This window comes from Pseudoalteromonas sp. S558 (assembly GCF_005886635.1).
Lineage (GTDB): Bacteria > Pseudomonadota > Gammaproteobacteria > Enterobacterales > Alteromonadaceae > Pseudoalteromonas > Pseudoalteromonas aliena.
This window is the reverse complement of the sequence record NZ_PNDU01000194.1, coordinates 1-40,626: the sequence shown is the minus strand read 5'-3', so window position 1 is coordinate 40,626 and position 40,626 is coordinate 1. Positions and strand designations below refer to the sequence as shown.

At 37.9% G+C, this 40,626-nt stretch carries 30 protein-coding genes; 23 read left to right on the top strand and 7 right to left on the bottom strand.

The genetic code is table 11. The features are described from left to right. Positions 1–246: 246 nt before the first annotated feature. Positions 247–2,328 carry a S9 family peptidase gene (locus tag CWB66_RS13700; RefSeq protein WP_138585812.1) on the top strand — a complete coding sequence of 694 codons (2,082 nt, stop codon included), beginning with the start codon at positions 247–249 and terminating at the stop codon, positions 2,326–2,328. Between the two features lie 29 nt (positions 2,329–2,357). Here the strand turns inward: CWB66_RS13700 and CWB66_RS13695 are convergent, their stop codons facing one another. Next, on the bottom strand, positions 2,358–3,113 hold the full coding sequence (locus CWB66_RS13695; protein WP_077536445.1) for a LytR/AlgR family response regulator transcription factor: 756 nt from the start codon (positions 3,111–3,113) through the stop codon (positions 2,358–2,360). 237 nt (positions 3,114–3,350) lie between these two features. On the opposite strand from CWB66_RS13695, the gene CWB66_RS13690 reads away from it, so the two are divergent. After that, on the top strand, positions 3,351–6,293 hold the full coding sequence (locus tag CWB66_RS13690; protein WP_138585811.1) for a TonB-dependent receptor domain-containing protein: 2,943 nt from the start codon (positions 3,351–3,353) through the stop codon (positions 6,291–6,293). 233 nt (positions 6,294–6,526) lie between these two features. Here the strand turns inward: CWB66_RS13690 and CWB66_RS13685 are convergent, their stop codons facing one another. Further along, the gene (locus CWB66_RS13685; protein WP_077536443.1) at positions 6,527–7,000 is read right to left on the bottom strand and encodes a Dps family protein; all 474 of its coding nucleotides are present in this window, start codon (positions 6,998–7,000) and stop codon (positions 6,527–6,529) included. A gap of 333 nt (positions 7,001–7,333) precedes the next feature. Here CWB66_RS13685 and CWB66_RS13680 point away from each other — a divergent pair, with 333 nt between their 5' ends. Beyond that, entirely contained in the window at positions 7,334–7,543 is a 210-nt protein-coding gene (locus tag CWB66_RS13680) for a hypothetical protein (protein WP_138585813.1), read from the top strand. Here the strand turns inward: CWB66_RS13680 and CWB66_RS13675 are convergent. The 3 genes from CWB66_RS13675 to CWB66_RS13665 form a co-directional block, all read right to left on the bottom strand. Continuing rightward, the gene (locus CWB66_RS13675; RefSeq protein WP_077536442.1) at positions 7,540–8,142 is read right to left on the bottom strand and encodes a PGAP1-like alpha/beta domain-containing protein; all 603 of its coding nucleotides are present in this window, start codon (positions 8,140–8,142) and stop codon (positions 7,540–7,542) included. The two genes, CWB66_RS13680 and CWB66_RS13675, sit on opposite strands and share 4 nt — an antisense overlap. A 22-nt stretch (positions 8,143–8,164) precedes the next feature. Continuing rightward, positions 8,165–8,701, bottom strand: coding sequence for a YaeQ family protein (locus CWB66_RS13670; RefSeq protein ID WP_138585810.1), 537 nt, complete (start codon positions 8,699–8,701; stop codon positions 8,165–8,167). 170 nt (positions 8,702–8,871) lie between these two features. Continuing rightward, complete coding sequence (locus CWB66_RS13665) at positions 8,872–10,167, bottom strand: DNA cytosine methyltransferase (protein WP_138585809.1); 1,296 nt, start codon at positions 10,165–10,167, stop codon at positions 8,872–8,874. Positions 10,168–10,367: 200 nt separating this feature from the next. On the opposite strand from CWB66_RS13665, the gene CWB66_RS23065 reads away from it, so the two are divergent. From CWB66_RS23065 to CWB66_RS13620, 9 genes are all read left to right on the top strand, one after another. Continuing rightward, on the top strand, positions 10,368–10,487 hold the full coding sequence (locus CWB66_RS23065) for an AlpA family phage regulatory protein (RefSeq protein ID WP_354384678.1): 120 nt from the start codon (positions 10,368–10,370) through the stop codon (positions 10,485–10,487). A 233-nt stretch (positions 10,488–10,720) separates the two neighbouring features. Then, on the top strand, positions 10,721–10,963 hold the full coding sequence (locus CWB66_RS13655; protein ID WP_212747822.1) for a type I restriction-modification enzyme R subunit C-terminal domain-containing protein: 243 nt from the start codon (positions 10,721–10,723) through the stop codon (positions 10,961–10,963). 1 nt (position 10,964) lies between these two features. After that, a complete protein-coding gene (locus CWB66_RS13650) occupies positions 10,965–12,713 on the top strand; it encodes a restriction endonuclease subunit S (protein WP_138585807.1) in 1,749 nt (582 codons plus the stop codon). Further along, positions 12,710–14,320, top strand: coding sequence for a restriction system-associated AAA family ATPase (locus CWB66_RS13645; RefSeq protein WP_138585806.1), 1,611 nt, complete (start codon positions 12,710–12,712; stop codon positions 14,318–14,320). The genes CWB66_RS13650 and CWB66_RS13645 overlap by 4 nt, the downstream gene beginning before the upstream one ends. 1 nt (position 14,321) lies before the next feature. Further along, the gene (locus CWB66_RS13640; protein ID WP_138585805.1) at positions 14,322–15,431 is read left to right on the top strand and encodes a hypothetical protein; all 1,110 of its coding nucleotides are present in this window, start codon (positions 14,322–14,324) and stop codon (positions 15,429–15,431) included. Next, a complete protein-coding gene (locus CWB66_RS13635; protein WP_138585804.1) occupies positions 15,431–16,513 on the top strand; it encodes a PDDEXK nuclease domain-containing protein in 1,083 nt (360 codons plus the stop codon). The genes CWB66_RS13640 and CWB66_RS13635 overlap by 1 nt, the downstream gene beginning before the upstream one ends. Further along, positions 16,510–18,054, top strand: a complete 1,545-nt coding sequence (locus tag CWB66_RS13630) for a class I SAM-dependent DNA methyltransferase (RefSeq protein WP_138585803.1) — start codon at positions 16,510–16,512, stop codon at positions 18,052–18,054. The genes CWB66_RS13635 and CWB66_RS13630 overlap by 4 nt, the downstream gene beginning before the upstream one ends. 43 nt (positions 18,055–18,097) lie before the next feature. Further along, a complete protein-coding gene (locus tag CWB66_RS13625) occupies positions 18,098–18,502 on the top strand; it encodes a hypothetical protein (protein WP_138585802.1) in 405 nt (134 codons plus the stop codon). A gap of 670 nt (positions 18,503–19,172) precedes the next feature. Next, positions 19,173–20,372 carry a tyrosine-type recombinase/integrase gene (locus CWB66_RS13620; protein ID WP_138585801.1) on the top strand — a complete coding sequence of 400 codons (1,200 nt, stop codon included), beginning with the start codon at positions 19,173–19,175 and terminating at the stop codon, positions 20,370–20,372. 1 nt (position 20,373) lies between these two features. On the opposite strand, the gene CWB66_RS13615 is transcribed toward CWB66_RS13620, so the two are convergent. Beyond that, positions 20,374–20,814, bottom strand: coding sequence for a hypothetical protein (locus tag CWB66_RS13615; protein ID WP_138585800.1), 441 nt, complete (start codon positions 20,812–20,814; stop codon positions 20,374–20,376). A gap of 205 nt (positions 20,815–21,019) precedes the next feature. Here CWB66_RS13615 and CWB66_RS13610 point away from each other — a divergent pair, with 205 nt between their 5' ends. Both CWB66_RS13610 and CWB66_RS13605 read left to right on the top strand, forming a co-directional pair. Continuing rightward, on the top strand, positions 21,020–22,333 hold the full coding sequence (locus CWB66_RS13610; RefSeq protein ID WP_138585799.1) for a hypothetical protein: 1,314 nt from the start codon (positions 21,020–21,022) through the stop codon (positions 22,331–22,333). A gap of 214 nt (positions 22,334–22,547) precedes the next feature. Continuing rightward, positions 22,548–23,168, top strand: a complete 621-nt coding sequence (locus tag CWB66_RS13605; RefSeq protein WP_138585798.1) for an inovirus Gp2 family protein — start codon at positions 22,548–22,550, stop codon at positions 23,166–23,168. A gap of 142 nt (positions 23,169–23,310) precedes the next feature. Here CWB66_RS13605 and radC read toward each other — a convergent pair whose 3' ends face one another. Continuing rightward, complete coding sequence (gene radC / locus CWB66_RS13600) at positions 23,311–23,805, bottom strand: RadC family protein (RefSeq protein ID WP_138585797.1); 495 nt, start codon at positions 23,803–23,805, stop codon at positions 23,311–23,313. Between the two features lie 135 nt (positions 23,806–23,940). On the opposite strand from radC, the gene CWB66_RS13595 reads away from it, so the two are divergent. From CWB66_RS13595 to fusA, 9 genes are all read left to right on the top strand, one after another. Continuing rightward, positions 23,941–24,144: an AlpA family transcriptional regulator gene (locus CWB66_RS13595; protein ID WP_138585796.1), complete on the top strand. Its 204-nt coding sequence runs from the start codon at positions 23,941–23,943 to the stop codon at positions 24,142–24,144. Between the two features lie 154 nt (positions 24,145–24,298). Then, the gene (gene mads1 / locus CWB66_RS13590) at positions 24,299–24,475 is read left to right on the top strand and encodes a methylation-associated defense system helix-turn-helix domain-containing protein MAD1 (protein WP_138585795.1); all 177 of its coding nucleotides are present in this window, start codon (positions 24,299–24,301) and stop codon (positions 24,473–24,475) included. After that, positions 24,476–27,358 carry an SNF2-related protein gene (locus CWB66_RS13585; protein ID WP_138585794.1) on the top strand — a complete coding sequence of 961 codons (2,883 nt, stop codon included), beginning with the start codon at positions 24,476–24,478 and terminating at the stop codon, positions 27,356–27,358. It abuts the gene before it with no gap. Positions 27,359–27,434: 76 nt separating this feature from the next. Beyond that, on the top strand, positions 27,435–30,722 hold the full coding sequence (locus CWB66_RS13580) for a site-specific DNA-methyltransferase (RefSeq protein WP_138585793.1): 3,288 nt from the start codon (positions 27,435–27,437) through the stop codon (positions 30,720–30,722). Positions 30,723–30,733: 11 nt separating this feature from the next. After that, the gene (locus tag CWB66_RS13575; RefSeq protein ID WP_138585792.1) at positions 30,734–34,075 is read left to right on the top strand and encodes a DEAD/DEAH box helicase family protein; all 3,342 of its coding nucleotides are present in this window, start codon (positions 30,734–30,736) and stop codon (positions 34,073–34,075) included. A gap of 300 nt (positions 34,076–34,375) precedes the next feature. Continuing rightward, on the top strand, positions 34,376–35,443 hold the full coding sequence (gene darG, locus CWB66_RS13570; protein WP_138585791.1) for a type II toxin-antitoxin system antitoxin DNA ADP-ribosyl glycohydrolase DarG: 1,068 nt from the start codon (positions 34,376–34,378) through the stop codon (positions 35,441–35,443). A gap of 264 nt (positions 35,444–35,707) precedes the next feature. After that, a complete protein-coding gene (locus tag CWB66_RS13565) occupies positions 35,708–36,322 on the top strand; it encodes a hypothetical protein (RefSeq protein ID WP_138585790.1) in 615 nt (204 codons plus the stop codon). Positions 36,323–36,549: 227 nt separating this feature from the next. Then, positions 36,550–37,503, top strand: coding sequence for a ribosome biogenesis GTPase YlqF (gene ylqF / locus CWB66_RS13560; protein WP_077536439.1), 954 nt, complete (start codon positions 36,550–36,552; stop codon positions 37,501–37,503). A 731-nt stretch (positions 37,504–38,234) separates the two neighbouring features. Beyond that, positions 38,235–40,319, top strand: a complete 2,085-nt coding sequence (fusA, locus tag CWB66_RS13555; RefSeq protein WP_138585789.1) for an elongation factor G — start codon at positions 38,235–38,237, stop codon at positions 40,317–40,319. Positions 40,320–40,626 lie beyond the last annotated feature (307 nt).

Below are 40,626 nucleotides of genomic sequence, written 5' to 3'. Positions count from 1 at the left end.
GGGCCGCGCATGTTTGGCATCTATGCTGCGTTATTGCCTATTTAGGGGGAACAACCACACTACATAGGCTCTGCATTGCCTAAATACCAAACAGTCTGCTGCAAATTTAACCTCGAAAGATAAACAGGCCCTAGCTAAGCTTAATATTTATACTTAACATAGTTATTTTTAAGTTGGCCCAGTGGGTAGGCTTTTTTATTTTTATGATAAACTGCGAATATTGTTATTTTTTAATTGGCCTTATTTGTGTCTCGTCCTAACTTACCTTTAAATTTATTACCCAGCGCCCCTATTGCTAAAAAACAAGCTCACAAACTCAATACTCATAATAAATCACGCACTGACAATTATTATTGGATGCGCGATGATGAGCGTCAAAGCAAAGCAGTACTTGAACATTTAAAGGCTGAAAATACTTATTGTGATGAGCAGTTAGCACCCATGAAGCCATTACAAAATACGCTATTTGAAGAGTTAAAAGCACGTATTGTTAAAGATGATAATACGGTTCCAGTTAAAGATGGCAAATATTGGTACCACTCAGAAGTGCGCGGAGATGATGAATATTCTCGCCATTATCGTAGCACCAGTATGAGCGCAGACGATAAACAGCTTTTATTAGACGTAAACAAAATAGCCGCAGGGTATGAATTTTTTGAATTAGGCGAAGTTGCACTGAGTTCATGTGAGCAACTTATGGCATATTCAGAAGATACTGAAGGCCGTCGTATTTATGTGGTGCGCTTTAAAAACCTTGAAACAGGTGAAATGCTAACTGATGTACTTGAAAATACCGAAGGGCAAATTGTTTGGGCTAACGATAATAAAACTGTTTTTTATGTAAAAAAAGATCTCCAAACATTACTAGGCTACCAAGTATTTAGGCATCAACTGGGCAGCGATCAAAGCCAAGATGTTTTGGTGTATGAAGAGCAAGATAGCCGCTTTTTTATGGGACTTGGTAAAAGTCGTGACGAAAGTCTTATTATTATTGACTTGGCTACCACCGAAACAAATGATACTTGGGTGCTTGATGCCAATAAACCAAATGGCGAATTTAAAGCATTAATGCCACGCGAGGAAGGGCACGAGTTTGATGTAGATAAACTAGATGACACATTCTATATTGTGACTAACTGGCAGGCTAAAAACTTTAGATTAATGACGGCAACAAGCCAAACCATTGCCGATAAAACACAATGGTTAGAGCATACTGCTCATAGAGATGATGTACTGCTCGAAGGTGTTGAGCTATTTAATGACTATTTAGTGTTGAGTGAACGCGAACAAGGACAAGCGCGGTTCGTAGTGGTTGATCAACACAACAACCGCATGGTGTTAGATTTTGCTGATCCTTGTTATTACGCCGCTGTTGCAATGAACCCAGAGCCTAATGTGCAAACCGCACGTATTTATTATTCAAGTCTTACCACGCCTGGTTCGTTATATGATGTTGATTTAAAAACGGGTTTTAAAACATTACTAAAACAGCAAAAGGTAGTCGGTGATTTTAATGCTGATGATTACCAATCTGAACGATTAACAATTACTGCCCGTGATGGGACAAAAGTGCCCGCGTCGATTGTGTATCGTAAGGAGTACTTTAATAAAGATGGTACTAACCCGTTGTTTCAATATGGATATGGAGCGTATGGCTATACTATTGATCCGAGCTTTTCTAGTACATCATTAAGTTTACTCGACCGTGGCTTTGTTTATGTTATTGCACATGTTCGTGGATCTGAAATGCTCGGGCGAGAGTGGTATGAACACGGTAAAAAAGAGCATAAACAAAATAGCTTTAATGACTTTATCGATGTAACGAAAGCACTCGTTGCTCAAGGTTATTGTGATAGCAGCAAAGTGTTTGCTTCAGGCGGAAGTGCAGGTGGTTTACTTATGGGAGCCGTAGTCAATCAAGCACCAGAGTTATATTGTGGTGTAGGTTGTCATGTTCCATTTTTAGATGTACTCACTACCATGCTTGATGAAAGCATTCCACTTACCACTAATGAATATGACGAGTGGGGAAACCCAAACGATCCTTGTTTTTATGACGTGATAGAAGCCTACTCACCATACGACAATATTAGTGCGCAAAACTACCCGAATATGCTGGTAACTACCGGACTGCACGATTCACAAGTACAATATTGGGAGCCTATGAAATGGGTTGCCAAAATGCGTGAACTTAAAACAGACAACAATATTTTAGTGTTTAAAACCGATATGGATGCTGGTCATGGTGGCGCATCAGGTCGTTTTAAAAGCTTAGAAGAAAAAGCCCTCGAAATGGCCTTTTTTATAATGCTTGTCAATAAACCGTAAGTACATAACAGCTAATATTAATGAGCCTACTATTGAAGTGGGCTTATTATACTTTCTAAACATCCTTTATAGCGCCTTGATAAATTTAAACACATATCGTTTTTTAGCCTCACTTTATAGTCACCGCTGTCTGTTGGCATAAGTTCGCAAATGGCTTGTTTTCTAACTAAAGTAGAGCGATGAATACGTATAAATCCTTCGGGTTCTAGTTGTTGTTCGATATTTTTCATCGTTTCGCGATGTAAAATTGGCGTGCTACCTTGAGTGAAATGTAATTCCACATAATTACCTGCGCCATTGATCCAAATAATATCTTTTATATCAATCAACCTTACCTTACCGACATCTTTAACTACAATATGCGACGAAGACGGCTTCTCATGTTGGATGCTTTGTTGGTATTGGCGCTCAATGGCACTTGCAATTGGGCAAAGGTGAACAATTTTATCAAAACATTTTTCTATTCTGGGAGCTGTTGAATCTACAGTTAAAAAGTCTACAGCGCCTACTTCAAATGCAAAACTAGCAAACTGGCCTGATTGCCCAATAATGATTAGCTTCATTTTTTTTGCTAATTCGGCTAAGTGTACAATTTGGGTTGGATCAGAGAGGCTTGTTAACTCGTAAAAAAGCACGTTATATTTCGTCGTATCTATTTGATCTAATCGCTTATCTGCAGCAAGAGATTGAGACTTAAAATGACGGTGATCTTGCATTTGTTTTGTTAAAAATGTTGCAAACGTGGCATTACTAACCAGTGTTTGAGCATGAAAAGAAGCGTCCATTATTTTATACCCCATTGTGTAGATAATAATTAAGACCGTGTTTAGAGAGAAAAGTGTTAAAAAAATACAATATTTTTATAAAATTATTGTGATATATGCATTTAACCCATCAATCTTGCAGTTCACACCAATATAAACGCCTGTTAAAGCAAACATATAGAGACTTGATATTAATCCTTTTAATGTGGCCCGTGAAGTAACTATTTAGTTACAAAAATAACAATTCAGGGGAATTACATGACATTAACTAACAAGGTTCGCACGCGATTATTTAAAAAATCATCGTTAACTATTGCGCTAAGCAGTGCAATACTTGCAGGATTTTCATTTCAAGGTGTGGCTGCAGAAGATGATGAAATTACCAAAATAGAACGTGTACAAGTTACTGGTTCTCGTATTCGTTCAGCCGAGGCTATGTCTTCTGCGCCAATTCAGGTTGTAGATAGTGCAGCAATCGATGCATCAGGCTCTCTTAATATTCAAAACCTATTATTAGATAACCCAGCGTTCGGTTCACCAGCTATTAGCCGGACTAATTCTAACTTCAACACAGCAAGTGCTGGTGTGGCTACCGTTGATTTACGTAATTTAGGCTCAGAAAGAACATTAGTACTTGTTAATGGTCGCCGTTATGTATCGGGTTTACCAGGTAGCTCAGCAGTAGATTTAAATACCATTCCTAGCCAATTTATCGAACGAGTTGAAATTATGACTGGCGGCGCATCATCAGTTTATGGCTCTGATGCAGTAGCAGGTGTGGTTAACTTTGTTTTAAAAGATGACTTTGAAGGTATTGAATTTGAAGGTCAATTTGGTGAGTCCAAAGAAGGCGATGACCAATCTCGACAATTCTCTTTCACGTCGGGTTTAACCAGTAGTGATGGCAAGGGTCATGCAATGTTTCACTTAGGTTATTCTGATCAGGGTGCTGTTTACTCTCGTGATCGTGACCGTTCTGCTGTGGATCAATTCTCGCAAATATTTTTTGAAGATGATCCTGCTGCAAATCCAAATGCTATTTTTGATACTGTACGTCCTTTTTTCTCGTCATTTCCACCTCAAGGTCGATTTGATGCAGGAGACACTCGCTTTACATTCGATCAAAATAACAATCTACAAAATTCGTTTAGCACCAATGGTGGCGATGGCGTTGCTGCAAATGGCTTTAACCGAAGTGGGGTTCGTACAATTGCAATTCCAACCGAGCGTTATTTATTTGCATCCAACGGCAGTTATGAACTTAATGATAAACACAGCTTTTTTTATGAAGGTACGTATGCGTCGAGCACAACTCGTTCAGAGCTAGAGCCATTCCCATTTGCATCTGATGATATTTACGCTAATGGGCGTGTTCCTATTGAATTTGAAGTAAATGGAGAGCTACTACGCAGTGCGTTTGTACCTGACGATATTTATAATGCAGCAACAGATACAGATGGCGACGGTAGCCGAGATATTTTCTTTGCAAAGCGTTTAAGCGATATTGGTAACCGTGGGGCACGTGCAGAGCGTGATACATTCCGTATTGCATTAGGTTTTCAAGGTGAAATAAACGACAACTGGTTTTACGATACTTACTACGTGTATGGCAAAACAAAAGAGTCACAAGTATCTGGTGGTTTAGTTAATGTACAAAGCTTTCGACGAGGTTTAGAAGCTGTTAACGATCGTTTTGACCTTGATGGCGATGGTATAACTAACGAAGCAATCTGTATTGACGCAACGGCTCGAGGCTTTAACTGTGCACCAGTTAATATTTTTGGTTTTAATTCACTATCGCAAAGTGCAATTGATTTTGTAAGTGCACCAAGCTCTCTTTCTACTTCTGTAGAGCAAGAAATTATTGGTGGTAATATCTCGGGTGATTTATTTGAGTTACCTGCAGGAACTGTGGGTATCGCAGCTGGTTTTGAATATCGTGAAGAATTTTCTCGTAGTGAGTTTGATGCATTACAACAAGCAGGCCTTAATGCGGGTAATGCAATTCCGGCAACAGAAGGCTCATTTGATGTAACTGAGTATTATATTGAAACAAATATTCCAATACTCGACTCAGTGACTATGAATGCAGCAGTTCGCTTGTCAGATTATTCTACAGTAGGTAATACAGAAAGTTGGAATGTAGGTTTAGATTGGGAAGTGACAGATAGTTTACGTTTACGCGCGACTCGAGCGCGCTCAACTCGTGCGCCTAATATTGATGAATTGTTTTCTCCACCGTCACAAACATTTCCAAGTGGCTTAAACGATCCTTGCTTAGGAATTACAAGTAGTGGGGGTGGTACATCAGGCGATTCATGTCGTGCAGATGTGGGTGTTGCCAGTAATATTGCTACCAATGGTGCATTTACGCTTAACCAATCTGATTTACAAGGTATCAGTGGCTTTAACCGTGGTAATACAGATCTTAAAGAAGAAGTAGGTAACTCAGTGACAGTGGGTGTGGTTTTTACACCTGAAAACTTAATATCGGGTTTAGATATCACGCTTGACTACTTTGATATAGAAATTGATGATGCAATAGTTTCAACACCTCGCCAGTTTATTCTTGAGCAATGCTATGGTGGAGGTGATGATAGTTTCTGTAACTTTATTACACGCCGTGGCGCTCCATCGGGTAATAATAGCGCAGGTTCGCTAGAGTTTATTGATAGCGGTGTATCAAACAGCGGTGGTTTGGGTACTGAAGGTGTCGATTTAACACTAACGTACGCCACAAATATAGGCCCAGGTGCATTCAAAACTCGCCTTGCATACACTTATCTAATTGATGGTTACAGTATTCCGTTACCTGGTGCAGATAAAGATGTATTTGCTGGTGAAGTTGGTGCGTCTGAGCATAAAGCAAACTGGAACTTAGGTTATAAAATTAATGATTTTGACTTTAACTGGAGCATGACATTTACAGGAAGTGCTGATTTTGATGATCAATTTTTAAGTGGTTTGAGGATTCCAGCTGGCTCAGTTGGTGTTGGTTCTGTCACGTATCATGATGTGCAAGCAAGCTATCATATTAGTGATTCAATGGAGTTATATGTAGGAGCTAATAACTTATTTGATAAAGAGCCACCACGTATTGTTTCTGGTATAAGTGGTTCAGATACAGGCACTGAAACCGACGCTGGTACATATGACCCAATTGGTCAAACTGTATACATTGGTTTTAGAAGTAAGTTCTAATCAGTAATAACGATATTAGCTTTTAATATTGTTATTGATATGTGCAAAGCCTCAGTAATCACTGAGGCTTTTTGCAATACACTGCTTTATTGTCCACTTAAACCAAAAACAACGCCACTGGTAACAGGGGCGTTGTTTCGCTTTGGGGTGAGGTTAATATAGTAACCGAATCGCTTGATTGTTCACGATTTATCCCTAATTAAGCCCTCAATGAGGGCTTTTATTTTTTTGACTTAATCTAAATATGCTTTAAGCATCCAAACGAGTTTTTCTTGCTCTGAGATATAATCGCTCATTAACGAAGCAGTCCCTTCGTCTTCAGCGTCACTTGCTTGGTTCAATATTTCGCGCTGCATTTTAATTAGCGTGCTGTAACCGGCTAGTAAGTTTTCTACAGCAGTAACTCCATCGCTAATACCTTTTGCTTCTTTAATTTTGCTTACTTCTAAGTAATCAGAAAATGCGTGAAGAGGCTCGCCATCTAGCGTTAAGATGCGCTCAGCTACTTCGTCTACTTTTAAAAGTAAAAGGTTATAAATTTCTTCAAACTTAATGTGTAGTTCAAAAAAGTTACGGCCTTTAATGTTCCAATGAAAACCGCGCGCATTCATGTACTGAATTTGGTAGCTGCTTAATAACGTATTGAGTGACTTTACAATATCATCACTTTTTGCGCTGTTTAGACCAATTGCGTTTACCTGTGACATAACTGACTCCTTTAATAACCGTTTGTTTGTGAACTTGTGATAAGTATTGCGTACCAGCTTAAATTAGTAAAATCGTTTATGTTAATCAACTTTATAGTTTTAAACTATCAGTAACCAGTAATGCTTATATTCACCCTTACCTAATAGAAATGGGTCGGATTAATTAAAATACCACCCCTTACAAGAAAATAAACATTTGGGCTGTGTTAATTATGATCTGAAACAAGTTTTGTATGGACATTGCACAAAGGTATTTTATTGTTTGATTTAGGTCAAAAAGCACTCGTTTTAATGGCGCATACTAATTCTGTAGCAATTATTAGGAGAGATAACATGCACGCAAAAACAGTTAAGCAAAATAAAGCAGAGTTGATTGTGGTTGGTATAGCGTTGGTGGCATTTGTATTGGGGTTAGTTGCTCATTTAGCAGGAGCTAGTATTGCCAATTCAGCTTTTTTTGGTTACATCGCAGCGCCAATACCCCTGATATTGGGTATTATATTTTTAATAAGTTATAAAATTGCAGAAGCCGCAGAAGATTAATTCTCGCTTAAGCATTTTAAAATATAGTCGACCACTTCGCGTGAGTAAATCATACTGGTATGGCTTAAATGGAACACTTTATGTTCAGCCATACCTTTGAGCTTAGTTTCATCAAGTAATACAGTGCCATCTGATTTACTGCCTTTAACTATAAGAGGCATTAAACCAATGGGTAAGTCACCTGCAATACTAAAAAGCTTCGCTTTAAACGGCCAATTACCATTTTGTGTAAGCAAAAATTCAACGCTATTTTTTAAAAAAGACTCAAACCCTTTTTGCTTCATTTTTTGTGCAATATGGCTGCCTTGATGAGGCGTGCCTAAAGTAACTACTTTTGTAATGTGTTGGCTTGCAACTGAATTAGCTTCTAGGTATGCGCGAGCGACTAATCCGCCCATTGAGTGACATACGAGTGCAGAAGGTTCACCTGCAATAAATTCATCAATTTGAGCAAAAATAGCATCGCGGTTTGGATCAAGCGTATTGTAAGTAAGGTTTAATACTTTAACACCAGATTCTTCTAAACGAGAGCACAGTGGGCGCATAACAAAGCCTGACATATATAAGCCATGTAAAACAATAACGTGTTTAATCTTCATACGCCCTCAAAAAAGTGATTAGTTACATTAACTGCTGTGGTTTTATTTCAATATTAGTATTATCTGTGTTTACCCACACTTCGCCATCTTGAATGGTAATTGCAAGCTTAATACTGCGATCAACCAAAGCAGCAAGTGCTTGTGTCGTTGCGTAATCAAGGCTAAAAATACTTAGGTTTTTAAATTCGTACAACTTAGGTTGATGTTTTTGCCACCAAATTGCCTGATTGTTTTCACCATAAGTATAAAGCACCACTTTTTTAGATTTATTACAGGCTTTTTTAAGGCGTTTTTCATCAGGTAAACCCAACTCAACCCACAACTCTATTTCTTCGCTGTAATTTACATGCCAAAGTTCAGGCTCATCATCTGCACTTAACCCTTTGGTAAATTCTAAACCATCACAGCTATTGAGTGCAAAAGCGAGTAGACGAATCATCAATCGTTGATCGGTTTCTGAAGGGTGTTGAGCCAAGGTTAAACTAAAGTCTTGGTAAACGTGGCGGTCCATATCGCTAAGCGATAATTGCACTTTCATAATGGTGGATTTAAGAGCCATAACAACTAATCTAAAAAAATTTGCGCCAGTATAGCGCATTAATACCCAAACCACCTCAAGATAACAATCCAGCGTTTTATTGGGTTAAAAAAGTAAATTTACGCATTAATAGTGAGCCTATCGTAAGTCAACTTAACGGGCGAACATTGACATGAAGCGTGCTCATATAGCTAAACTTGGTCTCTACCTTTAAGTAGCGCTTTAACTACTTGTTTTGCTAGCGCATCAACAACTTTCATACATACAGAATTACCAAACTGTTTATAAATTTGGCCCTGAGATACGGCGTCAATAATGTATTCTTCTGGGAATCCTTGTAATCTGGCACATTCTCGAGGTGTTAGCTTTCGAGGGCGTTTACCAAGTTCTGATTGATCAATTAAAATTTCAGAGCCATCTTTGTAGTAACGGGCACTTATTGTGTTTGTATATTGGCTTTGCGCGTTAAATATCGAATAGCCAAAGCCGTTACCTCTTGCTTCGTGATTTTTTCTTCTGCGTTGATGGCCCACCCATATTTTTTCAGATATCGTGAATTTATCATCACTAGAGGTTATTTTTCTGAAATCTTCTAAAATGTCACCCACTTTTGTTGGTGTTTTAGGTGCGATTGGCCAATTAAACAGTTCATCAAAATTACAGTCTTTAAAGTGGTTTTTATTAAACCCGACTATGAATACACGCTCTCTGTTTTGAGGAACGCCAAAATCACCTGCCCTAAGTACTTTATAATCAACCCAATAATTTAACTTCTCTGATAGCGCATGTCTTGTCTCTTCACTTAAAGGCACATCATCCGGAATTTCTAAATCAAAGTTACCTCTTAAAATATCTAAAATGGTATTTAAGGTACGGCCTTTGTCATGACCTTGTAGCTGTTTTACATTCTCAAGTACAAAAACTTTAGGTTTTTTTTCTGTGAGGATTCTTTGAATTTCAAAAAACATGGTTCCACGCGTATCGCTAAAACCTTGTTTTAGCCCTGCTTGAGAAAAAGCTTGGCACGGGAAGCCACCTAAAAGTATGTCATGATCAGGGATGTCTGAGGCAGCTACTTTGGTGATATCGCCATTTGGCATTTCACCATAATTAGTTAGATATGTTTTTTGGGCAAACTTATCCCACTCAGAGGTAAATACACAGTGTCCACCGAGCTTTTGGAAAGGCAATCTGATCCCTCCAATCCCTGCAAATAAATCTATAAATGTAAATTCAGACTCAGATAAGGCTTTCTGCTTAAATGGTGCATTATCTAAATGAGACTTTAACTGCGATTCTAGGTTGAGTATATCTACTAGCTTTTTTGCTGTTGGTTTATGTTCACCAGTTTCCCACCCTCTAACTGTACGCTCACCCGTAGAAGCCATACCAAGTAAGTTCGCAAATTCAGTACGTCCTAACCCTAAGCCTTCTCGTATGCTTCTAATTTTTTTTGCTATATCTTTATTTATTAAAGCTGTTTGCATAGTACAGTTTAACTTATCCGGTTTTAGTCCGAGGAGAGTAGCACTACATAAATAGCCAAGCAATACGTATAGAGCACTTGAAAGCTTAGTGATAAATATAAGACACCAGCAGACATATTATGGGTTGGCGTTATCAGCCCTTTTCTTTGGGATATTTATTAACAGAGGAGAGGTGTGATATATCTTTGAGCTGCTAAACAATTTATGAGTTTATGACTAAAGGCACATTCCCAAATCAAGTTTCGTTAGGTACTAAGTTAGTAGCCTGTGCTTATGTCGCACTTACTAAAAGCGATATTATGTGTGTTTTGCAGCATTAAGTTGAATGTTCCGTAACTTTCTCATACTCTACTTTTATTCACCGTGAGAAATAAAGCAATAAGTGGCTAAATACTAACGAGCCAAGAGCTTGTTGAGTACTTAAAGCTTAATGAAATAACAGCTTCTCGATAGGCTGGAGATGTTAAACTGCCAAGCTTTAAAGTTGGAGGCTAATGGCGTTTCAAGCGTGAAAATATAAAAGCCTAGATAGGAAAAAGGATTTTACTTCATCATGCCAGCACCCGCATTCCACTGTATTTATGGAGCCGCAAATCCAATGCTACGTTTGATAAAAGATCATATTGCCGCCATTTGTGCGATTGAGCTAGATGACTTTGGCTACAGGCCCTTTTCCAACCAAAGCGGTTTACAGAAAGCCTGGGGCTTATTTGCCGTTAGCGACTCAATCTGCAACGGCCAAGATAATGAATTCTATAGTCTATTGGCTGAAATGAATCAGGAATTAATTGCATAATATGGCATTTTCTAAAGATATAAATGAATTAGTCACAGAAGATACATCTGGATTACTTAATAAACATGAATCGTGGGAAAGAGTAACACTTCAAGATGTAGTGGAAGTAGTCAATGGCTATGCATTTTCATCAAGTGGTTTTAACACTGGGAAAGGCTTACCTCTTATTAGGATTAGAGATATCGTTTCAGGTAAAACCGATACAACGTATGAAGGTGTTTACTCTAAAGACTACATTGTTAATAATGGCGATTTGCTAGTAGGTATGGATGGTGATTTCCACTCCGGATTTTGGCGAAGCGGCATTGCACTGTTAAATCAACGAGTTTGCAAATTGACTGCAAATAAAAATTTTTATAATCAAAAGTTTTTAGCATACTTATTGCCTGGTTATTTAGATGCAATAAATCAAAATACATCTGCTGTGACCGTAAAGCATCTTTCATCAAAAACGATTCAAAGCATCCCATTACCCCTACCAACAAGAAAAGAACAGGATAGATTGGTAGAAAAGCTCGAAGAGCTATTGTCCGAGTTTGACAACGGGATAGAAGAGCTCAAAGCTGCACAAACCAAACTTAGCCAATACCGCCAATCGCTATTAAAAAGTGCAGTTGAAGGTTCGCTGACCCAGCAATGGCGCGCCGAAAATAGCGACCGAGTGCAAGAAACAGGCGAGCAACTGTTAGCACGCATTTTAAAGCAGCGCCGCGAACAGTGGCAGCAACAAAAACTTGCCGAGTTTGCCGAAAAAGGCAAAACGCCCCCTAAAAACTTTCAAAATAAATACCCCGAGCCTGTAAAACCCGATTCCACCGACTTCCCCAAATTGCCTGAAGGCTGGGTGTGGGCTAGCTTATCTCAAATCGGTTGGCTCGATCGAGGAAAGTCAAAGCATAGACCTAGGAATGCAGAGCATTTGTATGGTGGTGCTTATCCATTTGTTCAAACAGGTGAGATTCGAAGTGCAGACCAATACGTAAGGCATACCGAGAAAGCATATAGTGAAGAAGGGCTCAAGCAGAGTAAACTCTGGCCAAAAGGTACAATGTGTATAACTATTGCTGCGAATATAGGTGAAACAGCTATTTTAGACATTGATGCTTGCTTTCCTGACAGCATTGTTGGGTTTTCGACAATTGTTGAAGGTATGCCAATCGAGTATGTTGAATATGTATTTAGAGTCCTAAAGCATAAGCTTGATGATGAAGCGCCTGCGACAGCACAAAAAAACATAAACTTAGAAATTTTATCTAAGGAAGCTATTCCTTTACCACCAGTTATAGAGCAATTAGCTATTGTTAAGTGTCTGAATACTGAATTAGAAAATGTTGAGCTTCAAAAAACAGCAACAGCACTTGGTTTAAAACAATCTGAAGCTCAGCGTAAAAACATATTAAAGTCGGCTTTTTCTGGCCAGCTTGTACCGCAGGATTCTAATGATGAACCCGCTTCAATATTGCTCAAAAAAATCAAACAAGAGCGTGAAGCCTTGGCAAAAAGGCCCAAAACTAAACAAATTAAGACAAAATCAGCCATGAAAAAAATAACAGTCGAAGAACTTGCCAAGTGGGTGGGTAATTACAAAGGCAACAGCTTTACGTTTGAAGAATTACAAACAGCATTTCAAGGTGACTATGATCAGTTAAAAGACTGTATATTTGAGATGTTAAGTGCAAAGAAATCATTATTTAAACAAGTATTTGATCAGAAATTGAATACCATAATGTTTATCAAGGAAGAAAAATGAAACTTATCCGATTAAATATCATTGATGCTGATACCTGTGGCGGTTTATTGAATGGCGTGATAATCAATTTTCGTAATGGTCTAGTTGAAACCGATATTTTTTCACCTTTATGCTTAATTGGACCAAATGGCACCGGTAAATCACAAGTTTTACAAATTATTGCGGAAATATTTCAGTTAGCATTCTCAACATTCTTACCGCAAGAAGAAAAAACAAAAGTAAACAAAGGTTTAGAGTTTGAACTGGAGTATTATATTTCTTCTAGTGATGCTGAGCACTCTAGGTTATTGCTAATAACAGAAAAAGTACGTAACAAAATAACTTTATCTCTGAAACTTTTTAGTGATGGCGAATGGCAAACCTTAGAGCCTGAACTAATTGAAAAATATTTACCTACTTTAGTTGTGGGTTATACGTCAGGTGACAATGAGACTTTAAGCAGACCCTTCTATGCTAGCCGAAGTAGGTATGCAAAAGAAGTAGCTACAAGTGCGATGCCTAATGGCGATAAAAACAAAATCATCAAAGATTCCAAGCTGATGCTTATTGATTATGGAACTAGCCTAGAAGTATTAATTGCTAATTTGTTGCAAAATGATAATGAAGCGCGAAAGTATTTGTTAGCTGAGCCAAAATTAAACGAGCTGCATTCATTCCGATGTATTGTTCAATTAAACCATCCTGGTTCACCAGGAAAAAATGGAATTTTATTAACTAACGAACTAGAGGAGTCAATTGCTAACCTATCAAAATGTTGTACTTGCTCGAACTATGAGGCCAAGACAAGGACTTATACTTTTGATTTCCTTGTTCAAGATGGCACCTATTTAGCGTTTAACCACTTTTGGGGCAAAGACGCTTTAAAGCTTTACTCTGATTTTCACAAATTGTCTATGCTCAATGATTTGATGATTAAAGGTAATGGAGTTTTTAAACAAGATCCTTATGAAAAAGGTTTTTCTTCTAGGTTAGTTGAACCGGTTGATAGTGATAAAGTATTTAGGTTTGAAAAAATTAAGTTCTTGTCCGATAAATCTAATACTCCAGTTGATTATGTATCGTTGTCTGATGGCGAACATCAACTAGCCCAGCTATTAGGTACACTTTGTATGGTTGACTACCCTAATGCGTTATTTTTGATGGATGAGCCTGAAAGTCACTTTAATCCAAAGTGGCGTGTGGAGTTCATCTCAAAAATTATGAATCTTCCGACAACAAGTAAAGAAAAATGTAAAAATGAAGGTAAACGTTCAACAGTGACCTTAGCGTCACAACAAGAATGTCTCATCACAACACATTCCCCGTTTGTTCCCTCAGATATGCAAAGCGACAATGTTTTAATATTTAAAAAAGATCCTACAACCGGAAAAATAGAATCCAGAAACCCGAATATTCAAACGTATGGGAGTACTTTTGATACCATTCTTGAAGAATGTTTTAGTATTTCACCTCCTATGTCTGACCTGCCGAAAGTCGAAATTGAGCAGTTGCTGAAATCGAATGATGTTGATGAGATCAAGCAGGGAATTTCTCGGTTGGGTGATTCTGTAGAGCGGATGTACCTTGCAGATAGAATAAGAATGTTAAAAGCAAAGGAGAGCCAATAATATGTTAAGAAGTTACCCTATTGCTGCTACTGTGGATAATTGGTTACACGATGCTATTGTAGGAATAATTCAGGATGTCCACGATAAATTAAATGCTGGCGAAAATATAACAAACACGCAACGTACTTGGCTTAACTTAGTTTCTGCACGGACAACAATGCAAAGAGCTAATACGTTAGTTGGATTAATTGGAGTGAAAAGTCGTCTGTTTGCATTTAAAGATGAATACGCCAACCTTGCCCAACCTGATCGTGAGGTTGTTTTAGCTACGCTGGCAAATCAGAATGAAATTGTAAATTTACTGAATAGAACTCAGCAACCTCAAGTAATAAGCCAAACTTACCCTTTGATTCATGACAAAGCAAAAGACTTATTTGTATTTTGCTTTGAAAAACTGACTGATTTGAATGTCAGAGCTGGTCAATACAGCATTATATTTTCGAATTTAGCAGATAAAATCTGTCCGTTTTGTGGAATAGAAAGAGTAATGAACCCTGAAGAAACCGCGCAAGACCAAGATCATTATCTCGCAAAGAGTATTTACCCATTTTGCGCTGCTAATTTAAGAAACTTAGTTCCTATGTGTCGTTGTTGTAATCGTGATTACAAAAAAAATAAAGACGTCATTGATGGTGGCTTAAGAAGAGCTTTCGATCCTTACAACAGTACCCCACCTGAAATTACTTTAAACCCAACAATGATTGTCGAAGATAGCTCACCTATTAAGTTTGATTGGAATATTGATTTTCTTACTAATGCTGAAGAAGCTGAAACTTGGGATTCAGTGTTCGATATCCGTACTCGCTATAAGCGAGATATATTAAATGAGTACTTTGACAAATGGTTATGGGGCTTTTCAGAAAAATGTCGTAAAAATAGACTGCGTGGGTATTTAGGAAATAATCTCAATCCGGATCAGGTTAGACAAGAGCTAGCTTATTATCAAGAAGATAAAGCAGATAACCCAAGTACTGGCCTTGCGGGCTTTCTTGAACCTTTAGTCTTCAGCTTCTTGTTGCGAAAATATGATGAAAATAACTCTAGGGTGATAAGCTTGATAAGAATAGCTGTTCTTGGGCAACAAGAAATTCAAGATATTGAGGCCGCTTGATGTCAAAACTCACTGTTGAGCCTGAACTGTTTTCAGATATCCAAATCTTAATCACTCAAGCTAAACAACAAGCTGCGGTTGCGGTTAATGCATCATTAACCATGTTATATTGGCAAATTGGCCAACGTATTCACCAAGCGGTGTTAAAGGGTGAGCGCGCTGAGTACGGTAAGCAGGTTATTGCTAACTTATCGGCCCAACTTACCAATGAGCTAGGCAAAGGCTGGGGCAAGCGTAATTTGCAATATATGGTGCAATTTTACGAAATATTCCCTGAGCAACAGATTGTGCACGCACTGCGTGCAAAATTGAGCTGGACGCATTTTAAACAAATAATTCATTTAAAAGACCCTTTACAGCGTGAATTTTACGCGCAAATGTGTGCGGTAGAAGGTTGGAGCGCACGTACCTTAGATGATCGTATTAATAGTATGTTATTTGAACGTACGGCCTTGTCTAAAAAGCCTGAAGAGCTAATAAAAATGGAGTTAAAAAAATTAGCTACGCAACAACCTGTTTCTGAGGCGCTGGTACTTAAAGACCCATACGTGTTAGATTTTTTAGGACTGAATGACCATTACCTCGAAAAAGATTTAGAAGATGCCATTTTGCGCGAGCTTGAACAGTTTTTGCTTGAGCTAGGTGCTGGTTTTTCGTTTATTGCTCGGCAAAAACGTATTCAGCTTGATGGTGATGATTTTTATATCGATTTATTGTTTTATAACCGTCAACTCAAGCGTTTAGTGGCTATTGATTTAAAGCTAGGGAAATTTAAACCCCACTATAAAGGCCAAATGGAGTTGTACTTACGCTGGCTAGATAAATATGAACGCCAAGTGGGTGAGCAAGCACCGCTTGGTATTATTTTGTGTGCGCAAAAAAACCAAGAGCAAATCGAATTACTGGAAATGGATGACGCGGGTATTCACGTAGCTGAATACTTAGCAGTGTTACCGAAACGGGAAATATTGCATCAACGCTTACAAGATGCGATTAATTCTGCCAAAAGTCGGTATAATCCCGCTCTTTTAGACAGCAGTGATCCTGAATGCAGTCAATCAGGCTTGGATAGTAAAAAATGAATGCACCCGCATTAGTACAAAAAGTTTGGAATTATTGTCATACATTACGAGATGATGGTGTTGGCTACGGTGATTATTTAGAACAGTTAACCTACCTGTTATTTTTAAAAATGGCACATGAGTATGCGTTGCCGCCTCACTCACGCGATACTAAAGTGCCCGTTGAATTTAATTGGGAAACTTTACAAGGCTTAACGGGTGAAAAGCTAGAAGAGCAATACCGTAAAGTTTTAAAAAATCTGGCCAATGAAGACGGCATGATTGGCGCTATTTTTTATAAATCAGAAAATAAAATTCCCGATCCTGCAAAGCTAGCTCGTATTGTTAAGATGATTAATGATGAGAATTGGATCAGCTTAGATTCAGATGCAAAAGGTGACTTATACGAAGGCTTATTGCAAAAGAATGCTGAAGATACTAAAAGTGGTGCTGGCCAATACTTTACGCCTCGTGCATTAATAGATGCAATGCTGGCTTGTGTTCAACCAGAGCCGAAAAAAACCATTGCAGATCCTGCATGCGGTACAGGTGGCTTTTTCTTAACCGCAAGTGATTGGATCACATTCGGTGATGAACAATGGATAGAAAAAGGCATGAGCCATTGGAATCCATCAAAGCATGATGAAAACACCATAGCAAAATCAAAATTGAATAAAGACCAAGTTCAATTTTTACGTGATAAAACTTTCAGTGGTAATGAAATCGTACCCTCTACTCGTCGCATGTGTTTAATGAACTTATTCTTACACAACATCGGCAGCATAGATGGTGAGCCTGACGTTGAACGCGCTGATGCTTTACTTACACAGGTAAAAGACGAGGATAAAGTAGATTACGTGTTAGCTAATCCACCATTTGGCAAGAAAAGTAGCATGACTATTACTAATGCTGAAGGTGGCGAAGATAAAGATGCGTTAACCTATGTGCGACAAGATTTTTGGGCGACCACAACCAATAAACAGTTAAACTTTTTACAGCATATTGTTTCTAGCTTGAAGGATACGGGTAAAGCAGCGGTAGTTTTACCTGACAACGTTTTATTTGAAGGTGGTGCAGGAGAGCGTATTCGCCGCAAGTGGTTAAACAATTGTGATGTGCATACTATTTTAAGGCTACCAACAGGTATTTTCTACGCTAATGGTGTTAAAGCTAATGTTGTGTTTTTTGACAATGCTGCCCATGATGAAAAGATTCATACCAAAGGTATTTGGTTTTATGATTTAAGAACCAATAAACACTTCACGCTAAAACAGCGTCCTATGACACTGAATGATTTAAAAGATTTCATTACTTGTTATAACCCAGAAAACCGCCATGTTCGCGAAGAAACTGAACGATTTAAATATTACAGTTATGACGAGCTAATTAACCGTGATAAAGCGAGTCTTGACGTATTTTGGCTTAAAGATGATAGTTTAGATAACCTTGATAATTTGCCTCCACCAGACGTCTTACAACAAGAGATAATAGATCACTTAGAAGCAGCATTAGTTGCTTTTAGGGATGTAGCTGCAGGGCTGCCTTCAAGTACTGAAAGCTAAACGTATAGAGCTTGGATTAGTTAATCAAAATGCAACAAAATGAATGAGCAGTGCACAGAGGCTATGCCTAATAAAACTAAAAGGTCACTTTATTACCGGTTATGCAGGCGGTATAAATAAACCTGATACGCCTATAGAGCTTAAAGATGATGCTGCTATCGAAGCACTGAATTATTTGCAAGAATGCCCAGAGACAAAACAACGATTTGATAAAGTCGCTAGGCTAATAGAGGGCTTTGAGTCGCAAAACGGTATGGAGCTACTTTCAACTGTGCACTGGGTTGTAACGAATGAGCTAGAAGGCAATAATATTACTGATAAAGAGCTTATTAATATAGTACATAGCTGGAATGCTAGAAAGTCAAAAATGAAGCCCGCCCATATCCTTGCTGCTTGGAACAAGCTAAAACAAGAAGACTGGTTGAATTTAAAAGCACAAACAGCTTAAAACTAATCTAAAGGGAAGCTTGATGCTTCCCTTTTTTTCCGTGCTTTTGGTTGGACTTTGAATAGCAGATTAACTCACTTAAGTTACCCTTCGGAGAACTGGTTACTTTGCGTTGCTGCTAGGCCATGTTAAATCATCAGTGAACGGTGAATTACTACCAACAATCCATATTTCACTACAATCTTCAGTGCCCAGATATAAAGTATATCGAAGTAATTGGCTTATAGCGGCTTTAATATCCTCTTTGGCATTTGAGCCAAATTTAATCACTCAATTGTATTACGGTTGATTAGTATTTTATTTTTAGAAGCACTATACCTCGCTTATGTAGTAAACTAGCGACTATTAGTTGAGGTGATAAATCCAAATTATTCACCCAGTACCCCGCATAGCACTTAATTAGGTAAAGCATGGTGTTATGGGTTGAAATAAAAGGTTTATAAATCAAATGAGTAGAGCAGGAATACAGTGGTTCCCTGGGCGCTTGTATTAGCTTCCGAAATAATCCTGAGTTGTATGTATCCTCCTATGAAAACAATGGTTTAGTTTGTTTTTGTTCCGTAGTAGTCCAGCCTCATCTTGTTACTCCCACTATTTTTAATACCCACCTTAGTACCCATGAGGCTGCGTTCTATATATACTAGTCATAATTAGTATTGTGGAGCTTATTATGGCAAGGCCTGTAGTTCGTTTAACGGATAAGAAAATAAAATCAATTACTAGCTCCGACAAAGAGCAAACGCTTTCTGATGGTGGCGGACTTCAATTACGAGTTTTACCCACGGGAACTAAGTCTTGGCAGTTTAAGTTTAAAAATCCAATAACTGCAAAGTTCAACAGAATGCCTCTTGGGATATATCCATCTCTATCACTTGCTAACGCCCGCACTAAAGCAATTGAGTATCGGGAGCTACTAGCGCAAGGTATTAACCCAAAAGAACATGAGTTAGCTAAAAAGAAAGCAGAAAGCCGAAAAGCAGCCAATACATTTTTAGCTGCCGCAGAACTTTGGTTTGAACGAAAACAGCCTACTGTGACCGCTCATCACGCAGCTAGGGAATGGCGAACGCTTGAAATGTATATATTCCCTAAGATGAAAGATATACCGTTAGAAAGCATTACAGCGATAGGCACAATTGAAATACTCAGGCCACTAGAGTCTGACGGTAAACACTCCACAATTAAACGTATTTGCCAAAGCTTAAACCAGATCATGGATTACTCAGTAAACCATGGTTTTATTAATGCCAATCCACTAGCAAAAATTATAAAAGTATTTACTAAAAACACGGTTGAGCACATGGCTACAATAAGGCCTGAAGAGCTACCTGATTTTTTAACGGCTTTGAATAAATCTCAAACCATTCAGGACAAAACCAAGCTTTTAATCTTGTGGCAATTGCACACTATGACTCGCTCAAAGGAAGCCGCTGGCACTAAGTGGGCCGATATTAATATCGAAGAAGAGGTTTGGGTGATCCCTGCTGAAGAAATGAAACGCAGAAGGGCTCATAGAGTGCCTTTAACGCCTGCTACCTTAGCAATACTTGAGCAAATGAAGCCTTTAAGCGGTCATCATGAGTATGTATTCCCGAGTGGGCGTAATGAAAATAACCATGCAAGCACCTATACGGTCAATGCAGCCATTAAACGTAGCTTAGGCTACAAAGATAAGCTGGTGGCCCATGGCTTGCGCTCTGTTGCTTCTACAGCACTTCATGAAAAAGGTTACGATAGCCTTTTAGTTGAAGCATGCTTAGCCCATGCAGATGAAAATGAAACAAGAGCGGCATATAACCGCTCGGACTATTTAGAGCAACGAAAACCAATAATGAGGTGGTGGAGTGAGTATATAAATAAAAGTATCTAATTTATTTTAATTTATCTTCAATTTCCTTAAGTATTTCAAAATTAATTAGATTTCTATTTTTCATTTCTAGGTAGGTGTTTATTATAATTTCTAGCTCTAAGTTTAAAGGGCGATCTTCTTTTTCTGCAGAAAGTCTTAGAGCATCAATCGTTTTTTTTGAAAGCATGTAATTAGCTTGCTTCTTAGATGTGTTTTTATTCCTAGATTTGTATAGTCTCCAGGCCGCAGCTGCGTCTCTTTTTTTTAGTACTATAGAGGGGCTAGGCGATGAGAAAACTGTATGGATGCATTTAACATCTTGCTCATGAGGTTTTTTTGTACCGTAATCGGGAGTCCCTTTTTTCTTTATTAAATAATTATAAAACCACGTTGCTTTACCTTTTGTTTCGTCTTTACACCAAGAGCAACCAGCGCCCTCAGAGCACTTTGTTAATTTCATCATAGAGTACACTTGTTTAAATAAATAAATATAGCGCATGTTGTTTTTAGTTGCTAGATGTATGTCAATATTTGAATCTAGCATTGAACAAGATTACATTGCTATATGTGATTCTAGACTATGTTTTAGACTATGTTCAAGACTCCGCTATAGACTATGTTTTAGATTCGTTTATAGTATTGAGTTTGGTTTTCTATTAGGTTCTATAATGGATATTACAAAGAATCTTGGGTATAAACAGTTTTTGGCATCAGCTTATTTTTTTAGTGAAAATGAAAAGTTTTTCTTAAATCATTCGTCAATAAAAAGTATTGCCAATTCATTCGGTATTGATCGTTACTCATGTAAAGCAGCTTTAAAAAAATTAGAAGGAAAATCACTACTTAATATCAATACTATTTATACTCAATCTCAAGGTGGCATAAGGAAGGAATTTATAAAAAATGAAACTCTAACTCATAGCTTCTTGGGTTGTATTTTTTCAGGAGCAGAATCGTTTTTTATAAAAGATATCTTAGGTGTTAGGCGGGATAAAACGTTAAGTAATTTACAGCGTGCTCTTATTTTGATGATGAAATATTTAGAGCATACAAATTACCATACACGAATCATTACAGTGAAAGAACTGGCACAATTTTTAAGCATAACAGAAAGCCGGATTCTGGCTGGTATTCAAAAATTAAATGGTGAAGTGCTAAACTCCGCTTGGGGAGGGAGCAGAGTAATAAGATCTTATAAAGCAATTTATATGAGCTCGAAATTAAAGTGGAACTTTAAGTTAGATGAAGAAAAGGCAGAATATGCTGCAACTATTCACCTAAAGACTTTGCTATATAACAGTAATATCCTTGTATATTTGCATGGAGAATTAGCAGCTATTTTTAAAAGCTTAAAAATAAAAAGAACAGAACTATTAAATGAGGGCTTTACGCTTACAGATGAACAGCAAGTAACTTTTGGTCAGAAGATTGATTATAAGTTTTACGGGAGGATAGGCGGAGCTGATTTAATTCGTTTTCTAACTTTTAAAAATACTAAGTTGATATTCAAGGTATTAGAGGCGATAAAAGGAAATAATGATAGTAGACATTATATCAATGAAGGGCTTGGGAAGTGTATTAGCGGTGTATTGGTGGAGAATAAATCATTGCTTGAGGCTTACTCTAAAGAGGTGGTGAAAGGCATGCGATTAGACTCCACTCAACGGGCTGGAGAAAGAGGAACTGTATTATTTATTGAAATGTTAGATTATATATTTTCCGACATTATTAAATCTATTAAGAATACCGTTATGTATTTGTTACATGAAAAATATAAAACGGAAGAAATTTATTTTTCGCCTAACAACCCTTTACACATGAAAGGTGAGCCAAATGTTTTTATTGCTTACGGCACAGTGCAAGCAAAAAATATTCTTTTAAAGAATAAGCCACTTTCAACATCTAATTTACTTGGTTTTAATGTGTGGAAAGATAAAAACAAATCTCAACTACTAGGTACATTATTGATAAAGTTTTATTAATTGCTTATATGTAACTCCAGAGTGATGTCTAGGTAGTTCATTGTTCTGTGTATGCAAATTTTGTAAAAAGTTGAATCAAGCTTTAGCTTTTCTAATTTGAAATATGTCGGATAGGTAAGATATACCTATTTAACTTAGTCATTTATAAGCACTGATGATGTAATAAAATACATAAGTGCCTCTTTGTATACTTACAAAACAAAGAGTACTAAAAATGATCAAACAACCAACATATAACCCTTCATACCAACAACGTATCGAATCTACATTAGATTATGCTATTGAGCAGAACCCTAGATTGAATGTTGTAAGATTTGACTTATACCTTCCAGATTATTATCAATGCGAAGATACACCACGGGCGTTAGCAGATAACCTAATGCCTAGGTTCTTTGCATCATTAAGAGCAAAAATCATTAGTGACGCTATACAGCGCAGGCGTTTAGGACACAGAGTTCATGATACAGACTTGTATTATGTCTGGGCGAGAGAGTTTGGGGAGCTTGCTGGTAAAGAGCATTATCATATTGCTATTTTTATTAATAAAGACAGGTTCCACTCGTTAGGTAGTTATGACTGTAATTCAGGTAGCTTTGCCTCACTAATAATACAAGCATGGGCTAGCGCACTCGGTATTTCTGCGTATGAAGCGCAAAACCTCGTTAATTTCCCTGATAATGCATGTAATTGGGTTGAAAGCAATTCTAAGAATTACTCAACACAAAGGAAAATTTCTGAAGTTAGACTAGAATATTTAGCAAAAAATAAAACGAAGGTTTATGGTACTGGTAAGAGAAACTTTGGAGCAAGCCAAACTCCGAAGCCTAAATACTAATATTAATTGAACGTAAGTGCCCTTAGTAAGGGCACTTAATTTATTTACTTTCATCTTCATAGATTGTTTTTAAAATCTTTAATATAGCAATCGTATGAATAATGATTTTTACCGTGTTTTTATTTAACAATAGACCCTCCTATTAGTTATTACTGTCTAAACTTAGTAGCTGTCTTTCAGCAAAAGAAACACATGTTTCACCTACGATAATGTGGTCAAGCACTGTCACGTCTATTAGCGCTAAAGCACTTTCCAGCTTCTTTGTAATGAGTTTATCTGCTTGTGACGGCGTGGGATCGCCTGAAGGGTGGTTATGAGCAAAGATAACGCTGGTGGCGTTTTTGCTAAGCACAGACTTAACAACTTCCCTTGGATAAACCGAAGCTGCATTAATAGTTCCAAAAAATAGCTCTTGATAATCAATAATCCGATTCTGGCTATCCAAATACAGCGCAGCGAATACTTCACGCTCATATACACCTAGTTTTGCCTTTAAAAAGTCTATGGCTGTAGAGGGGCTATTAAGCGCCCCTAGGCGAGCATATCTTTGCTGCATTATTTCAGCTGCTCTTTCTAAAATTTGATCCTCTAAACATTTAAATTTTGATTCGTATTGCTTGGTTTTAATTAAAGCCATTATCAGGTCCTCAGGTAGGTAATTAATACCCCTAAGTGATATATGCCTTCAATATTTTGGATTTAGCCACCAGCTCGAAAAAGTAACTTTCTACGCAACTGACATATCTCTTGAACCTATAACGGAGATAGAAAAATGCGGTTAATCAAATTAAAAGAAGTTATACAAAAAACATCACTTGGCCACTCGAGTATTTATAAGTTTATTGCTGATGGGTCTTTTCCGAAGCAAGTCTCATTAGGTGCTAAATCGGTAGCTTGGTTAGAGTCAGAAGTTGATGATTGGATAATGGATAGAATAGGGGAGAGGGGGGTAACTAAACCCACAACCGCTTTGTAAGCTCTATATAAAAAAATAACGTAAAGCTCGGGTTCTAACCCGAGCTTCTATGCCGTACTAGGCAAAAGCGATAATAAAAGTGTTTTACAGCATTAAATTGACCATTCCACAATTTTCTCATACTCTACTTTTGTTCACAGTTAGAGATAAATCGATGAGTGATGAAATACTAACAATCCAAGAGCTTGCTGTTTACCTAAAGCTAAACGAAAAAACAGCTTACCGGTTAGCGGGTGAAGGAAAACTGCCAGGCTTTAAAGTAGGCGGTTCATGGCGCTTTAAGCGTGAAGATTTAGAACAATGGATAGAGCAAAAAAAACAAGGAGTGTAAATGAATATCACCCCCTATCATGCAAAATACTTTGCACATGAATTATCAATCCTTCATGCCAACAATGGCGTAGACAGGCTTTCACAATCGTTATTCGATGCTAGTGTTGATTTAAACCCACACCAAATTGAAGCCGCCTTATTTGCTCTAGATAACCCTTTAAATAAAGGTGTGGTGCTCGCAGATGAAGTAGGTTTAGGTAAAACCATTGAAGCAGGTTTAGTACTTTGCCAATATTGGGCCGAGCGCAAACGTAAACTACTCATTATTTGCCCGGCTTCATTACGTCGGCAGTGGGCTCAAGAACTACAAGATAAGTTTAACCTACCATCACAAATACTCGATGCTAAAACTTATAATCAACTTCAAAAATCAGGTATATACAACCCATTAAATAATAAGCAAGTAGTGATCATGTCATATCACTACGCTGCGAGGCTTGAAGAAAAGTTAGTCGGGCAAATGTGGGATCTTGTAGTTATAGACGAAGCGCATAAACTTCGTAATGCCCACCGCGAAAGTAACAAAATGGGCCAAGCGTTAAAGCGTGCTTTATTTGGTCGAAAAAAACTTCTATTAACAGCAACACCACTTCAAAACTCCCTTATGGAGCTTTACGGCATGTCTACGTTAATAGATGAGCATATTTTTGGTGATGACAAAGCATTCAGAAAGCAATTTATGCAAGGCGATAGTGACCAACAAGAGCTCAAAGAGCGTCTTGCTGGCTTTGTTAAACGCACACTACGTAAACAAGTACTTGAGTATGTAAAGTATACTCAACGTAAAGCGTTAACCGTTCCCTTTACGCCATCAGATCAAGAACAAGCCTTATACGATGCTGTTTCAATGTTTATTGAAAAAGACGACAGCTACGCATTACCTAAAAGGCAAAAGCACTTAACAGGCCTTATATTACGCAAGCTGCTTGCCTCAAGCTCCCATGCTGTATTGAACACACTTCAAGTCATGAAGCGCCGCTTAGAGCAGCTTAAAGAGCAACGAGAAGATCACGAAGATGACTTGCTGCGCACTATCATTGAAGATGACGATTTAGAAACTGATTACTTAGACGAAGAAGACATCGATGAGTTGCTTGATGAAGACGCAGCGAAAGAAGTTATTGATGATAAACGCCTTGAGTCAGAAATAAAGGAACTTGAAGGTTTTATCTCACAAGCGCAATGCATTAATAACGACGAAAAAGCAAAGGCCCTATTACAAGCTTTAGAGCTTGGTTTTTCTCAAATGGCTGAAATGGGCGCGGCCCAAAAAGTTATCATATTTACAGAATCCAAAAGAACACAAGCCTATCTTGCAACGTTCCTTGCACAGCATGGTTTTAAAGACAAAATAGTCACATTTAGTGGTTCCAATACACACACTGAAGCAACCGAAGTATATAAATCATGGCGCGATAAACACGCTGGTTCAGATGTAGTCACCGGCTCCCCACAAGTAGACAGAAGAACAGCATTAATTGAGCACTTTAGAGATTGCGCCGAAGTAATGATTGCAACAGAAGCTGCCGCAGAAGGTGTTAACTTACAATTTTGTTCATTACTTATTAATTACGACTTACCCTGGAATCCACAGCGCGTAGAGCAACGCATAGGCCGTTGCCATCGTTACGGCCAAAAGTTTGATGTGGTTGTTATTAACTTCATGAATCAGCGTAACTATGCGGATCAACGAGTACTTGAATTGCTCACTCATAAATTCACTTTATTTGATGGTGTATTTGGCGCATCTGATTCAGTGCTAGGAAGCCTTGAAAGTGGTGTTGATTTTGAAAAACGTATTCAGCAAATTTATCAAGAGTGTCGCTCACCAGCCGAAATTGAAGCGGCTTTTGAAACATTGCAAAAAGAGCTTGAAGCCGATATCAACGTTAAAATGCAACAAACACAAGAGGCACTACTAGAGCATTTTGATGAAGATATACATGATTTACTCAAAATAAAGTTAGATCAAGCAAACGAGCGCTTAGATAAAGTATCTAAATGGTTTTGGGCCGTTACTCAGCACCAACTTCAAGAGCAGGCTTATTTTAACGAGCAAGACTATACCTTTACGCTAACTAACAAAATAGCCGAACAAGCTCAAGGTAAGTACCAGCTTATTCGTAAAGGCACACAACCTGAAAATACAGCTCAACAAGCTATTGACAGTCATGCACACAAATACCGTATTACACACCCCTTAGGTGAGTATGTGATAGATAATGCAAGAGTGACTGATACGCCTAAGAGTGAGATAATATTTGACTATCAAAACCACCCTACAAAAGTATCTGTAGCAGAAAAACTGCAAGGACAGTCAGGCTGGTTATCGTTAAACTTGCTGAAAATAGATGCTTTTCAAACAGAAGAGCACTTAGTTTTTACCGGTATTACCGATAAGGGCCAGTTGATTGATGCTGAAGCGTGTAAAGCGCTGTTTAATGTTGGTGCTACAAGTGGGGGGAGTATCGCATCTGATATCCCAGAAAAGCTCCTTGAAAACCAAACAAGGCAACTTGATTCCAAACTTGCAGAAGCGATGGATTTAAATAACCAATACTTTCAGGAAGAAAGAGACAAGCTTGAAAAGTGGGCAGACGATAAAGTACTCGCAGCAGAACAAGCCCTTGTTGATACCAAAAACCAAATAAAGTCGCTTAAAAGAGAAAGCCGCCATGCTACTTCTGTAGAAGAGCAGCAGCAAATGCAAAAACAACTAAAGGATTTAGAGCGTAAACAGCGTCAGCAACGCGCTGAAATATGGGATGTTGAGGATGAAATTGCAGAAAAGCGTGATGTATTAATTGCTGCGTTAGAAGAACGGATGAAGCAAAGAACAGAAGTTAAAGAACTATTTACGGTGCACTGGTCAGTGGTTTAACCGGCTTTTTGAGTATTAAAGTAGCAGCACTGAATCAATTTACCGTTAGTTAAAAAATTAAAGAGCAAAGCCCAATATGAGCAAGTACAACGAATTAGTAAAAAAATTAAAAGAGATTTTTCAGATAGACAGACCAGAGCTAGATTTTGGTATCTACCGTATTCTTAATGCAAAAGCTGATGAGATAAACAACTACCTAGAAAATACGCTTAAACAAAAAATAAATGATGCGTTAGCAACAGCAGGCAATGCCAATAAAGCAGAGCTTGAAAAACAATTAAGCACAGCTATCAAGGCAGCAGAAGATGCGGGCTTTAATGCTGAAGATAGCCCTAAAGTAAAAGACTTACGCCAGCAAATTATTACTACATCGCAAGGAGCTAATGAGCATGAAAATGCTGTATTTACTCACTTGCTGTCATTTTTCTCTCGTTACTACGACAGTGGTGACTTTGTGAGCAAACGCCGTTATAAAGGCGATACCTATGCCATCCCCTATGCCGGTGAAGAAGTTATGCTGCACTGGGCTAATAAAGACCAGTACTACATTAAAAGCGGTGAAAACTTCGCAAACTACTCATTTAAACTGGATGATGGTCGCAAGGTTAGCTTTAAGCTATTAGCTGCAGATACAGCTAAAGATAACCGAAAAGATAACGACGCAGATAGACGCTTTGTTTTAATTGAACCACATACGCGCACTAAATTTGATGACGAAGGCAATGAGTACGACGAAGAGTACCAGCCAGTAACCGTTTTTAAATCAGACGGCACCGAAGAGCTAGTTATTCAGTTTGAGTACAAAGCCGTTAAAAAAGGCACTAAGCAAGATGCGTTAGTTATCGCTGCACTACAAACCGTATTGAGTCATGACCTAGTTCAAAATAGCTGGGCAGATATTACCAAACGTGAGCCTACCGAAAAGAATCCTAATAGAACGCTGCTAGAAAAACATTTAACGACATACACGCAACGTAATACCGCTGATTACTTTATTCATAAAGACTTAGGTGGCTTTTTATCTAATGAGCTTGATTTTTATATTAAAAATGAAGTAATGAATTTAGATAATGTTCAAAATGCTAGTGTTTTTGCTGATATTGAAAAGCAGCTACGCATGATTCAATGCCTTCGCTCGATTGCAACCGATATTGTTAAGTTTTTAGCTCAACTAGAAAATTTTCAAAAGAAACTTTGGACTAAGCGCAAATTTGTTACATCAACGGACTACTTGTTAACTATAGACATCGTTCCCCAATCACTTCTTGAACAAGTATTATCAAATGAAAAGCAGTGGGATATATGGCAATCTTTTGGAGTAATTAAACCAGAACAATTACCATCAAAAGCACTACTAGAAAACAATCCCAGTCTTATGATTGATACTCGACTGTTTGATACTTCATTTAAACAGGGGATTATTAATTCAATTGCAAATATAGATGAAAGCATAGATGGGTTGTTATTCAATTCAGATAATTTGCACTGCTTAACGCTACTGCAAAACAAATTTCATGAAAGTATTAAATGCATCTATATTGATCCGCCTTATAACACTGGTGGAGATGGCTTTTTGTATAAGGATGGTTTTAAAACTTCTTCGTGGTTGTCAATGATCCATGACAGAATAAAAAAGGCGCATCCGCTACTTCTCGATAATGGTGTTCTATTTTCAAGCATTGATGAAAAAGAAAGGAATCAATTAGAAAGTGTATTGAATTTTATCTTTGGTAAAGAAAATCGAACCGAAGAATTAATTTGGACACAAAATACAACCAAAAACAAGTCCCCAACATACTCAACCAATCATGAATACGTTGAAGTCTATTCAAAAAATATTGGTTCGACTAAAGCTGATTTTCTAATGTTTAGAGAGCCGAAGCCAGGCTTAGTAGAAATTAATGAATTAATTGACAGGTTGAATCCCATTTATCCATCAATTGCAGATATCGAGGCAGAATTAAAACAACTCTACAAGTCACACAAGAATCGTTTAAAAGAAATTTTTAATGGTGAAGAGTTTGATGATGACTGGAAGGGGATATATAACTATAAAAACGCTGAATATAGAACAACTGAAGGAAAATTTGTACCAGAGGAAATGGCACGTGAGGAACAGGCTAAAATATGGATTTGGAGAGAAGTTGATACGTCAATGCCTCAAGTTAAAGAGGACTCACAAAAAACAGAGTTCAAAGACCCTGAAAATGAAGCGTATAGATTCTACAGACCAATTCACCCAATTACTGGAATGGAGTGTCCAGCCCCCAAGAGGGGATGGGCGTGGCCTTACAACCCATTAGGTAAACAAAAATCTTGCTTTTCAGATTTAGCCAAAGATCATCGTATAGCTTGGGGTGATGATGAGAGTAAAATTCCCCAAAGAAAAAGCTTTATTCACGAAGTACAAACAAATGTATCTAAATCTGTGTTTAATGATTTTACTGATGGAGAAAAAGAACTAGCAAACCTGTTTGGAAGCAATCGAGTTTTTGGTGGGCCGAAACCTACAACGTTAGTTAGTAAGTTTATACGACAATCAGCAATGAAAAATGGAGAGCTTTTTTGTGACTTTTTTGCTGGCTCAGGTACTTCTGCTGACGCTTTGCTGAGGCTGAATTATGATGATTACGTTGATAGAAAATATCTACTAGTAGAGTCAGGGAAACATTTAGACGAAATAATAATACCGAGAATACAAAAAATTATTTTTTCAGAAAATTGGAAAAATGGAAAAGCTGAGGATTCAAATAGACATATGAAGCAGCTAATTAAACTTTCATATTTAGAATCCTATGAAGACTCGCTTAATAACTTAGAACTTAGAAAGCCACAAACAACTGGCGACTTATTTGAAACTATGCCTGAGCAAGCTAAATCAGATTACTTACTTAATTACATGCTTGAAACAGAAAGTAAGGGCTCATTACTAAGTACTGATGACTTTAAAAAGCCGTTTGATTACAAGATGAAAATAGCGGTTGATTCAGCTGGTGCGTGCGAAGAGCAGAATATAGATTTAGTTGAAACCTTTAATTATTTGATTGGCCTACACGTGAAAACTATTGAGTCAAACCTAGATAAAGGTTATGTGCGTATTGAAGGTACACTCCCCTCAGGTGAACGCGCGTTAGTGTTATGGCGTGACTGTGAAAAAATTCAATATGATGACTTTACTAAATTTGCTATCCGCTTTGATTTATTTGCTAAACAAAAAACTTTTGATGTGATTTATGTAAATGGCGATCACAACTTACCTACGGCCTTTACTAATGACGAAGATGACGTTACGCGAACACTGAAGCTACGACAAATCGAACCTGAATTTTTAGAGCAAATGTTTGCTCCTGACGAATTAGCGTAAGGAGTAGTAGTATGGCTATAGGTAAAGCAACTAAAAAGAAAACTAATAAAAAGCTCAGTTTTCATCAACAACTGGTGTTAAACCGATTTATGTATCGTTTTTTTACTGACGGTACGTTGCAAGGATTAAAGTCTCGTTTGGGTGAAGACCGCTTTGAAGGCATTCATGATGACGGGCAAAGTAATTACTTTCATGAATTATGTAACAACTATTTTAACGCTGAGCTTATTAATAGTGATGATTTAAGGCGGTATGACTTAAATATTGTCAATCATTGGCGGCAAATTACTGAGCACCGTAATCGTAAAGAAGACACTGTGATGAATATGAAATATTTTCAGTATTTGTCACTGCTGTTTACAGAGATTTATTTAGACTTTTACTTTAATAAAAAGCAGTTGCTACTTGATGGTTTAAAACAAGAGCTTGCTGTATTTAATAAAGAACAAAAAGCCGCTGATAACTTTCAAGGCTATATTTTAGACGAGCTAAACAAGCTTGCTTTTTGGAATGCCACAGGCTCAGGTAAAACACTACTTTTACACGTAAATATTTTACAGTATTTACATTACTATCAAGCAGGTAACTCGCACAACTACCCTGATAAAATAATATTACTAACCCCGGATGAGCGCCTCTCCGCACAGCATTTAAAAGAGTTACATGATTCAGGCTTTGACCATGTAAGGCTGTTTGACAAAAACGGTAATACGCCATTTAGAGGCACAATAGAAGTTATTGATATTAATAAGCTTGCCGATGATATGGGTGATAAAACTGTTGCAGTAGAAGCATTTGAAGGCAATAACCTGGTACTTATTGATGAAGGCCACAAAGGTACAGGTACGGCTGCGGGGGCTTGGATGAGACGCCGCGACACATTAACAAAAGACGGCTTTGCGTTTGAATACTCGGCAACCTTTGGTCAAGCAGTCGCTGACGGTAAAACCGTTGAAGCTGTAAAAACAGACATTCAAAAGAAAAAAGCACACATACTTTTTCAAACTAAAGCATTAAATAAACTAGACGAAGAGCAATTAGTTAAAATTGAGCTTGATTATGCAGAGCTGCGCGATGCACGTATTCAAGCAACACGAGAAGTGTATGGTAAATCAGTATTGTTTGATTACTCGTATAAATTTTTCTATGAAGATGGCTACGGTAAAGAATCGTTAATACTCAACTTAGGCGATGACAAAAGCGAAGAGCGCCGCTATGAATACTTTACTGCTTGTTTGTTAAGCTTTTATCAACAGCAATTTTTGTATAGCAAAAGCGAAGAGCAACTAAGCGAGTTTAATATTGAAAACCCGCTTTGGGTTTTTGTGGGGAGTTCGGTTTCTAAAGAAGATTCTGATATACAGCAAGTGGTTAAGTTTTTAGCGTGGTTTTTAAATAATGAAAACCAAGCGAAAGCTTGGATTAAGGACCTAGTTGCCAATAAAGCACGAATACTAGATACCAAAGAACGCAATATTTTTCATAACCGCTTTACGCCGTTGATGGGTACTGGCAAAGACGAATCGCAAATCTATTTAGATATTTTAAACCGATTATTTAATACCACTTACACTGGCCAGCGTTTAATTGTTGTTAATTTAAAAGGCAGCAAAGGTGAGTTGGCACTACGTGTAGGTACATCGGAGCCGTTTGGCCTGATAAATGTTGGTGACTCTTCTAAGCTGTATAAGGCGCTAGATGAGGAGCAGTCATTTGATTATATAACCGATGACTTTGCTAAAACTTTATTTAACACCATCAATGATAAAGATTCTAAGCTAAATATTTTGATTGGCTCTCGTAAGTTTACCGAGGGGTGGTCTAGCTGGCGCGTATCAACAATGGGCTTGCTTAACATAGGCCGTGGCGAAGGCTCACAAATAATTCAGTTATTTGGCCGTGGGGTGCGCTTAAAAGGTAAAGGTTATTCTTTAAAACGCAGCACACCGGCACAAAGACCCAAAGGTTTGCACCTTGAAAAGCTTGAAACACTGAATATTTTTGGTGTTCGTGCAGATTACATGGCGACGTTCAAACAGTACCTTGAAGCTGAAGGCATTACGCCCAGCGATGAAATTCTTGAGCTAGACTTTGAAACTAGACCAAGTTTACCAAAAACAAAGCTAAAGACTTTAAAACTGAAAGACGGCTATAAAGATAACCAAAAGAAAGGCTTTAAACGCGTACACTTCCCTAATTTATACGAAGTGCTAGTAGAGTTTAAGGGTAAAATTAAAACGCCTCACATCAAGCTTGATTTGTATCCAAAACTTGAGGCATTAAGCACTACTGATACAGGTGATAAAACGCCAGCATCTGATCGCATGCCAAGAAAGATAGATTATAAGGTGATAGCGGCGTTTGACTTTGAGCGTATTTATTTAGCACTTCAAGATTTTAAACTGCAACGAGGCTGGAGCAATTTAAGGCTCGACAAAAAGCGTTTAGAAGACTTTTGCTTAGGAAAAACGGATGTAGGCAGCTCTTGGTATACCTTGCTTATACCAGCGCAAGATCTTGAGATAAAGCTCTATAGTGATATCCACAAGCAAGAGGATATTATGATCCGTTTGCTAGAAGATTATACAGATAGGTTTTACAAAGCCTTAAAAAATGCCTATGAGGGCCAGTTTTTTGAAGTGACTCATGTTCATGAAGACGATCCAGGTATGCTCAAAGTTTATAATTTTGAAATAGATGAATCAGATGATGGATTTGAGTATTCAGCTAGGCTAGAAGAGTTACAAGAAATAGTTGCTAGTGGCGATGTTGGTGAAGCTAAAAAATGGGAAGCCCCAGGGGTTGTTGCTGTGACGTTTGATAAACACTTGTACTACCCGTTAATGTCGATAGACAAAGACGCAGGCTTACCATTAAAAATGCGCCCAATGGCATTTGATGCGCCAAGTGAAATACAGTTTGTAACAGAGTTACAGGAGTTTGTTGATTCTAAACGAGGCCAGGAAATAATTGGCGACAAAAGTATTTATTTGCTCCGTAATGCTGATACTAAAGCCAAAGGCTTAGGCTTTGCGCTAGCAGAAAACTTTTATCCTGACTTTTTATTGTGGCTGGTGGACGATGCGACGGGTGAACAGTGGCTTAGTTTGATTGATCCTAAAGGTATACGCCAAATTGATTTAAATAGCGGTAAGTTTGGCCTATACAAAGAGATAAAAAACTATGAACAAGACAACTTAAACCTTAGCTCATTTATACTCTCTGGTACGTCGTTTAATGATTTATTAAACGTTAGTCTATCTAAAGATGAGCTTGAGGGTGCTAACGTGGTGTTCATGGAAGATGGGAAGGATGTTTATTTAGAGAAAATAATTAGAGGCATGGTTGCTTAATAAGCACCTAAAGTAAATGCCAGCACTAGCGTTTACACCATAGAAGTGTAAGTGCTAGTGCTACTTTTATTGTTAAAAGAGTAGTTGTTTATTTTTTCAAGGCCTTGCCACTATATTGAGTGTTTTTAGAGGGGTTGGCTAGCTCTATAAAGAAACGACTAATGTTGAGGTTTAATCTTTTTTAGATGAAGATTTTATCGAACTATCAAATTCTCGCTAATGAAGTAAATATACTACTTCAAAATGCACAGCATAAACCTGAGGTCGTAGTTAGACTGCAGTGGTACTACTGAGGTTAAGATGATTACTTATCAAACGGGCAATATTTTACATGATCAAGCCGATGCTATTATCAACACAGTTAATACTGTAGGGGTAATGGGTAAAGGGCTTGCTTTGCAGTTTAAAAAGGCCTTTCCTGATAACTTTAAAGTATACAAAAAAGCCTGTGATGATAAAAAGCTGGTAACAGGTGAAGTGTTAACTGTTGAGCTTAACTCTATTAATGCACCATTTTATATTATTAACTTTCCTACTAAAGCGCACTGGAAAGGTAGTTCTAAGCTTGAATATATAGAGCAAGGGTTGAACAGCCTAAAAGCTGAAGTAAAGCGATTAGGGCTTAAATCTGTCGCTTTACCAGCACTGGGAAGTGGTTTAGGGGGTCTAGATTGGCATGCTGTTGACTCTCTTATACAACGTTCTTTAACTGAATTATCTGACGTTGAATGGCGTGTATACCCGCCACAAAATGCACCAACGGCCCAGGCTATGCCTAATAAAACTAAAAGACCTGAAATGACGCTAGGCAGAGCTGCCGTTTTAGGTTTGATAGAACGTTATACCTCTACAGGGTTTGGTTATCGCTTATCGCTATTAGAAGTACAAAAGCTTGTGTATTTTTTAACAGCGGCAGGTGAACCTTTAAACAAGGTGATATTTCAAAAGCATCATTATGGCCCTTATGCTGATGTGCTGCGCCATGTGTTAGATAAAATGGAAGGCCACTTTATTACCGGTTATGCAGATGGCATAAATAAGCCTGATACGCCTATAGAGCTTAAAGATGATGCTGCTATTGAGGCGCTTAACTATTTGCAAGCATGCCCAGATACAAAACAACGATTTGATAAAGTAGCTAGGCTAATAGAAGGCTTTGAGTCGCAAAACGGTATGGAGTTACTTTCAACGGTACACTGGGTTGCTACTAATGAGCTAGAAGGCAATAACATTACTGGTGAAGAGCTTATAAATACAGTACATAGCTGGAATGCTAGAAAGTCGGAAATGAAGCCCGCCCATATTCTTGCTGCTTGGAACAAGCTAAAACAAGAAGACTGGTTAAATTTAAAGGCGCAAACAGCTTAAAACTAATCTAAAGGGAAGCGTATTGCTTCCCTTTTATGCCGCATTTTTGCTTCAAGTAATCCTTGTTAATATAATTGTGATTAAAACGTTTACCTATCGCATCTACCTGTTTTTTTTTATAAAAGCCGATCACAATTAAATAAGCATAAAATATTGTTTTAATAATAAAATCTAGTAATCCTATCCTGTTTTGGTAAACTGAAATTCTACAAACATGGATGTATAAGTTGTTAATACTCCAAACTTAAAATTAATGGACTTAAAATGAACGAAGAAAATAATTCAGTAGTAGAATCAAATACAGTAGAACCTAAAGCTATTGACCCTAAAGAATCCCCGTTTAAATTTATTCAAGAGCACCCAGATCGCTTTTTGTGGGCATTATGTGTAGTTCCTATTTTAGGCCTAATAATTGAGTTAGCCTTATCTATACCGTTAATGTATAGCTTTTTCATTTATTTAGGTCTCAATGTTGGTTTCTCTATTCTCGATGAAAAAGAATTAACAAAGACTGACCGAATCGCCCCTGCACATTGGATGGTTCTAGTTGTGCCAATATATATTTGGCAGAGAGTTAAGCTCAACAAACAAGACAAGAAAGCATTTTTCGCTTGGGTTATTGCATTTATATTTTCAACATTTATAACAGAAATGATTAATGATAACGCAATAGAAGAGCAAGCCTGTCAGTTAGTGACCGAAATCTATCAAGAGCAGTTTTACCAAAAGTCAAGCGAATGTATAGCAGTAACGCTAGACGAAGAAGTTAAAAGTGGCTTCTATAAAGGTACTGCTGTTATGAATAATGGAGTGGATGTGTATATTACGGTAGATATACGCAAGGATGATGAAATATATGTCCAGATACCAAACCAATAAATCATATAAATAAGAAAGGCGCCACTAGGCGCCTTTCTTATTTATAGGGAATGTAGTGGTACAGAATAATGTCATATTCCCTGCCTAATTTATTTTAAGAAGAATTAAAGTACCATTGTGTAGTAAACTTACTCTCATTACGAAAAGTACAAAAGCATAGTTTTACTTTTAGTACCCACATTAGTACCCATAGGCTGCGGCCTTTAATTAAAGGTCATATAAATCAAATGAGTAGAGCAGGAATACAGTGGTTCCCTGGGCATATGAATAAAGCCCGCAATGAAATTAAAGAAATAATGCCGCAAATGGATGTGATCATTGAAGTGCTTGATGCGCGCATTCCTTATAGTAGCGAAAACCCGATGGTGGCAACCTTGCGTGAAGGTAAGCCGGTCATCAAAATTTTGAACAAAGCTGATTTAGCTGATCCTAAAATGACGCAGATCTGGAAAGACTATTTTGAGCAAGAAAACGGTGTTAAAGCTATTTCTTTTGGTCATGATAAAGCCGCTGAAGTACATCGTATCAATGAGCTGTGTAAAAAGTTAGTGCCGCATAAAGTGGGTGCCGATAAGCAGATTAAAGCCATGATAATGGGTATCCCTAACGTGGGTAAATCTACGTTAATTAATGTACTGGCTGGACGCATAGTTGCAAAAACAGGTAATGAACCTGCGGTAACTAAAGCGCAGCAACGTATTAAGCTTGAAGACGGTATTATGCTTTACGATACGCCAGGTATGCTTTGGCCAAAAGTAGAAAACGAAAACTCAGGTTATCGCTTAGGCGCTACAGGTGCCATTCGTGATACCGCACTTGAGTATGAAGAGGTAGCAAGTTATACCGCTGAATATTTATTACGTGCTTATCCTGAGCTTTTAAAAGCGCGCTATAAAATCGCTGAGCTTCCTGAGAATGATTGGGAATTTGTTGAAATGGCAGGCAAAAAGCGTGGTTGCATTCGTGGTGGAAACCAAATCGACACATACAAAATGTCTGAAATCCTAATTAACGAATTGCGCGACGGTATTATTGGCCGTATTACTATGGAAACTCCGCAAATGCGTGAGGAAGAAGAAGTAATGGTTGCTGGTTTACGTGCGGCAGCAGAGGCTAAAAAACAAGCTAAAGAAGAAGAGAAACTCCAACGCCGAGCACGAGCGCGTAAAAATCGTCGTTAATTGATTTAGTTTAATTTAACCAACTAAATTACAGACATAAAAAAAGCCCGTAAGGGCTTTTTTAGTTTCATATCTACCGTCACCGATATGAGCAATGTAGCAAGTAAAATAGTAGGGCGGTTACTTATTATCAACATCAAGGGGCGTTGCGGTCCATAATAAGTAACCATAGCTGTTAACGTGCGCCACACGTTGTTTCAGGGTCGAGAAACAAATCAATTCATTCCGTTACAAGCCAGTATGTTTGCCGTCTTGTTGATAGTGATTATCAGTTAGATTCAATTAACTGTCAATACCTAAATGCAAATAATTCTTATTATCCATTTGTTTGTTTTATAAGCTGATGTTAAACATAAAAAAATTGCGACTATTTAGTTTTTCTTAGTGTTGGGCGACATAGGCTGTGATTAAATCGCTCTTAGTTTAAACAAGTATTAGTTTTCAAAGATTAGTAATTTCTGGGTATAGATTAAAATTTTAGCTGTTTAAGCCATGGTAGGGTGTTGCTGCAAAATAACGAAATAACTTTATGTACCTAAAGTTAGGGCGATAAAAAATAGTGTTTTCATTATGTTACATGTGATTTTCAACTTAAAATGCAAAATAGATCTTGCGCATAAAAAAAATATCTTGAATTGATTGCATTTTAAGCGGCTTGCATGGTGATGTTCGCTTTAAGTGATGTTATACTCCTGCCGAATAATTTATCGACTTTATTAAGAGTAAAATTAATGGCAGATTTATCGAAGTACAGAAACATTGGTATTTTCGCGCACGTAGATGCGGGTAAAACCACGACTACTGAGCGTATCCTAAAGCTTACTGGTCAAATCCATAAAACAGGTGAGGTTCATGATGGTGAATCTACTACTGACTTCATGGAACAAGAAGCTGAGCGCGGTATTACTATCCAGTCTGCGGCAGTAAGCTGTTTCTGGAAAGATCACCGTTTTAACGTTATCGATACACCAGGACACGTTGACTTCACAGTTGAAGTTTACCGTTCACTTAAAGTACTTGATGGCGGTGTTGGTGTTTTCTGTGGTTCTGGTGGTGTTGAACCACAATCAGAAACTAACTGGCGTTATGCTAATGACTCAGAAGTTGCACGTATTATCTTCGTTAACAAATTAGACCGTATGGGTGCTGATTTTTACCGTGTAACTGAGCAAGTACGTAAAGTACTTGGCGCAACTCCATTAATCATGACTTTACCAATTGGTATTGAAGATGAATTTGTTGGTGTTGTAGATGTTTTAACTAAAAAAGCATACGTTTGGGATGACACTGGTCTTCCTGAAAACTACGAAATCACAGACGTTCCTGCAGACATGGTAGAAAAGACTGACGAGTATTATGAAATGCTTGTTGAAACTGCCCTTGAGCAAGACGATGAACTACTTGAAGCTTACATGGAAGGTGAAGCACCTTCTGAAGAAGACATCAAACGTTGTATTCGTAAAGGTACTCGTGACCTTGCTTTCTTCCCTACATACTGTGGTTCTGCGTTTAAGAACAAAGGTATGCAGCTTATTCTTGACGCTGTTGTTGATTACTTACCAGCTCCTACAGAAGTTGATCCTCAACCTCTTATGGATGAAGAAGGTAACGAAAATGGCGAATTTGCAATCGTATCTGCAGATGAACCTTTCAAAGCGTTAGCATTCAAAATAATGGATGACCGTTTTGGTGCATTAACATTCGTACGTATTTACTCAGGTAAACTAAACAAGGGTGACACTATCCTTAACTCGTTTACTGGTAAAACGGAGCGTGTTGGCCGTATGGTTGAGATGCAAGCAGATGACCGTAACGAATTAACTAGCGCACAAGCTGGTGACATCATTGCTATCGTAGGCATGAAAAACGTGCAAACTGGTCACACTTTATGTGATCCTAAGCACCCAGTAACACTTGAGCCAATGGTATTCCCAACTCCAGTAATCTCGATTGCTGTACAGCCTAAAGATAAAGGCGGTAATGAGAAAATGGGTGTTGCTATCGGTAAAATGGTTGCAGAAGATCCATCTTTCCAAGTTGAGACTGATGAAGATTCAGGCGAAACTATCCTTAAAGGTATGGGTGAGCTTCACTTAGATATCAAAGTAGATATCCTTAAGCGTACTTACGGCGTAGACCTTATTGTTGGTCAACCACAAGTTGCTTACCGTGAAACTATCACTAAAGAAATTGAAGATAGCTACACGCATAAGAAACAATCTGGTGGTTCTGGTCAGTTCGGTAAAATCGATTACCGCATCAAGCCAGGCGAAGTTGCTTCAGGCTTCACGTTTAAATCATCAGTTGTTGGTGGTAACGTACCTAAAGAATTCTGGCCTGCAGTTGAGAAAGGCTTTAAGTCAATGATGGGTACTGGTGTTCTTGCTGGTTTCCCTGTACTTGACGTTGAAGTTGAACTTTTCGACGGTGGTTTCCATGCCGTGGATTCATCTGCAATCGCGTTCGAAATCGCTGCAAAAGGCGCTTTCCGTCAATCGATCCCTAAAGCGGGCGCACAACTTCTTGAGCCAATCATGAATGTTGACGTGTTCACTCCAGAAGATCACGTTGGTGATGTTATCGGTGACCTTAACCGTCGTCGTGGCATGATGAAAGACCAAGAAGCTGGTTTAACAGGCAGCCGTATTAAAGCTGACGTACCGTTATCAGAAATGTTCGGTTACATTGGTACACTACGTACAATGACATCGGGTCGTGGTCAGTTCTCTATGGAGTTCTCACACTACGCTGCATGTCCAGCTAACGTAGCTGAAACTGTAATCGCTGCAGAAAAAGAGAAGAAAGCTGCTAAGTAATTAGCACTTTAACTCTTTAAAAAACCCGCACATGTTGCGGGTTTTTTATTGCCTGCAATTAATAGTGATTTTATTAATACTAATTCGCAATAATACTTAACCTGAACTCTGGTTAAGAGATTTACTAACACATTGAATTATGGTGATATTTAAATTTATTTTCTCTAGCCAGAGATTTTCAGTGAAAACAAGGCAAATTTACGCGTCAATAGCTGGCCTATTGCAAGTAAATTCAACGCAGTTAGCGCTGAAAATAGCTGCTCGAGATAGATTTATTATCCAGAGTTCAGGTTATTTATTTATATTA

Excerpts from the sequence above, each read along its gene's own strand:
- CWB66_RS13610 (WP_138585799.1), top strand. The coding sequence starts at position 21,020 with ATGGATATTACAAAGAATCTTGGGTATAAACAGTTTTTGGCATCAGCT.
- CWB66_RS13640 (WP_138585805.1), top strand. The coding sequence starts at position 14,322 with ATGTTAAGAAGTTACCCTATTGCTGCTACTGTGGATAATTGGTTACAC.
- CWB66_RS13595 (WP_138585796.1), top strand. The coding sequence starts at position 23,941 with ATGCGGTTAATCAAATTAAAAGAAGTTATACAAAAAACATCACTTGGC.
- CWB66_RS13695 (WP_077536445.1), bottom strand. The coding sequence starts at position 3,113 with ATGGACGCTTCTTTTCATGCTCAAACACTGGTTAGTAATGCCACGTTT.
- CWB66_RS13615 (WP_138585800.1), bottom strand. The coding sequence starts at position 20,814 with ATGATGAAATTAACAAAGTGCTCTGAGGGCGCTGGTTGCTCTTGGTGT.
- CWB66_RS13575 (WP_138585792.1), top strand. The coding sequence starts at position 30,734 with ATGGCTATAGGTAAAGCAACTAAAAAGAAAACTAATAAAAAGCTCAGT.
- CWB66_RS13635 (WP_138585804.1), top strand. The coding sequence starts at position 15,431 with ATGTCAAAACTCACTGTTGAGCCTGAACTGTTTTCAGATATCCAAATC.
- fusA (WP_138585789.1), top strand. The coding sequence starts at position 38,235 with ATGGCAGATTTATCGAAGTACAGAAACATTGGTATTTTCGCGCACGTA.
- CWB66_RS13685 (WP_077536443.1), bottom strand. The coding sequence starts at position 7,000 with ATGTCACAGGTAAACGCAATTGGTCTAAACAGCGCAAAAAGTGATGAT.
- CWB66_RS13630 (WP_138585803.1), top strand. The coding sequence starts at position 16,510 with ATGAATGCACCCGCATTAGTACAAAAAGTTTGGAATTATTGTCATACA.
- CWB66_RS13605 (WP_138585798.1), top strand. The coding sequence starts at position 22,548 with ATGATCAAACAACCAACATATAACCCTTCATACCAACAACGTATCGAA.
- radC (WP_138585797.1), bottom strand. The coding sequence starts at position 23,805 with ATGGCTTTAATTAAAACCAAGCAATACGAATCAAAATTTAAATGTTTA.
- CWB66_RS13650 (WP_138585807.1), top strand. The coding sequence starts at position 10,965 with ATGGCATTTTCTAAAGATATAAATGAATTAGTCACAGAAGATACATCT.
- CWB66_RS13655 (WP_212747822.1), top strand. The coding sequence starts at position 10,721 with ATGCCAGCACCCGCATTCCACTGTATTTATGGAGCCGCAAATCCAATG.
- CWB66_RS13625 (WP_138585802.1), top strand. The coding sequence starts at position 18,098 with ATGAGCAGTGCACAGAGGCTATGCCTAATAAAACTAAAAGGTCACTTT.
- CWB66_RS13645 (WP_138585806.1), top strand. The coding sequence starts at position 12,710 with ATGAAACTTATCCGATTAAATATCATTGATGCTGATACCTGTGGCGGT.
- CWB66_RS13675 (WP_077536442.1), bottom strand. The coding sequence starts at position 8,142 with ATGAAGATTAAACACGTTATTGTTTTACATGGCTTATATATGTCAGGC.
- CWB66_RS13690 (WP_138585811.1), top strand. The coding sequence starts at position 3,351 with ATGACATTAACTAACAAGGTTCGCACGCGATTATTTAAAAAATCATCG.
- CWB66_RS13620 (WP_138585801.1), top strand. The coding sequence starts at position 19,173 with ATGGCAAGGCCTGTAGTTCGTTTAACGGATAAGAAAATAAAATCAATT.
- CWB66_RS13565 (WP_138585790.1), top strand. The coding sequence starts at position 35,708 with ATGAACGAAGAAAATAATTCAGTAGTAGAATCAAATACAGTAGAACCT.
- ylqF (WP_077536439.1), top strand. The coding sequence starts at position 36,550 with ATGAGTAGAGCAGGAATACAGTGGTTCCCTGGGCATATGAATAAAGCC.
- CWB66_RS13680 (WP_138585813.1), top strand. The coding sequence starts at position 7,334 with ATGCACGCAAAAACAGTTAAGCAAAATAAAGCAGAGTTGATTGTGGTT.
- CWB66_RS13580 (WP_138585793.1), top strand. The coding sequence starts at position 27,435 with ATGAGCAAGTACAACGAATTAGTAAAAAAATTAAAAGAGATTTTTCAG.
- CWB66_RS13665 (WP_138585809.1), bottom strand. The coding sequence starts at position 10,167 with ATGCAAACAGCTTTAATAAATAAAGATATAGCAAAAAAAATTAGAAGC.
- mads1 (WP_138585795.1), top strand. The coding sequence starts at position 24,299 with ATGAGTGATGAAATACTAACAATCCAAGAGCTTGCTGTTTACCTAAAG.
- CWB66_RS13670 (WP_138585810.1), bottom strand. The coding sequence starts at position 8,701 with ATGGCTCTTAAATCCACCATTATGAAAGTGCAATTATCGCTTAGCGAT.
- CWB66_RS13585 (WP_138585794.1), top strand. The coding sequence starts at position 24,476 with ATGAATATCACCCCCTATCATGCAAAATACTTTGCACATGAATTATCA.
- darG (WP_138585791.1), top strand. The coding sequence starts at position 34,376 with ATGATTACTTATCAAACGGGCAATATTTTACATGATCAAGCCGATGCT.